Below are 57,671 nucleotides of genomic sequence, written 5' to 3' on the forward strand. Positions count from 1 at the left end.
CTGCCCGCCCCGCCACCGCTTCGGTATGCTGGCGCCCTTTCCCGAATCCGGCGCCGCGAGCGCACTGCCGATGAGCCTGTTCCGCCCCCGCATGCTGCTGTCCGTCGCCCTGATCGGCCTGCTGGCCGGCTGCGGTGGCGACCCGGTCCGCCCCACGCCGCCGCCAGCACCGACCGTGGTGCCGCAGGCCAAGCCGGTGAAGATCGGTATCGCCCTCGGTGGTGGTGCAGCCAAGGGCTTCGCCCACATCGGCGTGATCAAGATGCTGGAAGCCAATGGCTTCGAACCGGCCGTGGTGTCCGGCACCAGTGCCGGCAGCGTGGTCGGCGCGCTGTATGCCAGCGGCATGGATGCGTTCCAGATGCAGAGCAAGGCAGTGGCGCTGGATGAAGCCAGCATCCGCGACGTGCGCCTGTTCTCCGGTGGCCTGGTGCAGGGCCAGAAGCTGCAGGACTACGTCAACGAGCAGGTCGCCAACCGCCCCGCCGAGCGCCTGAAGAAGCCGTTCGCCGCCGTCGCCACCCAGCTGGAAACCGGTGAGCGCGCGATCTTCGTGCGCGGCAACGTCGGCCAGGCGGTGCGCGCGTCGAGCAGCATCCCCGGTGTGTTCGAGCCGGTGAAGATCGGTGGCCGCAACTACATCGACGGCGGCGTGGTCAGTCCGGTGCCGGTGGACGCCGCACGCCAGCTCGGCGCCGACTTCGTGATTGCCGTGGACATCTCCAGCAAGGCCAGCGGCAAGGCGCCGACCGACATGCTGGGCATCGTCAACCAGTCCATCTCGATCATGGGCCAGCGCCTGGGCGAGCAGGAACTGGCACGCGCCGACATCGTCATCCGCCCGAAGGTACTGGACATCGGCGCCGCCGATTTCAGCCAGCGTGGCACCGCGATCCTGGAGGGCGAAAAGGCCGCAATGGCCGCGATGCCGCAGATCCGCGCGAAGATCCAGCAGCTGCAGCGCGCACGCGCCGCGGCCGCCGCACCGGCACCCGTGGCCGCGCCGAAGTGCGAGGAAGCCTCGCGCCTGGGCAAGCTGATGGGCCGCAAGGACAAGTGCTGACCTGAGCCAGCGTGTCGCTGCCAGACAGCGACGCGCGTTCTAGCGCGCAGGCCGGTAACCGCTGGCCTGCTGCCGCTCGCGCCTGCGCGCCTGACGGGCCTGCTCCTGCAGTGTCGCCGTGTGCTGCAGCTGTTCCATGCCATCGGCCGGCACATGCAGCTGGCGTCGCGCACGGGTGAGTGCCAGATAGACCGCGCGCACCGGGTTGTGCCAGATGCGTCCGCCCTGCCCCGCACGGAAGCAACCGGGTGACAGCGAGACCACGTCGAACTGCAGGTTCTTCGCGTGTTCGGCCAGGCACAGCGCCACCCGCCCTTCAGCAGGCGTGTCCTGGTCGTCGAGCGCCTGCAGCAGTGACTGCACCCGATCGGCAGACGCAAACAGTTCCACCAGCGCGCCCTGCCCTTCGTCGCCCTGCGTGGCCAGGAAGCGCTCCCATGCCGGGTCCGAGGCGCTGTCGTGGCGCCGGCGCCACGCATCCAGCGGCCGCTGCAGCACGCTGCGCAGCGCGCGCAGCGATGCCGGATGCAGATAGGGCCGCAGCCCGAGCGCGTGCAGCTGTGCCGCATCCAGGGCCAGATCGGCGACGCTGCCATGGATGCGCAGGCCCTCGCTCGGCACCTGCGCCCAGTGGCGGTAATGCAGCACAGCGGTGGCACGGTCGGCGGCACCGACGAACGGCCCACTGTCCTGGCCCAGCCCATCCAGCGCCAGGGTCTGGTTGACCAGACCCTCAACCTGGTTGCCCTGGCGTACCGACTGGTGCATTTCCAGCACCTTCGACGCGGCCCAGCGCGGCACCGTGCCGGACAGGCACTGGTGCGGATCCCCCAGGCTGACCACGCCAGGCGCATGGCCGGCCAGCAACTGCTTCCACGACGGGCTCAGGTCATGCGCCTCGTCCACCAGCAGCATGCCCATGTCCAGCGGCGGGGTGACGCCGCGCAGCGCCAGCCACTTGCCGATGTGCGCCGGGCTGAGGCTCAGCAGCGTGCCCCGCTGCAGTTCGGCGTCGAACATGCAGCGCCAGACGTGCTCGGCGGCCGCCATGTACGGCGACACGTCGAGCATCGCGGCGGGCACCGAACGGTCGAAATGCTGGAACGCCAAGCCCGGTGCCGACGACGCGCACCAACGGTTGATGGCCTCGAACGCAGTCAGCAGCACCTGCTCCGGGCTGCGCCCACCGATGCCCTGGAGGCCGATGCGGCCGGCAATCTCGCGCGGCGTGCGGGTGCTGCGCCGGTAGCTGGCAACGAAGCCCCCGGTGTGGCCGCTGCGCGCGGCATGCTGCGCCACGCGGTTGGCGAACTCGATCTGGGTCAGCAGGCGCACCGCGGTGCTGGCCGGCACGCGGCTGCGGAAGGCTTCCACCTGCCCACGCGAGGGCGCCACGTAGGTGTAACGGCCCGGCCGCGCCTCCATCAGCGCCAGCACCAGGTGGCCCTTGCCGGTGCCGGCATAGCCATCTAGGTCGATCAGTTCATCGGGGTTGGCGGCGATGGCGCGCAGCACGCGGGCCTGCTCGGAGGTGTACAGGCCATGGTGTTCGACCGCACGCGCATCGCTGGCAACGGCTTCGTCCTGGACGTCGTCCTCATCGTCGCTGGCGAACGCGGCCGGGAAGCGGATCTCGTGTTCGGCAAGGGTTTCCTGGCAGGCCTGCTGCAGGTCGAGGCCGGGGTACTCGCTGGGCGACTGGACGATGAAGTCCTGCAGGATCTCCGCCGGCGCCAGCAGCACGCCGTGGGCGGCCAATGCGGTCAACCAGGCATCCAGCTCCGGCTGGCCACCGCCACCGGGGCCAGCCAGCTGAGCGGCCGCGCCTTCGTTGCCGGCAAACAGTGCGCAGGCATCATGCAGCAGGCGCTCGATCTCGGCGGCTGGATGCAGGCGCGTCCGGCACAGCTGCGCGGCCATCAGCCCAGCCTGCTCCACTGCGGTCTGCGGTGGCGTGCCATGGGCGATGTAGCGCGCCAGCGACTTGCGCTGCAGCGGCAGGAAGGTGGTGGTGGGCACCGGGTGCTGGAGTTCGGACATGCGTGGAACCGGAAAGGAACGCTGCGGCGAGCGCAGGGCGGTGATGCTCAGCTACCCGCCCGGCTGCGTCAAATCGCGGCGGCGCGCTTATTCCAGCTGCGACAACGGCAATGCCTGGAAACCCTTCACCGTGCGCAGCACGAAGCTGGAATTGGCGTCGGCCACGCCGCCGGCGTTGAGCAGGCGGTCCAGCAGGAAGTGCGAAAAGTGCTCCAGGTCGCGCACGTAGACGTGCAGCAGGTAGTCCATGTCGCCGGTCAGCGCATGGCAGGCCACCACCTCGTCCCAGCCCTGCACGCTGTCCACGAAGTGGCCGATGGCGGCCTGGTCGTGCTTTTCCAACTGCACGCGCACGAAGGCCTGCAGGCCCAGGCGCAGCTGCCGCGGCTCCAGCCGCGCGCCGTAGCCGACGATCACGCCCTCGCTTTCCAGCCGCTGCAGGCGGCGCAGGCAGGCCGAGGGCGACAGGTTCACCCGAGTCGCCAGCTCCGCGTTGGTGGCGCGCCCATCCCGCTGGATTTCAGCCAGCAGGCGTATATCCGTGCGATCAAACTGGACTTCTCCGGCCATTGCTGCTCCGCAACATGGTGACTGCGCAAGGATATTGCGCCAACAATGCCAATCGGCGCAACTTTTGCAACCCTGTTGCGCGCGCCCTGCCCTAGCATCGTGGCTATCCCTTCAAGGAGTGCCCCATGGACCTCGCCCAGCCCCGCCGCGTCGAACACCAGCAGACCGACAAGGGCTACGTGCCGGTGTACACCACCGCGCTCGTCGAGCAGCCGTGGGACACCTACAGCGCCGACGACCACGCCACCTGGAGCACGCTGTACCAGCGCCAGCGCGAGCTGCTGGTCGGCCGTGCCTGCCAGGAATTCCTGGACGCGCAGGACGAGATGGGCATGAACGCGCACATGATTCCGCGCTTCGACCAGCTCAACGAAGTGCTGGGCGCGGCCACCGGCTGGACCCTGGTCGGCGTCGAAGGCCTGCTGCCGGAACTGGATTTCTTCGACCACCTGGCCAACCGCCGCTTTCCCGTGACCTGGTGGATCCGTCGCCCGGACCAGATCGACTACATCGCCGAGCCGGACCTGTTCCACGACCTGTTCGGCCACGTGCCGCTGCTGATGAACCCGGTGTTCGCCGACTACATGGAGGCCTATGGCCGTGGCGGCGTCAAAGCCCACGCGATCGGCCCGGACGCGCTGCAGAACCTCACCCGCCTGTACTGGTACACGGTGGAGTTCGGCCTGATCGACACGCCCGACGGCCTGCGCATCTACGGTGCCGGCATCGTGTCGTCCAAGGGCGAGTCGCTGTACTCGCTGGAATCGGCCGCACCCAACCGCATCGGTTTCGACCTGCAGCGGATCATGCGAACGAAGTACCGCATCGACACCTTCCAGAAGACCTACTTCGTCATCGACAGCTTTGAACAGCTGATGCAGGCGACGTCGCCGGACTTCACCCCAATCTACGCGGCACTGGCCGACCAGGCGCACCTGCCTGCCGGTGACGTGCAGGCTGACGATCACGTGTTCCAGGCCGGCACGGGTGAAGGCTGGGCGGACGGCGGCGACGTGTGATGCGCTGTCCGACGAAGACCAGCAGCTGGTGGCGCTGTGGCGCATGGAGGCCGACATCAACAACGGCGGCTTCATGCAGTTCCTGTGCAACTGGGGCGACCCGACCTGCCAGCTGGCGTTACGTGCGCTGCAGGCGATGGGCGCGGCGAAGACCCACGCGATCCTGGCCGGCATGCGCGGGCTGGTCGACCGGCTGGAAGATGACCCGGCGGTCAAGCAACTGACCGACCTGTACGGCGCGATGACCGAACAGGAGCAGGAGGCGCTGCACGCCTTCGACGAAGCCTATTTCGAGCGACCGGAAGACCTGGCCAGGTTGGGGCTGAAGCACTTCGGCCCGGAGCCTGTCGAACGACGATGACCATGCACGCCGGCGCTGTTCTGTAAAGCCGAGCCCATGCTCGGCTACGTTTCAATCAGCGCGGGTACACCAGCAGCACCACCAGATCCTCCTCACCCACCTGCTGCAGCGCATGGTGGCTGCCCTTGCGGGTCAGCAGCGCGTGCCCGGCGTGCACGTCGTACTGCCTGCCATCCAGCACATAACTGCCCTGCCCACTGACGATGTAATAGATCTCGTCCTTGTGCTGCGGATGCAGGCCGATGCCCGCGCCTTTGTGCAGCACACGCTTGCGCAGCACGAACGGCAGCCCTTCGGCATCGGCGAAGAACGGATACGCCGTGGTCGGGCCGGCACCGCCGTGCGGGCCTGCTTGCGTGCGCACAACACTGTCTTCGTGCACCACCTGCGAGGGCAGGGCTGGGTCGCTACCCTGCCCTTCCGCCACCACGTCGCAGTCGATATCCCGCACCAGCGCCGGCTGCAGCGCGGGTAGCAGCGGCACCGCCTCGCGCAATACCAGGCAGGCCACCGCATGTGCGCCGGCCACGCTGAAATGGGTGCCGTCGGCCTTGTTCTGTTCGGGCACGAACAGGAAGTAGGGTCGCGCGCCCTCCTCACCCAGCGCGCGGACCCAGCGCATGCTGCGGTCATTCAGATCAATCAGCGCAATCTGCTCGCGCGCGGCCAACGCCTTCATCGACTGCGTGTAGCGGCCATGCGTATCCAGCAGTGAACCGAAGTCGTACAGCAGCCGCGCCACCGGCGTGACCAGCACCGGCGTGGCGCCCTTTGCGCGGGCCACCTGTACGTAACGCATCAGCAGGCGTGGGTAGTCGCTGTCCGGATCGGTGTAGCGCGTGCGGTCTTCGAACTTCGCATCGTTGTGGCCGAACTGGATCAGCAGCACGTCGCCTTGGCGCAGCTCGGCGGCGATGGCCTCCAGGCGCCCTTCCTCGATGAAACTGCGCGTGCTGCGCCCGCCCTTGGCGTGGTTGTGCACCTCCAAGCGCGCCGGGTCCAGGTAGCTCTGCAGCGCCTGGCCCCAGCCGGCCTGCGGCGCGCGCTCGGGGCCGTATGCGGCCGCAGTGGAGTCACCGGCAATGAAGACCCGCACGGGCGCCGCCTGCGCGGTGGTGCACGACAGCAGCAACAACAAAGGCAACAGGGTGCGCATGTCCGGTCTCCGGTAGTGCCGGCCGCTGCCCGGCAACCTCATGAACGGCGGAAGCATTGCCAGGACGCCGGCCAGCGGCCGGCACTACCGCGGATCACGCGTCAGCGCGCCAGCCAGCCACCATCGACCGGCAGCACGGCGCCGTTGATGTAATCCGACGCCGACGAGGCCAGGAACACCGCCGCACCGGCCAGGTCATCCGGCGTGCCCCAGCGACCGGCCGGGATGCGCTCCAGGATCGCCTTGTTGCGCGCTTCGTCGGCGCGCAGCTGGGCGGTGTTGTCGGTCGCCATGTAGCCCGGGGCGATGGCATTGATGTTGATGCCCTTGCCCGCCCACTCGTTGGCCAGCAGCCGGGTGATGCCGGCGATGCCGCTCTTGCTGGCGGTGTACGACGGCACGCGGATACCGCCCTGGAAGGACAGCATCGAAGCGATGTTGATGATCTTGCCGTGGCCCTGTTCGATGAAGTGGCGGCCGGCGGCCTGCGAAATGAAGAACGCGGACTTGAGATTGACGTTCATCACGTCGTCCCAGTCCTGCTCGCTGAAGTCCACCGCATCGGCGCGGCGGATCAGGCCGGCGTTGTTGACCAGGATGTCCAACCCGCCCAGGCCTTCGATGGTCTCGCGGACCACGCGCGCCACCGGCTCGATGCTGATCAGGTTGGCTTCGATGGCCAGGCAGCGGCGGCCCAGCGCGGTGATCTTTTCGATGGTATCGGTGGGCGGGGCGATGCCGGCCACGGCGACGTCGGCACCAGCGGCGGCCAGTGCCACGGCGATGCCCTGGCCCAGACCGGTATTGCCACCGGTTACCAGAGCGACCTTGCCTTCCAGGCTGAAGGGATTAGCCATTGCGTATGCGTTCCTTGATAGAGACGAGCGGTGTCGACGGCCGGCACACGGTGCGCGGCGGCCAGGCGGGCTTACTTGAGCTGGCAGATGTCCAGCACGTGCATGTCGGTGTAGTCCAGGTTCTCGCCACCCATCGCCCAGATGAAGGCGTAGTTGCTGGTGCCGGCGCCCATGTGGATCGACCACGGCGGCGACACTACCGCTTCGTTGTTCTGGATCACGATGTGACGCTGCGCGGCCGGCTCGCCCATGAAGTGGTAGACGCGGTCGCTGTCACCCAGGTCGAAGTAGAAGTAGACCTCGCTGCGACGGTCGTGCAGGTGCGGCGGCATGGTGTTCCACACGCTGCCCGGCTTGAGCACGGTCAGGCCCAGCAGCAGCTGCGAGGACTGGCAGGTGGCCGGCACGATGTACTGGTAGATGGTGCGCTCGTTGCTGGTTTCCAGCGCGCCGCGGTCCAGTGCAACGGCGTCCTTGATGGACAGCTGCCTGGTTTCGAAGCGGGCATGGGCCGGGGTCGAGGCCAGATAGAACTGGGCGGGGTTGGCGGCGTCCTGCGAGGCGAACACGACCTCCTTGCTGCCCATGGCCACGTACAGACCGTCCTTCGGACCCAGCGTGTAGCCGGTGCCATCCACGGTGACCGTACCAGTGCCGCTGCCGACGTTGATCACGCCCAGTTCCCGGCGCTCCAGGAACGGGTGGCCTGCGGCCGAAGCGGGTTCGGTCTGGGTCGGCAGCGCAAGCGGTGCGTCCACCGGGGCGGCGCCACCAATCACGAAGCGCTCGTAGTGGGTGTACTTGAGGGTCACCGCACCGGCGTTGAACAGGCCATCGAGCAGGTACAGGTCACGCAGCTGGTCGTTGCTGGCACCGTGGATGGCATCGGGATGGGTGGCGTAATGGGTCTTGCTGTACATGGCGTCTCCAGAGCGGGGGGCGGGCCGACGGGTCGGCCCCGGCGCGGTTCACGGTCGATTCTAGCCAGACAGGAAACCGGTGTCATTTTGCGTCGCACGATGCCGGGATGGCCCGGGCAGGGCGCGGTGGATCGGGTGGATGGGGCAGGGGCGTGTCACGACCAGAGGTCGTGACCTGCAGGATTGATCCTTGGGGATCAATCCTCCGGCGGCTGGCAGGAATCGCGGACGATCAGGTGCGGCCGCACGCTGGCAATGGGCAGCGCGGCCTGGCCTTCGGGCTGGATCAGCATCGCCGCGGCGGTGCGTCCGGTATCGCGCGTGTGCCGGCGCACCGAGGTCAGCGAGGGCCACAGGCGCGAGGCAAGCGGGCTGTCGTCATAGCCGACAATGGACAGCTGGCGCGGAATGTTGATGCCCGCGCGCAGCGCCACCTTGTAGATACCGGCGGCCATTTCATCGTTGCCGGTGAAGATGGCGGTCGGGCGGCGCTTGCCCAGCAGCAGTTTCTCGGCAGCGGCGACACCGGATTCGAAGGTGTAGCCGGCCTCGATGATGCGGTCCTTCGGCAGCTCGATACCGCGTTGCGACAGTGCGTCGATGAAGCCGGCGGTACGTTCATGGGCCGAACGGTAGGCGCTGGGACCGGTCACCAGGGCAATGTCACGGTGGCCGAGCGAGAGCAGGTAGTCGGCGGCTTCGGCCGCACCATCGCGGTCATGGGTAACCACCATCTGCGAGCTTTCGTCCAGCGGCAGCGCTGCCACGCGGGTAAACCGGCAGCCGATCTCATCGAGCATGTCCGCCAGCGCCTGGTCTTCCGAGGCACGCGGCACTAGGATGACGCCGTGCAGCTTCTGCTGCTGCACGAAGCGACGCACGCCTTCGATGTAGCCGGGGCTGCGGCTGTCACAGGGATGCACCACCAGCTCGAAACTGGATCCACGCAATGCATCCAGCGCGCCGTACTGCATGTCCACGATGTACTGCGCGGTGGGGTTGTCGTAGACCATGCCGATCAGGAAGGAGCGGCGGAACGCCAGCCCGCGGGCCAGTGGATCGGGCGTGTAGCCCACTTCACGCATCAACGCTTCCACCTTGTCGCGCGTGTCCTTGCGCACCAGTGGCGAGTTGTTGATGATTCTTGAAACCGTTTTCTTGGATACACCCGACAGTCGCGCGATGTCGTTGATGGTGGCTGCCTTGCCCTTCGCCAATGCCGGCGTAGCGGCATCGTTCTTGTTGCGCACTGACATGTTTTGAACCCGGTAAGTCTGGGGATTCCGGCTCCGCGCTCAGTCCAGCGCGCGGTAGCGGAAGTTGCGGAAGGTTACCGCACCGTCGCCGGCCGCATACAGCGCCGGCTTCAACGCCAGGAACCTGCCCGCGACATTGTGATGGTAACCGGACACTTCCATCTGAACCGGATACTTCTGCCAAGTGTGCCCGTCGGTGCTGGAGTGGAAGGTGACGATGTGGCGGTTGTTGGTCACCCGCAACCACAGCCGGCCGCCGCGGCCCGGGGCCGGTCGGGCAGGGCGCTCCTCGCCGTAGCGATGCATGATGAACGACTCGCCGTTGCTGCCCACGCCCGCGTACAGCCGGTCGCTGTAGAACAGCAGCGCGCCGCCCACGGCACCGGGGGCGATCTCCATCTCCACCTCGAACTGATAGGCCCGGTCGCCGGCGATGGTGGTCAGCGGCGAGGCGTCGCGCGGCGTGCTGCCCTTGCCCTGCAGGACAAGGCCGTTGCCACTGAAACCCAGCCGGCGGTACTCATCCTGCGCCGGGTTGAAGAACGCCCACTGCGGGCCAAGCGTGCTGCCGCGGAAATCATCCGACAGCGCCATGCCATGCGGCGACAGCGCCTGTCCGGCCGGCTTGCGCAGTGGCTGACCAAGGTCTCCGCCCGTGGCCCGGAACCAGCCGTCAGCGGTCCATTCGATCGGTTCGAGCAGGGCCTGCCGACCCAGCGTCCAGAAGCCGTTCTCGTACCCGTGGTACATCATCCACCAGCGTCCATCGGTCCCTTCGATCACCGTCGCGTGGCCGCGTGACCACCAGGGCTCGGCCGCCGACTGCGTGCGCGTGATCGGGTTGTTGGGCGCGTTCTCCCATGGTCCGTGGATCGAACGCGAGCGCGCGGTGATCACCATGTGCCCGGTCGGCGGACCGGCGGTGCCGCCCACTGCCGTGGTCATGTAGTACCAGCCGTCGCGGACGTGGATCTTCGGGCCTTCCTGCGCGTAGGCCTCAACGTCCCAGTCCTGCGGGTAGCGCCAGCCGTCATAGACGTGTTTCGGCGTGCCGACCACGCTCAACCCGTCGTCGGCCAGCTGCACGTAATCACCGCCACTGAGGAACAGGTAGCGCTTGCCGTCTTCACCCACTGCATGGCCGGGATCGATGTAGCCACCCAGGCCGATGTCGATCGGCGCGCTCCACGGGCCCTTGATGTCATCGGCCCAGACCACGAAGTTGCTGCGGCGCTCGCCGGTGCGGGCCGGGAAGTAGATGAAGTAGCGCCCCCGATGCTTGACGATGTCCGGCGCCCAGATCGCCCCCACGTTGCGGGTGACCGCATGTCCCAGCGGCTGCCAGTTCACCAGGTCGCGCGAGTGCCAGATCGGGAGCCCGGGGTAGGCGTCGAACGACGACAGCGTGAGGTAGTAATCGTCCCCGTCCTTGAGCACCGAGGGATCCGGATGGTCACCGGCCAGCACCGGATTGAGGAACGTGCCATCGCCCCGGTCCGCCTGGCGCTGGTGTTCCAGCCCCCGCGCCCACTGCGCCGGGGCGCGCGCGGGCTCCGCCGCGGGTGCAGGCCGTGCCGGCAGCAACAGCACGAGCAGAGTGATGGTGGCGGCGATACACAGTGCACGCATGGCAGTCTCCTTGTGGCTCAGCCGCGCAGCGCGGCGGGCAGCCACAACGACAGTGAGGGGAAGAAGGCCACGACCAGCAGCACGGCGAGCGCGGCGAACCAGAACGGCCAGATCGTGCGCATGCTCTGGCCCACGCTGATCTTGCCGATGGCCGTGCCGATGAACAGCACCGAGCCCACCGGGGGCGTGACCAGACCCAGGCCACCGGTGAGCACCAGCACCAGGCCGAAGTGGATCGGATCGATGCCGTAGGCGCGGGCCACCGGCAGGAAGATCGGCGTGCAGATCAGGATCATCGGCGCCAGGTCCATGAAGGTGCCCAGCAGCAGCAGCATCACCACGATCATCAGCAGCACCATGAACTGGCTGTGCGCGAACGACTGCAGGAACTCGACGGCGGCCGCGGGCACCTGCAGGTAGGCCAGCAGCCAGCCAAACACGGCGGCGGTGGCGATCACGAACAGGATCACGCCCGTGCTGCGCGCCGCGTGGATGACGGTGTCGAAGAACTCGCGCCAGCGCAGTTGCCGGTACAGCACGGTGGTCACCAGCAAGGCGTAGACCACGGCGATGGCTGCGCTTTCCACTGCGGTGAAGATGCCGGCACGGATACCGATGAAGATCAGCGCGACCAGGCCCAGGCCGGGCAGGGCGGAGACGATGCGCAGGGCCACGGCGCGCCAGCCGGGAAAGACCTCCACGCCATAGCCGCGGCGGCGCGCCACCGCATAGCCGGTGACCATCAGCGCCAACGTCATCAGCAGCGCGGGGACAATGCCGGCGGCGAACAGATCGGCGATGGACAGGCCCCCACCGGCAGCGGCCGAGAACAGGATCAGGTTGTGCGACGGCGGCACCAGCAGCGCCACCAGCGCGGCGGTGATGCTGACGTTGACGGCGAAATCGCGGTCGTAGCCGCGCTTGACCATCTGCGGGATCATCGTGCCGCCGACCGCCGAAACGTCGGCAATGGCCGAGCCGGACACGCCGCCGAAGAACAGCGAGGACAGGATCGAGACCTGGCCGAGGCCACCGCGCAAGCGCCCCACCAGCGACGAGGCCAAGGCGATCAGGCGCTCGGAGATGCCGCCGCGCATCATGATCTCGCCCGCGAAGATGAACAACGGAATGGCGATCAGCGAGGCCGAGCCGGTACCGGCCGAGATCTGCTGCACCAGCACGATGCTGGGGATATCCAGGTAGAGCAGGGTGGCCAGCGCGGCAGCGGCCAGCGCGTAGGCCACCGGCACGCCGAGCAGCAGCAGCACGGCAAACACGGAGAACAGGATGGTGATACCCATGGATCAACGATCTCCTTCAGCGTCTTCGGCGCCGGTGGCGCGGGCCTGCAGCGCGTTCCACGCACGGTTCAGCGCGAACAGCAGCATCAGCCCGCCGCCCACCGCCAGTGGCAGGTAGTTGATGCTCTGCGGCAGATCGGCGCCGGCGGTCTTGATGTCCAGGCCGTCGAGCAGCAGATCACCCGACCAGAAGGCGATGAAGCCTCCCAGCACCGCCACCACCAGCTGCACCAGCACGTCCACCGCACGGCGCAGGCCGGGGCCCAGGTAGGCATGCAGCAGGAAGAAGCCGAAGTGGCGGTTGGTGTGCACACCGCAGGCGGCACCCAGGCTCATCGCCGTGGCCAGCAGCAGCAGCGTGACCGGCTCAGTCCAGCTGGGCGAATCGTTGATCACGTAGCGCGCGAACACCTGCCAGCCCTGCACCACCACCAGCCCCAGCAGGGCAGCAACGGCGCCGTAGATGGCGATGTCGGCGATGCGGTCCAGCAGGCGCTGGCCAGGCCCGGTGGCGGGCGTCGTCGTCTCGATCATGGCAGTGTCCTCAGGCGGCGCGGATGCGGTCGACCAGCGCGGCGATCTCCGGCTGCTGCAGGTACTGCTGCAGCAGCGGCTGGGCGGCGGTGCGGAAGGCGGGCATGTCCACCTCGTTGGCTTTCACCCCATAGGCCAGCACGGCGCGGCGTGCGGCGTCCTCCGACGCATCCCACTGCTCGCGCATCACCTTCACCGACGCGCGCGCGATCTGCAGCAGCAGCTGGCGGTCGTCAGGCGACAGGCGTTCGAAACTGGCACGCGACATCAGCAACACATCCGGCGCGTACGAATGGTCGCTCTGCGACCAGTAGTGCGCCGCTTCGAAGTGGCGGCTGGAATGGAAGCTGCGCATGTTGTTCTCGGCGCCGTCGATCATGTGGGTTTCCATCCCGGAGAACGTGTCGCCCAGCGACATCGGCGTCGGGTTGGCGCCGAGCAGGCGCATCAGCTGGATGAAGATGTCCGATGAGGCGACGCGCAGCTTCAGGCCGTGCAGGTCCTTGGGCGAAACGATGGGGTGCTTGGTGTTGTAGAAGCAGCGTGCACCGGAATCGTAGATCGCCAGGCCGACCAGGCCGCGGCCCTGGAAGCCGCGCAGCACGGCTTCGGCCACGCCGTCATCCAACGCGGCACGCTGGTGCGCCACCGACGTGAACACGTAGGGCAGGCACAGCGCCTGGGTCAGCGGAAAGGCATTGTTCAGCGCACCGGCATACACGCGGGTGATATCGATGGCACCGAAGCGCGCCATGTCGATCGCCTCGGATTCGCGGCCCAGCTGGCCGGAGTGGTACTGGCGCAGGCGCAGGCGACCGTTGGTTTCGCGCTGCAGCGTTTCGCCGATCCACTTCACCGCGGTGACGGTAGGGTAGTCGGCCACATGCACGTCGGTGGCGGTCAACAGCGCGCCACCGGCCATATCGCCGCCCGGCCCGCGGCCACAGGCGGCGAGCATCGGGGTGGCCAGGGCAGCAGCGCCCCCGGCCAGGAAGTTACGTCGTGTGATCATCTGCGCCCTCCCGCGCGTGTTCACCAGGGCAGCCCCGCGGTCATCCCGCGGGCACGGCCCGGCAGGCAATGTCACCGAAGCCGGCAAAGCGCACCAGCGCCGTTTGTCCTGCCTCGATATCGTGGATGCCGGTGGCATTGCCGGTGGCGATCAGGTCGCCCTTGCGCAGCGGCCGGCCACGCAGGGCCGAACGGGACAGCGCAAAGGCATAGGCCGCGCGCAGGCCACCGGGCAGGCGGGTGGCGCCACCGGTGCCGACCACCTCACCTTCGATCAGTGTCTCGGCACGCAGCGAGTTTTCGTCGCGTGCGGTCCAGTCGACGATCTCCGGGCCCAGCACCAGGCCGTTGTTGTTGCCAAAGTCGGACACCACCACGCGCGGACCAAGTTCGTTGATGGTGGCCAGCGGGCTGCTGGCCACTTCCACGCCGATATAGAGGCGCGCAGGCAGCGCTTCGGCCTGTTCCGGGGACCAGTCCAGCTGTCCGGCCGGCGCGTCCTCCAACAGCTCCAGCACGTACTCTGCTTCGACTGCGCCGAAGCCCCCGACGAAGACCGGGATGTCGGTTGTTCCACCGGTATCATTCCAGAGCTGACGTTTGAAGATCGGCCCCAGCAGGCGCTCATCGCCGGAGCCGTCGCGGCGCTCGGCAGCGATGTAACCCACCTTCCAGCCGACCACTGTATCGCTCCACAGGCCAATGGCCTGGTCCTGCACGTGGTAGGCAGCCACCAGATCGACGGGGATCTCTCCGGGGAACGCGGGCAGGGCCTTGCCTGCGCGGCGTGCATCGGTGAAGGCGCGGGCGATGGCGGCTGCACCGTCCGGCGCCGGCCTCTGCCCCTGTGTGCCGTGTTCGTTGCTCAAGAACGGTCTCCCTCTGCGTTGTTGCACTGCCCATCGACAGCGTCTGCAGGAGGTGTATATGGTAAACCGGTGTCATCACGCAAGCCGCAGCGCATCACACCCGCTTCCGGGGCGCCTGCGGCACGCTGCCCACCCTTCGCTGGAGCCCGGTCCGCCATGCGTCTGCCCCCTCTTGTGCTGTTCCTGTGCGTTCTGTTGACGCTTGCCCCGGCACGTGCCAGCGACGTCCCGCTGCGCGACGGCCAGCGGCTTGCCGGGGAGGTGGCGGGCGAACGCCTGCCGCTGTGGCCGGACGGCCAGGTACCTGGCCAGAGCGCTCCGGCGCGGAAGGCGCGGGTGGTTGAGCGCAGCCCCGATCCGGCCCATCCGGACCGGTTCGTGGACGGGATCGATGCGCCATACATGATCGTGCACGCGCCGCCACGTCCGAACGGGCAGGCGGTGCTGGTCATTCCGGGCGGCGGCTACCAGCGGGTGGTAATCGACAAGGAGGGCAGCGCGCTGGTGCCGGACTGGGTGCAGCGGGCAGGCTTCACCCTGTTCGTGCTTCGCTACCGCCTGCCGCAGCCGGGCAGGGACCGCCAGGCGGCGCTGGCCGATGCCCAGCGTGCGCTGCGGGTCGTGCGCGACCAGGCCGCGCGCCGCGGCCTGGAGGCGGACAATGTGGCGGTCATGGGCTTTTCCGCCGGCGGCCACGTGGCTGCGCGGCTGGCCACCGGCTTCGATGCGCCGGTCTATCCCGCACGCGATGCGATCGATCAGCTGAGCGCGCGCCCGGCACGGGCGGTGCTGGTCTACCCGGTCATCGACATGGGCGCGCATGCGCACAGTGGTTCGCGCGGGCGATTGCTGGGCGAGCGCTCTGACCCCGCATTGGCGACGCAGTACTCGGTGCAGGAGCACGTGCATGCGGACATGCCGCCGACGATGCTGATCCATGCCAACGACGATCGCGTGGTCAGCGTGCACAACAGCGAGGTGATGGCGCAGGCGCTGGCCAGGGCGGGTGTCGAGCACGAACTGCATGTGTTCGCCCATGGCGGCCACGGCTTCGGCATGCGCCTGCAGCCCGGCTCCACCCTGTCGCAGTGGCCAGCGCTGGCGCAGGCATGGCTGACAGCAGGAAAGGATGCGGAGGGCAGCCGATGACGAGAGCACCCGACGATCTGCAGCGCCGCCGTTTCCTGCGCGACAGCGCGCGCTGGGCGCTGGCCACGGCCACGCTGGTGGCACTGCCGGCAGCCGCGATGCCCGGTGCACGCGACGAACGCCTGCCGATCGTCCGCGTGCGCGGGGGGCGCCTGCGCGGCCAGCATGAACAAGGCGTGCTGGTATTCCGCGGCGTGCGCTACGGCGCCGATACCGGCACCCATCGCTTCCAGCCACCACGCCGGGAAGCGGCATGGAACGGGATCGCCGATGCACTGGACTATGGCGCGGCCGCACCGCAGGGCGGCGCGGAAGGCCCCGGCAGCGAAGACTGCCTGTTCCTCAACGTCTGGACCCCCGCACTGGGGGATGGCGGCCGCCGCCCGGTGCTGGTCTACATACACGGGGGTGGGTTCAACAACGGCTCCGGCAGCGATCCGCTGTACGACGGCAGTGCGCTGTGCCGCCGCGGCGATGTGGTGGTGGTGACCCTCAATCATCGGCTGAACACCTTCGGTTACCTGTACCTGGGCGCACTTGGCGACGCACGCTACGCCGCGTCGGGGAATGTCGGCCAGCTCGACCTGGTACAGGCGCTGCAGTGGGTGCGCGAGCACGCGGCGATCTTCGGCGGTGACGCTGGAAACATCACCGTGTTCGGCCAGTCCGGGGGCGGCGCCAAGATCGCCACGCTGATGGCGATGCCGGCGGCACGCGGCCTGTTCCAGCGCGCGTGGACGATGAGCGGGCAGCAGGTCACCGCGGCCGGCCCGCGTGCCGCCGCGCAGCGCGCTGCCATCGCAATGGAGGCAGTGGGTGCAAAGGACCTGTCTGCCCTGCTGCGGCTCCCGGCCACGGATCTGCTTGCAGCCACCCGTGCCCGCGATCCATCGCGGGTGGAAAGCACGTCGCTGTACTTCGGGCCGGTACTGGACGAAGTCTCCCTCCCGGTGCATCCGTTCTGGCCGCAGGCGCCGCGGCAGTCGGCCAGCATTCCGATGGTCATCGGCAATACGCGCGACGAGACCCGTGCCTTCCTCGGCAACGATCCGGCCAACTTCACCTTGACCTGGGAGACGCTGCCGGCACAGCTGCAACGCCAGCAGTTCGTGGATCTGCTGCCGCAGACGGTGATCGCCGAGTACCGGCGCCTGTACCCGCATTACACGCCTTCGGAGGTGTTCTTCGCGGCCACTACCGCAGGACGTTCCTGGCGCGGCGCAGTGGAGGAGCTGGAAGCGCGTGCGCGCCAGCCCAGCGGGGCCGCGCCCACCTGGGCCTACCAGCTGGACTGGGGCTCACCGGTGGAGCAAGGCCGGCTGCGCGCCTTCCACACGCTCGACATCCCGCTGGTGTTCGACAACGCCGGCCTGCCCGGCGCACGCACCGGTGGCGGCGCGGACGCGCATACGCTGGCGGCGACAATGAGCGACGCACTGATCGCCTTCGCGCGCAACGGCGACCCCAATCATCGCGGAATGCCGCAATGGCCCCCCTACGCGCTGCCCCGGCGGCAGACCATGCTGTTTGATCGCCAGAGCGGCGTGGTGGACGATCCTCGTGCCGGCGAACGTGCGCTGTACGCGAAAGTACCGTTCGTGCAGCGCGGCACGCAGTGATGACACCGCGGTGCAAACATTCTGTTAACCCCTCTCGGCTAGAGTCGGGGCATGGGAACGATGTCCTTGCCACCGTCATTCACCGGCCGGGAGCGGCTGTTCGCTGCGATCGATGCCGCGGTGATGCTGGGCACGCCGGAGGCCATCACCGGTGCGCTGCAGCAGGTGCTGCGCGAGGCCATCGTCGATCCGTCCATCCAGCTGCCCCCCTGCGTGCGGCGCCCGGTCGAAGGGCATTACGCACGCCGTGAACTGCACCGCAGCCCGACCTTGGGCTACAGCGTCATCGCCATGTGCTGGGGCCCGGGCCAGGGCACGCCGCTGCACGACCACGATGCGATGTGGTGCGTGGAAGGCGTCTGGCAGGGCGAACTCATCGTCACTCCCTATGCGCTGATTGAACAGGATGGCGAACGTCATCGCTTTGCCGCCCAGCCCACGCTGTACGGCCACCGCGGTAGTGCCGGCAGCCTGATTCCGCCGCACGAGTACCACACGCTGTGCAACGCCAGCGAAGCGGACGTGGCCGTGTCGCTGCATGTCTACGAGGGCGTGATGGAACGCAGCGCGGTGTTCGAGCCGTTGGATGATGGCTGGTACCAGCGCCGGATGAAACGGCTGGAGACCGAGGCGTCCTGACCCACGCCGGATCACGCCCGGCGTAATGCAGGCATCATCGCGGCACGCCGACCACGTTGTTGAGCCGGGTCACTTCCTCGCCACCGTCGGCCAGCGCCACGCGCACGCGCAGGCCGCTGCGGTCACAGGCCGGCAACGGCAGCCAGACCTGCACGGTCTTCGGCTGCAGGTCACTGGGTGCCCCCAGCGCCGGCACGTCCGTGCGGGCGATCTCGCGACCGCGCGCGTCTTCCAGCATTGCTACGGCCACGCCGGTGCCGACATGGCCCAGGCTGTGCACGGTCACCTGCAGCTGGCTGCCGTCGATGCGTACGTCGCCGCGACCCACGCCCAGGTCCGGCCGTGTTTCCACCGGTGTTCCCTCGGACACGCGTTCGAACTCGAACACCTCGGTACGCCCGGGACGGAACTGCAGCGCCACCGAAGCGCTGGTTTCCAGCTGTACGCGGCGTTCGGCGGGCGTGCCGTCGATGTGGCCATCGCCATCGGCATCCACGCCGCTGCGTATCCGCCAGGTCCCGCTGGCCACGTTCCAGCCGGTCATGTCGGCGCCGATGGTGCGCGTGCCCAGGTTGTAGCTGGTAACGGTGAAACGTTCACGCGACGGCGCATGCACCAGCAGGGCGACCTGTTCGGCCGCTCCATCGCGGTCGAAGCGCCAGCTGACGGTGTGGCCGGGCCAACTCTGGTTGCGCTTCAGCGCGATCCCACCCAGGCGTGCGCGCTGGAGGAATTCACTGGGCGCTTCCACGCGGTCGGACCACCAGTGGCCCTCGGTGTTCATGTACGCGCGCTGCACTTTCGCCTGCAGGCCGTCGGCATGCAGGGCGGCGATGTATGACCTGTCGCCGCTGGCCTGCCAGGCCATCAGGCTGGCGAAGCCGGTTTTTCCCGCGTCAGCCTCGGCGCGCAGCAGCGGATACCAGTCCTGTTGCCGGCCCAGTACGTCCACGACGTTCTCGCCCAGGTTGGCCAGTGCGCCCGGACCGCCACGGGCCACGCGGTAGTCCAGTGCCTGCAGGTACTTCGCATCGCCGCTCCAGCGCCACGCCGCCCAGAAGGTGTGCATCGTGTCGCCACTGCCGGAGCCGTTGTTCAACTCGCCGCCGCGGGTGGCACCGCTGGCCCAGTTGATCTCGTTGGGCAGGGTGAAGCGTCCCTTGTCGTCCTTGCCTGCGTGGGCCAGATAGCCATCGGCCAGGCCGATCACCAGCCCGCGGCCGGTGGGGTCGGCGTTGTACTGGCCCAGCAGGAACGCCGGGTGCAGCACCGGGAACGAATACGGCTTCTGCCACTGCCAGTTCGGTTCGCGGTAGACCTTGTTGCCACCGAACCAGTTGCTGGAGAACAGCAGGTGGCCCTGCGGGTTGCGCAGGATGATGCGCTCGTCGAAGGCCTTCACCGTTTCCATCAGGCGTTCCAGCGTCAGCGGATCGCCCCAGTTGAGGTAGAGCATGGCGCTGTTGGTGTTGATGCCTTCCTCATAGGAATGCAGCTCGTCGGTCTCGATGGTACTCAAGCCGTTGCTGAACATGCCGTTGCGGTACACCGCGTCGGACAGCGCGGTCAGCGAGGCGTTCAATCGATCCGGCTGCACGCCCATCAGGGCCAGCCCCGGCCACTGCTGGGTCAGGTCGGAATCGTCCGAAATGCCACCACCGAAGTCACCGTAGGCCCCCTGCCGTTCGTCGATCCACCAGTCGACGAACTGCCGCACCTGCGCCAGGTCCTGCACCTGGTTGAATGCCCACGCCGGCACGCCCCTGGGCACGGCAGGCGCCGTGTAGGGCGGGCGGCCCTGGCTGTTGTAGCTGATGTAGTTCCAGTACAGGCGGCCGAGTTCATGGTCCGGGTCCACCCGCAGCAGGTCGCTCAGGTCCGCGTACACGCGCGCGTACAGGCGCTGGCGCTTGGACGTGGTGTGCTCTTCCACCAGGAAGCCCCAGTTGTCGCGGACTTGGTTGAAGCGGTCGGCCACGTGCTCCTTCAGCGCGTCGGCACGCGGCTTGAACACCAGCCGGACCTGCGCACCGTCGAGGGCATCGGCATCGAAGCCTGGTGCGGCCGAGGCGATGCTCAGCCACAGGCTGTCCGGGGTGAGGATGCGATCGCGCAGGTCCAGCCACAGCGTGCGCGCCTGCCGTGGCGGCACCGACACCGATACATCGATCATGTCGCGCGCCGGCCAGATCGGATCCTTGATGCGGATGTTCAGCGGGATCAGTCCATCGTGGGTGGGCGGCAGGTCCAGCGCGGGAAGGTCGATGGCCACGCCGTCCAGGCCGTCGTGCATGTTCTCCCAGCTGTAGGCCCAGCTGCGGATCAGCGGCTGGTTGGCCGGCGCGTCACCCACCCCGGAAGGAATCAGCACGTGCACGATCGGCTGCGGATGTGCGGGCAGGGTGCCGGCATCCCGGCGGCGGGAACCGGCGCCCTTCGGCAGCGCCATCACCGTGCTGCGTTCGGCGGCCGGGAAACGTCCGTCGATGTAGCGGCGCAATGCGTCCAGGTTGGTGTAGTCGGGCAGCGCCCGGCTGTCGATGATGTAGGTCTGCTTCACCGTGCCTTCCGGCTCGGTGCCCTTGCTCACGTGGTAGGCCCAGATTTCCTGGATCGGTGTTTCCTGCTCGACGTTGCTGAAACGCAGCACGCCGCCGCGCTGCGCGGCAATGTCGTCGACGCTGCGCACCACGCCGCGCGGGCGCGTGACCAGCACGTCGGTGGCATGTTCGGCGTCGGGCCCGTGGGAAAGGGTGCCGAAGGCCGCACCACGGATCTCCACCCGGTTCACCGTTTCGGTGGCCGGCAGGGTCAGGTCCAGGTGCTGGCCGCCTTCCACATAGGTGTTCCAGTCCGGAAGCTGGAAGTAGTCATTGCGGCCGGGCAGGCGCGAGCGGTTGTACACGCCCGGCCAGGTGGTTTCGGCGATGCCATCGGTGGCCTTCCACATCCACGCCTTCAGGTCGCGGGTGTCGGCGAATTCGATCTTGCGGATGCGGGTGCCGGCCGACGCCAGCGCAGGCGGTGCCGCGCCTTCCCAGCCGAAGCGATGGCGCCACGCGCGCTCGTCGCTGGCCGGCGCCACCGCGCTGGCCGGCGCCTTGCCGCCTGCCAGTGCCTGCACGGCGGGGGCGTCGAGCATGCGGTCGTACACCCGGATGTGCTGGAAGTCGCTGCCACGCAGGAAGTTGTAGCGGCTCTGCACCTGGTAGGGCGCCATCACCCGCCCGGCCAGGCCGAGCTGGTCCAGCGCCGCATCGTAATCGCCTGTGGCTTGTGCACGCGCCACTTCGCGGCCATCGATGAACAGGCGCACGCCGTGGTCCTCATCCCAGGCGAAGGCCAGGTGCAACCACTGGTCGGGACGCGGCAGTGCATCCATGCGGAACGACACGCGTGTGCGTGCCAAGTTGGCATCGGTGACGAAGGCATCGAAGCCGTGCCCGTTCCAGTCGATGCGCAGCCAGGCCATGTCCCAGCTGCTGTGGTCGGCGTAGCCGACGCGGAAGATCACGAACGGCGCTTCACCCACCGCATAGCGTGAACGCCAGTCGAAGGCCAGCGTGCCGCGCTGGGCCAGGATGTTGCCCGGCGCGTCCCAGGCAAGCACGCCGTCGTCTTCCCATTGGATGGCCTTGCCATGCTCGCCGTCGTCGACCACCGCGACCTTGTCGCGAAAGTTCGCTACGGCCTCACCGTGAGCGGTCACGGCCTGCAGGCCGTGATTGGCATCCACATCGAAGAGCAGGGTGGGGACATCGGCGGCGGCCGTCGCGGGGCCTGCAGCCAGGGCCACTGCCAGCAGCAGGCAGCGGGACACGGTCGTGCGGTGCGGCATGGAGACATTTCCTTTCAACGGGCGACGGCCGGCGGCGGGCCGCCGGACCGTAGCAAGGCCACGCCGCAGCGGCACCTTGCGGCGCAGCAGCGGTCATGGCGAACCGCGGCGCGTATCGGTACGCGCCGCCGGCGTTGCTCAGAACTTGTAGCGCACGCCCAGCAGGAACTGGCGGCCGGTTTCGGTGTACTGGAGTGGCAGGCGGCCGGTGGCGGGCGAGTACACCCATTCATCCGAGGCTTCGTTGGTCAGGTTGATGCCTTCCAGGCTCAGTTCCAGCTGGTCGCTGATCTTGTAGCGGATGGACGCATCAATGACCGTGGTGCCGGTCATGCCGTGGTAGCCGTCCAGGTTGAAGCCGGTTTCCTGACCGGGCACCTGGGTGAGGTAGTCATCGCGGTTGGTGGCGGAGACGCGGCCAGCGAAGGTCTCGCCTTCGTAGAACAGCGTTGCGTTCCATGACGATTTGGACAGGCCCAGCAGATCGTTCTTCATCACCGGCTGGCCAGCCGAGTTGATGTACTGGATCTTCGATTCGACCCAGGTGTAGTTCAGCTGCACGCCCAGGTTCGACCACTTGCCCGGCAGGAAAGTGAAGGGCTGGGTGTAGTTCGCCTCGGCGCCGTACAGCTCACCGCCGGGGGTATTGACTGGCCGGGTGAAGGTGAAGTCGTCGGTGGGCGAGGCGCCGGTACCGGTCAGCAGTTCGGCAGGCAGGCCGCTGTCGGTGTACGGGCGGTTCTCGCGCAGGGTCTGGACCGAGGTCTCGATGTCCTTGTAGAACAGGCCCAGGCCCGCCATCGCGCCTTCGGCGAAGTACCACTCGAAGCCCAGGTCGACATTGGTGGCGCGCGTCGGGTCCAGGTTGGGATTGCCGCTGGAGATGGTGCGCGCACCACCGGCCACGGCCACGGTTGCACCTGGCGTCAGGCTGCCCAGGCCCGGGCGGGTCATGACCTTGGCCGCACCCAGGCGGATCAGGAAATCGGGCGTGACCTCGGCCACCAGGTTGAACGAGGGCAGGGTGTCATCGTAGGTGCGGGTGGCGGTGGTGGAGGTGGTACCACTGGCCAGCGTCGACAGCCCGGTGGAGGTCTGCCTGGTGCGCACGTAGCGCACGCCGAAGTTGCCCGACAGCGGCAGCGAGCCGATTTCGGTGCTGAACTCGCCCATCAGGTAGGCACCACGGTCCTTCTCTTCCACGCTGCGCACGTTGTTGGCGCGCGGCGCGACGGCATAGATGCCGCTGTTGCTGTAGATGTCGAACTGGTCGGCGATTGCATCCAGGTTCGGCACCACCCAGTTGGACGGATTGCCATTGATGCCCTTCAGGCCGGCCTGGTTGATCATGTCCACGGGCACGATCCTGCTGCCGCTGGCGAAGGTCGGCACGGCCAGTTCGCTGGCACGGCGCAGTTCGGTGGTCTTGAACGTGTAGTCCTTGGCAAGCACGCCGCCCTTCAGGCGGAAGCCGGGGCTGATGTTCCAGTTGAAGTCGATCTGGCCGGTATCGAAGTCGTTGTCCACGTACTGCGGGCGCAGGCGGATTTCCGCCAGTTCCCAACCGTTGGGGTCGGTCGGGTCGATGCCGTAGTTGAGGATCGGGAAGCGGCTGTTGCCACGGTAGTCGTAGCTGTAGCCCTTGACGTCGTACTTGTCCATGATGACGGTGGTCTGCACTGGATTCTCGTGCCTGGAGCGCGAGATGCCCAGCTTGCCGGACACGGTGAAGTCGTCGCCGAAACGGTGCTGGCCGTTCAGGCTGATCTGCTTGAACTCGGTGCTCCACTCGTCGTGGCGGTTCTCGGTACGGATGTCGACGTTGTCGAATTCACCGTACAGCAGCGCGCCGTTGCGGATCTCGCCGTTCCTGACGATGGTGCTCGGCTTGCCGACCAGGCGCGGGGTGCTGCTGCTGCCACGGCTGAAGGAAATCGCTTCGATGTACTGCTCGTCGCGGGTGGCATCGATCTTCGAGTACAGCATGTCCAGCGATACTTCACTGGCATCGCTGGGCTTCCACTGCAGCGAGCCGGTCACGCCCAGGCGCTTCTGCTCGTGTTCCATCTGCACGTAGCGCGGGAAGCGCGGGTGGAATACATCAGCGGCGCGTGCGGCGGCGAACGGCGATGACGCAGCGAAGTTGCCATTGCTCGGGCCGTTGGCCCAGCGGCCGGTGTTGGAGCCTTCCTCCAGTGCCTGGCGCTCGGAGTAGGCCACCGACAGGAGGGCGCCGAAGGTACCATCGGCGAAGGTGTTGGAGACCAGCGCGGCCAGCCGCGGGTCGGCCTTTTCGGCCATCTGGTTGTAGCCGGCCTGGCCGCTTGCGGCGAAGGTGAAGCCGTCGTAGTCGAACGGGCGCGCGGTGCGCAGGTCGACAGTGGCACCCAGCGAGCCTTCCTCGACGTCGGCCGAGGCGGTCTTGCGCACCACCAGCTGCGAGAACAGGTCCGAGGCAAACACGTTGAAGTCGAAACCGCGGCCGCGGTTGGTACCACCGCTCTGGTCACCGGCGCCGACGGTGGTCAGCGCTTCCATCCCATTGATGCGCACGCGGGTGAAATCCGGGCCCAGGCCGCGCACCGAGATGTTGCGGCCTTCGCCGGCTTCGCGTGTGATCACCACGCCCGGAATGCGCTGCAGCGATTCAGCCAGATTGAGGTCGGGAAACTTGCCGATGTCTTCGGCGACGATGGCATCGACCACGCCGGCCTCGCCGCGCTTGATGTCCAGCGCCTTTTCGACACTGGCGCGATAGCCTGTGACGTTCACCGTGTCCAGGTCGGTAGCGGTCTGCTGCTGGGCGGCCGCGCTGGTGGACAGGGCGAGTCCCACCCCCAGGGCCAGCAAGGTAACCGGTGTCTTTTTTCCATGGATCCGAGATTGCATGCCTTTCCCCTCTCCCAAAGGTCTGGTATCGCAGCTGCGCGGCGAAATGACACCGCTAGTCAAAACCGACGTTAGCAGCACCACCGGGATCGGGCATCTTGCACCGCAACAGATTTGCAATGTCTCCAAGACGCTTGCAGGACAAAGGTTTCGACATATAGCCCAAGCGCTCTCAAGGCGTCTTCGGTCTAGAATGACACCGCTAGCCAATCGCCACGCCCCTCGCGTGGTCCACTTACACGCCATGCAGTGTCCCATGCTGGTGGCACGCGTGAAGGAGCTGAGATGGGTCGTATCGTGTGTTTTGGAGAGTTGTTGCTGCGCCTGGGTGCCCCCGGCAACGAACTGCTGCTGCAGTCGCCGCAACTCCAGGTCCATGTGGGAGGGGCCGAAGCCAACGTGGGTGTCTCGCTGTCCCGGCTTGGACATCAGGTGGCCATGGTCAGCACCGTGGCCGGCAATGCGCTGGGGGCGCATGTACTGGGTGAACTGCGGCGGCACGGCGTGGATACGCGCGGTGTGCGCGAGGACGCCGAGGGCCGCATGGGCCTGTACTTCCTCACCACCGGCGCGGTACAGCGCGCGAGCGAAGTGGTCTACGACCGCGCGGATTCGGCGTTCGCGCGCAGCACTGCAGCCGACTACGACTGGCCAGCGCTGCTGCAGGACGCGCAGTGGCTGCACGTCTCCGGGGTCAGCCCGGCGTTGGGCCCGCACGTGGCGGCGGCCACGCTGGCGGCGGCGCGCGCGGCAAGACAGGCCGGTGTCCGCGTCTCCTTCGACGGCAATTTCCGGCCCCGCCTCTGGCAGCGCTGGGGAGGCGATGCGCAGGCGGTATTGCGCGAACTGTTCGCGCAGGCCGACATCGTGTTCGCCGACTACCGCGACATGGAGGTCGTACTGGGCACCCGCTTCACCCAGCCGGACCTGATGGAGCGGATCGACGCGGCCGCTGCCGCCGCGTTCGGTGCCTTTCCGCAACTGCAGTGGATGGCCTGCACGCAGCGGCAGGTGCTGAGCGTGGACCACCATGTGCTGGGCGCTGTGTTGCTGGGTTGCGACGGAACCCGCGCACAGGCCCCACTGCGTCATCTGCAGGGCATCGTCGACCGCATCGGTGGCGGTGATGCCTTCGCGGCCGGCATCCTGCATGGCATCCTGTCCGGCCTTGATGCCGACGCCACCGTGCGGTTCGGCCTGGCCGCCGGGGCGCTGAAGCACTCCATCCCCGGCGATTTCAATCCTGTCAGCGAAGCTGACGTGCTGGCCCTGATGGGCGAGGAGCGATTCGATGTCCGCCGCTGATCCGCGCGTACGCGCGGTCCTGAAACTGGCACCGGTGATTCCGGTGTACACCCCCGAAGACGTGAATGACGCGGTCGAAGTGGCCCAGGCCCTGTTCCGCGGCGGCCTGCCGGTGATCGAAGTGACCCTGCGCACGCCGCAGGCGCTGGACGCGATCACGGCCATGGTCGAGGCCGTACCGGACGCGGTGATCGGTGCCGGCACCGTTCTTACCCCGGCGCAGATGCAGGCGGTGAAGCAGGCCGGAGCGCGTTTCGCGGTGTCCCCCGGCGCCACGCCGGCACTGTACGCGGCCGCGCGCGATGCCGACCTGCCGTACCTGCCCGGTGCGGCCACGGCCTCGGACCTGATCCTGGGCCTGGAGCACGGCCAAGACACGTTCAAGTTCTTTCCCGCCGTGCAGGCCGGCGGTGCCGCGCTGCTGGCGGCCTGGCACGGTCCATTCGCCGACGTGCGCTTCTGCCCGACCGGTGGCATCAGCGCGCAGACCGCGCCGCAGTTCCTGCACCTGCCCAACGTGCTGTGCGTGGGTGGCTCGTGGTTGACCACGCCGGCACTGCTGCAGACCCGCGACTGGGAGGCCATCGAGCGCCTCGCCCGCGAGGCCTCGGTGCTGGCCAGCTGAACCCGGCGCACGGATCTTCAAAGGTTTGATCGTGATCAAAGCGCCGGCCTCGTGCCGGCGTCATTCTGTGGGCAAGCGCACTACGGAGATCCGAACATGAATTCCACCATGAAGGCCGCTGTCGTGCGTGAGTTCGGCAAGCCACTGGTCATCGAGGAAGTCTCGGTACCACGCCCGGGGGCGGGCGAGGTACTGGTCAGGATCGAGGCCTGTGGTGTCTGCCACACCGACCTGCACGCCGCCGAGGGCGACTGGCCGGTGAAACCGAACCCGCCATTCATCCCCGGTCACGAGGGCGTGGGGCACATCGTGGCCGTGGGAGGCGGGGTAGGGCACGTCAAGGAAGGCGACAGGGTCGGCATCCCCTGGTTGTACTCGGCGTGTGGCCATTGCGAACACTGCCTGGGCGGCTGGGAAACGCTGTGCGAGACGCAGCGCAACACCGGCTACTCGGTCAACGGCGGCTTCGCCGAGTACGCACTGGCCGATGCCAACTATGTCGGCCTGCTTCCGAAGGACGTGGGCTTTGTCGAGATCGCGCCGGTGCTGTGCGCCGGCGTGACCGTCTACAAGGGCCTGAAGGTGACCGACACCAAGCCAGGGGACTGGGTGGTGATTTCCGGCATCGGCGGCCTGGGCCACATGGCCGTGCAGTACGCCCGCGCAATGGGCCTGAACGTGGCGGCGGTGGACGTGGACGACAACAAGCTGGCGTTGGCCCGGCAGCTCGGCGCGCAGATCACCGTCAACGCGCGCACCACCGACCCCGCTGCCTTCCTGAAGAAGGAAATCGGCGGCGCGCACGGCGCCCTGGTCACGGCGGTGTCGCCGAAAGCGTTCGAGCAGGCGCTGGGCATGGTCCGCCGTGGCGGTACCGTTTCGCTCAACGGTCTGCCGCCGGGCAACTTCCCGCTGGACATCTTCGGCATGGTGCTCAACGGCATCACCGTGCGCGGCTCGATCGTCGGCACCCGGCTGGACCTGCAGGAGTCGTTGCAGTTCGCTGCCGAAGGCAAGGTTGCCGCCACGGTCAGCACCGATCGCCTGGAAAACATCAACGAGGTGTTCGCGCGCATGCACGCGGGCACCATCGAAGGCCGCGTGGTGCTCGACTTCGCCGCCTGACCGCCTGTGCATGGCCGCCGTCGCTCCGTCCCCCTCTCCCACGGACGCGGCGGCCATGCCGATCCATCGGTAGTACCGGCCGCAGGCCAGCAACCCCAGGCACTTCGCGCAGCCTTACAATGCGCGCATGCCCGCCCTGCTCAAGACCCTGTTCCTGTCCTTCGTCGCCCTGATCGGCGGCGTGCTGTCGCTTGCGCTGGTCAGCAGCGTCGCCAGCTGGCTGCCCCCGCTGGTGGGCATGTCGCCGGACAACAACAGCGTGCAGCTGGGGTGGGACCTGGCCTTCAGCGTGCTCGGTGGCGTCGCCGGCATTTCCTTCGCCACCTACTACGCGCCCTGCTGGCCGCGTTCGCATGGTTTTTCCATCTGGTCACTGATCGCGCTGGGCTGCGGCTACGCGGTGTGGGCCGCAGGCGCTGATTTCCCGCTCTGGTTCGTCATTTCGCTGCTGGCATCGCTGCCGTTGCAGCTGCTGGCCGGCTGGTGGTTCGGCCGCCGCGCGTCGCGCGACGCAAGGTAACGCCGCCCCTGTAGAGCCGAGCCCATGCTCGGCTGCCTGTGTCGATGTGCATGCAAGCCGAGCATGGGCTCGGCTCTACAGGTCCATGCGCGGCAGCGTCTGCTTCAACCGCGCGATGCCCTGCCATGGGTCACCCTTCAGCCGCTTCGCGCGCGCCAGTGCCTTGGCCATCGGAAACGCGTCGGCCGCACTGACGCGTGCAAGCTCTTCCCAGCGCAGCGGCACCGCCACGCCGGCACTGTCGCGCGCGCGCAGCGACCACGAGCACACGCTGGTAGCACCCCTTGTGTTGCGCAGCCAGTCGATGAAGATCACCCCGCCGCGCTTGGCCTTGCTCATCGTCGCCACATAGCGATCAGGCTGCTCCAGCGCCATTGCCTGCGCGAACGCCTCGCAGAACGCCTTCGCCTCGTCCCAGCCTGCCTTGGGCTGCAGCGGCACCACCACGTGCACGCCCTTGCCACCGGACAGGCGTACGAAGCTCTTCAGGCCCACCTGCTGCAGGCGGTCGCGCACATCGCGTGCACCGGCTTTCACCTGTGCCCAGCTGACACCTTCGCCGGGGTCGAGATCGAACACCAGACGATCCGGATGTTCGGGATCGGCCACGGTCGCGCCCCAGGGATGCAGCTCCAGGGTGTTCATCTGCACCAGCTGCAGCAGGCCGCGCGTGTCGTCGATGTAGACGTAATCCTCGCGGCCGCTTTTCTGCTGCAGGGGCACCGCATGTACCGCATCGCCCAGGCCGGGACCATGGTGCTTCTGGAAGAAACAAGCCTTGCCTACGCCGTCCGGGCAGCGCAGCAGTGACAGTGGTCGTCCGGCGATTTCGGGCAGGATCCAGCGCGCCATGCGCTGATAGTAGTCGGCCACGTCGCCCTTGCGCAGTTTCTGCTTTGGAAACACCACCCGCTCCGGATGAGTGATCTGGACCTCACCTCCGGCTTCGGCATCTGCGGTGCTCATTCCCAGGTCCTCCTTCTGCTTGTCGCTGCGCAGCCGCTTGAAACTGGCCTGGCGCAGCAGGCCTTCCTTGCCCCAGCCACGGAACGCCACCTCCGCCACCGCCACTGGTGTCACCCAGCGTACGCTGGCAGCGCGGAACGGCACATGCGCCGGCAACTGCAGCACGGGCGTCTTCACTGCCAATGGCCGCAGTGCCTTGAGCAGCGCACGCAGGCTTTCATCGTCGAAGCCGGTGCCAACGCGGCCGACATAGCGCAGGCCAGCCTTGTCCGGCGTGGCCAGAAGCAGCGAACCGAATCCCACCCGGGAACCCTTGGGTGCCGTGTAGCCGACAATCACGAACTCGTCGTTGTCTTCGTGCTTCACCTTCACCCAGCTGCGCGCGCGGGTATTCACGTACGGCGCATCCACCTGCTTGCTGACGATGCCTTCAAAGCCGGCCTCGCCGCTGGCATCGAATACCTGCGGCCCATGGTCGATCACGTGTTCGCTGAAGGCCAGGGTGCCGGGCGCGGGCCCGATGAGGTCCTTCAGCAGCGCCTTGCGCTCCACCAGCGGTGCACGACTGATGTCCACGCCCGCCACACCCGGAAGATCGAACACGATGTAGCGCAGTGGTTGTTTCGAACTGCCGTCGATCACGCGCTGCAACGCTGCGAAGTCACTGCGTCCTTCCTTGTCCAGCACCACCAGCTCACCGTCCAGTCGCGCATCACGCACCGGCAGCGCCCGCACGGCCTGCACGACCTCGGGAAAATCGGCCGTCCAGTCCAGGCCGTTGCGCGAGCGGAGTTTCACCTCGCCATCGTGCAGGTCGGCCAGCAGCCGATAGCCATCCCACTTGATCTCATGCAGCCAGCGCTCGCCGTCCGGGGCACTGTCGCGATGATCGGTCAACTGCGGTTTGAACCCGCGGGGATAGGGCGTATCACGTGCGCCGTGCAGCTGCAGTGCGCATGCATGCCAGCGCGCATCGGCCTTGCGTGTGGTCGTCCGTGCGGCGGGGACCGAGCGCACCGCCTTCCCTGCGGAACGCTTCTTCGCCGCAGGTGCTCGTTTCGGCATCGGTGCCGTCAGCAGGTCATCCGCCTCGGCGTCGCGCCCTTCACCATCGTCGCGCTTGATCAGCAGCCATTGCACCTGGCGTCCTTTCATCGCGGTGCGCACCAGCTTCCAGCCACCGGCCAGGCGTTGCCCATGCAGCACGAAGTCGATCTTTCCTGCCGCCAGTGCCTGCAGAGGATCACCTTCGCAGGCCCAGGTACCCTGATCAAACACCTCGACGTGGCCCGCGCCGTAGTGGCCTTCGGGAATGTCTCCTTCGAAGGTGGCGTAGGACAGCGGGTGATCTTCCACTTCCACGGCCAACCGCTTCTCACCGACGCGAAGCGAAGGACCTTTCGGCACCGCCCAGCTCTTCAGCACGCCGTCCATCTCAAGGCGGAAGTCGTAGTGGCGCGAGCTGGCATGGTGCAGCTGGATGACGAAGGTCGGCCGCCGCCTCGGATCACCGCGGACGCGCGTGTCGTCAGGCTCCGGTGTCTGCCCGGCGCCACCGCCAAGTCGGCGTTTGCGGCGGTACTGGTGCAGCGACATGGTCAACCTGCCTTGCGCCGGGTGGTTTTCTTCACGGCCTTTTTGGCGGTCTTCTTCGCAGCCTTCTTCGCCGGTGCCTTGCGCGTCGCCGTCTTCTTCGCCGGCGTGCGCGTGTTCGCATCCAGGCTCTTCTGCAGCAGCGCCATGAAATCGACCACGTTGGTACTGGCGTCCTCGCGCGGTGCCGGCTCATCGTCCACCCGCGTGGTGCCGCCCTTGGACTTGATGCGCTTGTTCAGCACCTGCTGCAGGCGCTCGCGGAATTCATCGTGGTACTGCGACGGATCCCAGTCGCCGGCCATCGACTCGATCAACTGTTCGGCCATCGCCGTTTCCTTGCTGGTGATGCGGTAGTCGGACAGCTTGCCGGTGGGCAGCTTGTAATCCTCGGGATCCACCAGTTCCTGCGGATAGCGCAGGATCATCAGCACCAGCGCGTCCTCATGCGGCATCACCGCGCACAGGTATTCGCGCGTGCGTACCACCACCCGCGCGATGCCCACCTTGCCGGTGCTGCGCAGCGTTTCGCGCAGGAGCACGTAGCCCTTTTCGGCCTTCTTGCCAGGTACCAGCAGATAGGGTTTCTCGTAGTAACGCGGGTCGATCTGCGCCGCATCCACGAACGATTCCACTTCCACCGCTTCGTGGCTCTCCGGTGCGGCCGAGCGGATGTCGCCTTCCTCCAGCACGACATAGCTGCCCTTGTCGTACTCGTAGGCTTTGACGATGTCCTTCCAGGGCACTTCCTCGCCGGTGTCGGCGTTGACCCGTTCGAAACGGATCGGCTTGCGATCGCGGGAGTCGAGCATGCGGAACTGCAGATCGACCTTGCGTTCGCCGGACATCAGCGACACGGGCACATTGAGCAGGCCAAACGACAGCGTGCCGGTCCAGATCGGGCGGGCCATGGGCGTACCTTTGGCGGGGCAGGGTGCCCAGCGTGGGCCGGAGGGCGTAAACCAACCGTGTCCGTGCCGTGCACGTCAGGTGGCGCGACCACTTTGCTGTAGAGCCGAGCCCGCGCTCGGCTGCTTCAAGCGCCCGCCACTACTGCAGCAACGGCCTCACCGCCGCCGCCGGAATATGGTCCAGTGCGCGCCAGGCGTCCTCCACCACCGGCCGTGCCTGCGACCAGCTCAACCGCGACTGCCCGCGCATCTGCTCCCAGTGCTCGGCCAGTTCCTCGCAGGTATCGGCGGCATCAGCACGTGGCCAATCCGCGGCATGGGTGGTCAGCGCGAAGGCATACACCGGGCACAGATCACGCCAGTTGCGGTGGCTCTGGCCACGCCTCTCCTCGTAATCGCTGAGCATGTACTGCAGGTAATCCTGTGCCACCGCCTGCGGATCTTCCTGGCGGCGCGTGCGGCGCTGGGCGGTGCGCTGGCCAAGCGGATCGAGCAGGGCGTTGAACACGGACGGTGCGGGTCGTTCAAGACGGGGCATGGCCGGCTCCTGCAGCGGGGCGGGTGGGCAGGAATACGCGCGGTGCCGTTACCGGGGGGTGAGCGAGATGTTCATGACGCCAGGTTCGCAGTGGCTTTACCTGCAGGGCGGTGTAGTGGGAGCCCCGAGTGCAGGTACCAGACCATGAGCCGAGAGACCTCACGAGACCCGATGCGGGAAAACCACCCGCCCCTTCCCGGTGAACAGCGCGGCAAGCGCGATGCCGACAACGCCGACTACCGCGGCACCGGTGCGCCGTTCTTCGATGCCGAGCACGGTGACGACCATCTGCCGGTGAAACATGTGGCTGAACAGGCGGCCCAGGACCGCAAGGATGGCGGTGACCGCCATCGCGGTGGCCAAGAGAGCCCGCTCAAGCGCCGCGAGCGCAAGCAGCGCGCCAGCGACAACCAGGACGAGGCGCTGGAGGAAACCTTCCCCGCCAGCGACCCGACCTCGCCGTTCGTACCGGCCAAGGCCCCCGATTGACGGTAGCGCCGGGCCCTGCCCGGCGCGCGCAGCGGTCCCGCGCTAGCGCCACGACCACTGCACACCCACGCTGGCCCGCCGTCCCGGCCCGGGCTCGTAGTAGCGGCCATTGCCATCGTTGACGATCACCGAGCCGATGTAGGCCTGGTCCAGCACGTTCTCCAGCCGCGCGAAGGCACGCAGTTCACCGCCGGGCAGGGTCCAGCGGCGTCCGCCCTCCACGTGCAACAGGGCAAAGCCCGGCGCCCGTTCGGTGGCGACGTCGTTGACCACGGTATCGCTGCTGGCCGTGGCCTCCAGTGCCCATTGCCAGTCGGCGGGGCTCCACTGCAGGCGGGCGAACGCCTGCTGGCGCGGCACACCCGGCAAGCGACTGCCCGCCGCGACCACGTTGTTCGAGGTCAGGTAAGGCGAGCGCACCTGCGCCTGCAGCCAGGTCCAGGCCAACTGCAGTTCCAATTGCTCGGCCAGCGGCTGTCGGTACTGCAGTTCCACGCCCTGGCGGCGGGTGCGGCCAATGTTGCGATAGGTGCTGCGCCCTCCGGTGTTGCTGGCAACGGCCAGCTCATTGTCGGTATCTGCACGGAACAGGCTGATATCGAGCTGGATTCCGCCCTGCGCGTGCCACTTGCTGCCAATCTCCAGATTGCGGCTGCGGGCGGCCGCCAGATCCAGTGCCAATCCCGCCTGCCCGTCGGCGCGATAGCCCAGTTCGTTGAAGGTGGGGGTTTCGAAACCGCGGCCGACCGCAGCATGCAGCCGCCACTGCGGGCTGGCCTCAAAGCTGATCCCGGCCACCGGCGTGGTGGCCTGGTAGCGCCGGCGGCCACTGTCATCCGGGTTGCGGCCGATGATGTAGCGGTCGTCGGATTCGAAGCGCACGGTGCTGTGGCGCAGGCCAGCCAGCAATGACCAGCGTGGACTCCACTGCCACCACGCCTGCGCGAACTGATCGACGTTATGCACGGTGTCGATCTGGTCTCTGCGCAGGCGCCCCCGTACGCCCAGCGTGCTGCCGAGGAAGTTCTCGTAGCCGGTCCGATGCTGGCGCTGGCGGTCGGCGCTGAGCCCGGCCACCAGGTCCAGCGGTCGCCCGGCCAGATCGCCGTGCCAGCCCCAGCGCGCGTCCAGCCCGCCGTAGCCGGCGTCCAGATCGATCACGCCGCCGGCATGCAGCGGATTGGCCTGCGCCGTGGGCGGAATGGGCAGGAACTGGGTCACCGCGCGCTGCCCGGCATAGCCCATCAACTGCCAGCGCTGCGCTCCCGTTTCACGGGTCCAGCGCAGGCCGGCCTGCTGCTGGCGCACCGATTTGCGGGTGTTGTACGGGTGCGCCACCGCCGTGGCCTGGCGCGGATCAGCCGCCACCTGGGCACGGGTCAGGCCCAGCGGATCCTGTGCATCGGGGGCATCGAGCGCATTGAGCAACAGCTCCAGCCGCCCACCGCCCAGCGCACCACCGATGCGTGCGTTGAGCGATTCACGGCGCGCACGGCTGTGGTCCCGCCAGCCATCGGTGCGGAGGTGATTGGCGGCGATGTTGTAGTCCAGCAGTTGGCCGGCACCCTTCAGCTGCGCGCCGACACTGAGCGTGTTGTCGGCACCAGCGTTGAGCCGCAACCGCCACGGGTCGCCGGCCTGGCCCTGCGCGCTCCAGACCTGCAGCACGCCACCGGAGGAGTTGCCGTACAGCGCCGAGAACGGCCCGCGCAGCACGTCGATGCGCTCGGCGCCCAGCAGGCTGGCGTGTGACAGCTGGCCCTGGCCATCGGGCATGGTGGCCGGCACGCCGTCGATCAACACCCGCACCCCGCGCACACCGAAGGTCGAGCGCGCGCCGAAGCCACGGATCGACAGCTGCGTGTCCTGCGCGAAGTTCTGCCGGTCGCGCGCCAGCAGCCCCGGTACCCCGGCCAGCGCCTCGGACAGCTGCGCGCCGGTGCCAGCGCGGCTGGCATCGATCCAGACCGTGTCCTGGCTGGCCGGCAGCGCGAACGGGTCGATGCCCGGCACCCGTGCGGCCTGTACCTGCACCGCAGGCAGGGCGGTGGGCGCAGGCTCGGCCACCGCTGTCCAGGGCGACAGCAGCAGGGCAGACAGCGGAAGGCAACAGCGTCGTGCGGCGGGATTCATGATTCAGGTTGATGGATCGGGCGGCAACGCACGCCATGGTACGGGGCCGCGGATGACGATGGCGGCGGCCAGCCCCGGCAGGCTTTGTTACGATGGGCTGTTTCCGGCCGAAAAGCCGCGAACCGCGTGGCGCAATTCCTCCCCCTTTCCGTCTACCGAACGAGTACCGCCGTGTCCTTCTTTGCAAACGTGGAACTGGTCCCAGGCGACCCGATCCTGGGCCTGACCGAGGCGTACAACGCCGACAGCCGCCCGACCAAGGTCAACCTGGGTGTGGGCATCTACTACGACGAGAGCGGCCGCATTCCGCTGCTGCGCGCCGTCAAGCAGATCGAGCAGCAGCTCGCCGCTGAAGCCAAACCGCGCGGCTATCTGCCAATCGATGGCCTGCCGGCGTACACGCAGGCCACGCGTGAGCTGGTGTTCGGCAAGGACTCGCCGCTGCTGGCCGCCGGCCGCGTCACCACCGCACAGACCGTTGGTGGCAGCGGTGCGCTGCGCGTCGGCGCCGACGTGCTGAAGAAGCTGCTGCCGCACGCCACCGTTGCGCTGAGCAACCCGAGCTGGGAAAACCACCGCGCCGTGTTCAGCGCGGCCGGTTTCGAGGTGCTGGACTACACCTACTTCGACCCGACCACCCATGGGGTTGATTTCGACGGCATGCTGGCCGACCTGGGCAAGCTGGAAGCCGGCACCGTGGTGCTGCTGCATGCCTGCTGCCACAACCCCACCGGTGCCGACCTCACGGTCAGCCAGTGGAAGCAGGTCGCGCAGCTGCTGAAGGACCGCCAGCTGTTCCCCTTCATCGACATGGCCTACCAGGGCTTCGACAAGGGCATCGAACAGGACGGCGCCGCGGTGCGCATCATCGCCGAAGCAGGCATCGACAGCTTCATCGTCGCCAACTCGTACTCCAAGTCGTTCTCGCTGTACGGCGAGCGCGTGGGTGCGCTGTCGATGGTGGCGCCGACCGCCGTTGACGCCAAGGCCGTGCAGTCGCAGGTCAAGCGCGTGATCCGCACCATCTACTCCAGCCCGTCCACCCACGGTGCCGCGCTGGTGGCCGGCGTGCTGACCAACCCGGAACTGCGTGCGATGTGGGAGCAGGAGCTGACCGAGATGCGCGAGCGCATCCACGCCCTGCGCCAGGGCCTGGTCGAGAAGCTGGCCGCTGCAGGTGCCCCGCAGTTCGGCTTCATCAACGAACAGGCCGGCATGTTCTCGTATTCCGGCCTGAGCCGCGAGCAGGTCGAACGCCTGCGCGACGAGTTCGGCATCTACGCCGTCGGCACCGGCCGCATCTGCGTGGCCGCGCTGAACCAGAACAACCTGGAATACGTCGCCAAGGCCGTGGCCACCGTCGCCAAGGGCTGAAGCAAGGCTGCACGGGTTTGAGAACAAAGGCGCCGAAAGGCGCCTTTGTTTTTGCTTCTGCTTTGCTTCTGCTTTGCCTCTGCCTTTGCCACACCCTCCGCGCTCGCGGCGAACCCTGAAGCGCAGGGCGAGGCACACCGTGGCCAGGACCGTGAGGCGCATGGATGCGCCGACCGAGCCCCCATGGGTGAGGGCGCTTTGCCTGCGAGGCATGCCTCGCAAGCGCCAGAACGCACAGCCGCCAGCGGCTGGGCCGGACCACGGAGTGGGGTTTACGGCGTGTCCTGGCCACGGTGTGCCTCGCCCTGCGCCTCCATGAAGGAAGGCGCCGACAGCGCAACGCATCTGGAAACGATTACGCCTTCCCGCGCTCACGCACGGCGCCGCCATACGGGCGACAATAGGCGTTTTCCCGCTGCCGAGACCTGCCCGACCATGTCCCGTACTTCGTTGACCCGCTTCCTGATCCAGGAACAGCACGCCGGCCGCATCAATGCCGACCTGCGCCAGCTGATCGCGGTCGTCGCCCGCGCCTGCACCAGCATCTCCATCGCCGTCAGCAAGGGCGCCCTCGGTGGCGTGCTCGGCGACGCCGGTACCGGCAACGTGCAGGGCGAAGCGCAGAAGAAGCTGGATGTGATCAGCAACGAGATCCTGCTCGAAGCCAACGCCTGGGGTGGCCACCTCGCCGCCTGCGCTTCCGAAGAAATGGACCACAGCCAGCCGGTGCCGGACATCTACCCGCGTGGTGATTTCCTGCTGCTGTTCGATCCCCTCGACGGCAGCTCCAACATCGACGTCAACGTCTCCGTCGGCACCATCTTCTCGGTACTGCGCTGCCCGACCAACGTCGAACTTCCGGGCGATGACGCCTTCCTGCAGCCGGGCAGCAAGCAGATCGCCGCCGGCTACTGCATCTACGGGCCCAGCACCCAGCTGGTGCTGACCGTCGGCCACGGTACCCATGCCTTCACTCTGGACCGCGAGAAGGGCGAGTTCGTGCTGACCACCGAGAACATGCAGATCCCGGCGGCCACCCAGGAATTCGCCATCAACATGTCCAACCAGCGTCACTGGGAAGCGCCGATGCAGGCCTACGTGGGCGACCTGCTGGCGGGCAAGGAAGGCGCGCGCGGCAAGAACTTCAACATGCGCTGGATCGCCAGCATGGTGGCCGACGTGCATCGCATCCTGACCCGCGGCGGCATCTTCATCTATCCGTGGGACAAGAAGGACCCGTCCAAGGCCGGCAAGCTGCGCCTGATGTACGAAGCCAACCCGATGGGCCTGCTGGTCGAACAGGCCGGCGGTGCTGCCTGGACCGGCCGCGAGCGCATCCTCGACATCCAGCCCGACCAGCTGCACCAGCGCGTGCCGGTGTTCCTCGGCTCGCGCGAGGAAGTGGCCGAAGCCGTGCGCTACCACCACGCGCACGACGACGCGCAGGGCTGAGGGCCTATCGCCTGACAGCGGTCATGGCAGTTCGATGACATGACCGTGGGGTGACACCGAGGGCGGCAAACGGCACCATCAAGCCGTTGCCGCCTAAGGAATGCACGCATGCACGAGCAGGGCCCGGTCGATTTCATCGAAGTCATCCACAACGCCGTCCCCAGCGAGGTCTGCGCGGCCATCGTTGAACGCCTGCGCGCCACGCGTGGCCTGCAGCCCGGTGCCGTGGGCAGTGGCGTGTTCCCGGAACTCAAGCACAGCAAGGATCTGCGCATCAGTGGCCTGGACGGCTGGCAGGATGTCGACCAGCAGCTGCAGATCGCGGTGTTCAACGGCCTGCTGACTTATCTACGCCGTTATCCACAGGCGTTGATTGCGCCGCTGATGTTGCAGATCCAGGACAGCAACGGCCAACCGCGACGCCTGTCTGCCGAGGACTTCCCCGACATGCCGCCACAGCAACTGGCGGATCTTGCGCGGACCTGCCTGCGCCCCGGCGCCATCAACCTGCAGTGGTATGCGGCGGGCGAGGGTGGTTACCCCTACTGGCACTGCGAGCTGTACCCGAAGGATGCGCAGGCCGAGACCCTGCACCGGCACGTGCTGTGGACGCTGTACCTCAACGACGACTTTGACGAAGGCGAGACCGAGTTCCTGTTCCAGGGGCGGAAGATCGCGCCGCGCACCGGCAGTTTGCTGATTGCGCCGACGGCGTTCACCCACACCCATCGCGGCAATCGGCCACAGGGTGGCGACAAGTTCATCGCCACCAGCTGGATCCTGTTCCAGAGTGCGCAGAAGTTGTTCGGGGGAGGCTGAGGTCATCGTGTGCACCCTCCCGATGGGAGCCGGCATTCAGCGATGTACCTTATGCCATTGGTGGACTACCGGGCATTCGTAGAGCAGTAGTAATCGCCGTTCCTGTCCGAGTCCCAGTAGGTACCTCCGTAGAGCTTGACCGTACTGCCTCTCACCGTCAGCTCTACCGAGCGCGCCAGACGATCCTCGCAAAAGACCAACAATCGGTAGTAGCGCTGTCGTTTGTCCTTCTGTAGTCGCCACCGCTTGCTTGCGGCTTGTTTGATGAAGAAGGCAGCGATCTGCTCTGGATCAGATTCGAGGTTGGCTTCGAAAACCGCACCCATGAACGTGACCTTCGGTAAGAAGCTCACGTTCGTGGGATGGCCCCCTGAAGGGAGTTCAAAGGTTTGGGTAGCAGCGCGCAGCTCTGCTTCTGTTGGCTTCCCGGTCCAATCGCCACCTTCGATGGAGCTGAACGTGGAAAGGTAGGTCCCGCCGACCAAGACAGCTGCGACAAGGTACCCAATCAATTGGGCCAATGATCTCTTTCTTGGCATTCGCATTAGCCGTTGTCTTTCAACCGTGGCGCATGATGTTCCTTGGAGGCCTTGAATCCACTGCGCCTGCCAACCCTGGCTCAGTGGTGTCCCAAAAGAACTCCAACAACCCGTGGTAACGCAGCGTCACGCGTGATTCCCCAGAAACACCTACGACAATAGTTGCGCCATCGGATGATGGCCGCCATGCCGAGACCTCCGACCAACGCTCCTGCAATACTGAGCCTGGAACGCGGTCGTTCGTGCTCGACGCTACCGCGGGCGGCGGCGATAGAGGATGCCGCCTGCCGCTGCACCGAATACTGCCACGCCCAGGCCGACGAACTCCTGGTCTCCAAGCGCGTCGCCTGACATCAGCTTGCCGGTCGTCAGCAGGAGAACGTTCAATGGAAGCATCCACAGGAACGCGATGCCCAGCCAGTAGATGATCTTCATGTCATGTGCTCACGGGTCCGGATACATCGACTTGAACCAGTAGGCGGATCTGTTCCGCATCCATGTACTGAATTCTTTCGTCTCCAGCTCTCGCAGCTGGCGCATGTCTATTCCATAGCGTTGGAACAGCGAGATCAGCTCTCTCATACCGTCCTCATCCACAGCCGACGGATCAACAGAGACATTGATCGTCCTGAGAAATCCCTCAACAGACACCACACCCGATGTTTTGCTCAACCTTGAGAAGAACGCATCTTCGTCGAATCGTGAGTAGAACCTCAGGGATTCAATTTCCACCTTCAACATAGCCAGTCGTTGCAGAAGTAGTTGCTTGTAGGCTGATCCACTCGGTTATCGAGTGGCCCAAAGGATCGCCAGAGATTGCCGTCGCCGCCTTGCCAGGCACTGAGCTTCTCGACCGGAATTTCATTGAGTTGACATGTGAACTGGAGATAGAAGGAACGACCTTCTTTTCGATAGCTGTTCCATCCGACAGCCGTCACTTTGACTTCCATCCGACCATCGCGCTCGTGCGGCTGATGTAGTTCGACGTCCGCTGAATTGGTCAACCAGTAGTCTCCCTTGTACGCGAAGCCCGCGCTGCCACTGGTCAGCCGTGCATCGAGCACCTCCGGCATCCCTTCAGATGACGGAGTGTATCCCGTCAGGATGCCGGTGATCTTGATGAACTCCTGGGAATCCATCACACCCGGTGACTCCGAGAAGAGGCGCAGTAGAAGGAGGGTGTCCGTGCCCTTGCGCACCCTCTGACCTGTGTTTGCCGTCCAAAGATGTTGCTCGAACTCGTCCAGACTGGCTGGCATTTCAGTGGCAATCGATGCATGCGGAACTACGATGCATTCGTGCACTTCCTCCGCATGGACAGGCTGCGTTCCGAGTACGAGGGAGATGAAGCAGCAGGGTCTGTAGACCGAAGACTTCATCCTCAGATTCAAGCTCCATATGAAAGGCTGCTGCCATGTACATGGCCTTGGGCACAGGTCTCACAAGAATCGGAGAACATCCACCTGTCGCCAAGGGGTTGGCCGGGGGTTCAGCCTGGAAGGTTCGTGCTGGAAGTTCCCATCCGATGGTTTATCAGAAGGATCATGAAGAACGAGATCGTCATACCGATGAGCTGGAACTGGATGGAGTCGGGATATCCCTTGCAGTACTCAAATGCAGAGATGTCATCCACATGATCCAGGCACTCTCTGACAAGGCGGTAGAGGGACAACGCCTTGCTATAGAAGTACACCAGCGCTCCAACGCTGATTGCCCGCCCAACTGGAAGAACCGTCGTTCTCAATCGCTCCCTATTCACCCTTTTCCCCCGACTTCCCTTCGACAGGCATCCACGATTGACCGGTCATCCTATGGTCGACCGAATACCCTTGCCACCGCAGCGGACGGTTGTAACCTCTACAGCTCCGCCGGGAGCAGATGGATCGCTACAGGCAGCCCAGGGTGATCGGCGGCTGCCCGCGCAGGCTTCGCCGGGATTGCTCCCTCACGGCGGCGGTAGGCCCTCCTCGATGATTGAGTCCCCCTTGCCCGGGACGCCCTCCCACGCACGCGAGCGTCCATTCGACAGCCACGCCGCCTTGCTGTGCCCGTTGAATGCTTGGACGCCGGCGGAGGCTGATGTTGATTTCCGTCCTCTTCTGCGGTCGCCACTTGAATATCTGGACCTGCTCCCGATTCACTGGAAACAACCCTCAAGATCGAGGAAGGGCGGTCTGGCCCCATCTCATTCCCATCCTCCCATCCAATCATCATGCAGCCCGATTGAATCCGAGCACGGCGGATCACTTATTGTTCTGTACGAATACCTGCACTGGATCGCCAAGATGAGCATTTGGACGATTGCCCGGAATCCCCTTCAATCTTTGTACCATCTCATACAGACACCCAGAATGTTCTCACGACCAGTTCCACCCTCCTTGGATGAAAGCGCAAGTCTGGACAGAATCGCAGCCTGGCTTTCTACGTCACCAGCATCAGCCATTCTCCGTTGCCATCTCTGGGCTTCAATCTCGTGCCCGGATACAAACTCATGATAAAGGTAGAGCTTTCGCATTGCGGGTATGTCGCCGCTTTCTGCCTTGATCCCCAGATCCGATAGTTGGGAGTCACTCAGGGAGATGCCTGTGGGCGCATAGGTGTCTTGCCCCTTCAATTCTTCAGCCAATGAACCGCGTTGCTGCATTGTCTGCGAAGCAAAGAATCCTATCGCGAAAGAAGCAACCATGATGGCGAACACCTTCATATAGGTCTTCATTGAATTTTCCCCTAGAAGGACATGAATAGACCAGGATTATCTGTATCTTTCTTTCCTTCCTCAGATTTTCCCCATATTCCAGAAACCCCGCCTGGATTGAACCACATGTAATTTGTTGCACCTGTGGTCGGCGTGTTGTAGGCCTTTGAAAATCGCTCGGCTATTGAATGGTCTCCTTGCGCGGAGCGACAGCCCATAAAGTCCACAGGCTCGCCTGGCTTCCATCCTGCTTTTTTAAGCATTGCTGCAACGTCCGCAACATTCATTCTTGCGCCACCCTTTTTGTCATTCTGCACGACGTTGGGGCTCATGTGAGCGTAGATCGCCCAACGACCTTGGACGTCTGGCATTGACTGTGCGCCTTGGTAGAACTTCTCCTCTTCCTTCTTGAAGAGGATGATCTTGGCAAGTCCCAACGGATCGACACCGTTAACCGGGTTGCTCTCCGCGTACGCGTAAGTGTTCATCCCCCCCGCCAATCCAATCGGATCACTCTGCACGTACCGGCCAATACTCGCGTCATAGTCGCGGAAGCCGTTGTACCAGAGGCCGCTTTCCGCGTCGTAGTACTGGCCCGGGAAGCCAATGTTCAACCCGCCAATCTCATCCTTCTGGACACTGCGCCCATAGGCGTAGTTGTACGCCTTCCAGACGGTCTGCTGGCTTGGGCTGGTGACGAACTCCGGGCGTCCCAAATGATCGGTATGCACGTAATTGTGCTGCCCGCTTCGCGCCAATCCCACCAGCTCTCCATCAAACCAGAAATAATTGGTCCACACGCCGTTGTTCAGCTCAGTCATGAGCTGGTTCTGGCCAGCGTAGAAGTAGCGGCTGTTGATGTTCTTGTTGACCTTCGCAACGCGCTGCCCCTGCGCATTGAGCACGTAGTCAGTCGCAGTGCCACCGATGTTGCTGCGGCTCATGCGATTGAAGGCGTCGTATTCATAGGTGCTGATCCGGCTGCCGGCGGTTTCGCTGATGCGATTTCCCAATGCGTCGTACTGGTACTGACGGCTGCCGTCCTGGTTGGTGTAGTTCAGCACCCGGTTGCTCCCCGGGTCGATGCTGTATTGGGTCAGCTGATTGCCTGCCTGATAGCGGTCGTGATTGCCGCCGGCATCGTAGGAAAGATTGTTGATGACACCGAAGCGGGTCAGCTTGGTCATACGACTCAACGCGTCGTAGCCGATCAACTGGGTCATGTTCGGGTCGACAGCGTCGACAATGGCGGTGATTTCGCCATCGCCGCTGTACTGATAGTCCCAATAGCTGACCTTGCTGCCATTGGGTCCCCAGACCGACATTGCGGTCAGCCGCCCCTCCTGATCGTGGTTGTAGCCCCGGGCAAGCCCGTTGCCATAGGCCAGCCACTCATGCGCTCCCGTGACCTTCCAGTTGGCCTGGGAGATGATTGAGCGTTGAGTCCCGTCGACCGTCGCCATCAACGCACTTGGTTTTCCTTGGGAGCCATATGTGTAGGTCGCCTTGTCACCGTTGGGATAGGTGATCTGGCTCAGGCGATTGATGCCGTCGTATCCATAGGTGGTGCTGTAGTCCGTCTTCTGACCAGACAGATCGGTGAAGTCGCGCCTTATCTGCAGCTGTCCGTTCGGTGTATAGGCAAAATGGGTGGCGGTTCCGGGCCCTGAAGTGCCGCACAGCTGACCTTTACCGTTGCCGCACCAATCATAGCTATAACCCATCGTTCGGCCTTCTGCGCTCGCAGAAGTCATTCGTCCCAGACCGTCGTAGCCGAAGGAGACGACGCTGCCATCGGCCCGGGCCGTCGATGTCCGCAGACCTGCAGCATCGTACTGGTGCTGTGTCGTTCCCGTATCCGGACTCACCTGTTTCCATATCTGGCCGAAGCCATCGAACTCATAGGTGGTGACCAGATTGCGCGGATCGCTCACTCGGATCGGACGATCTGCATGATCGTACGCAATCTGCGTCGTCCCTCCAGCAGCATCGATTGATTGGATCAAGCGACCGCGAGCGTCATAGCTCATCCGGGTAGCCCGATTCTGCGAATCGGTGACCTGGGTGACGCGTCCCTCCGTGTCATAGGCATAGCGCACATTCTGTACGCCGTTGCCGCGCTCGACGATCACACGGCCCAGTTCGTCGTACTCGTATGTGTTGACGGAGACAACAGCGTTCAGCCCGATCAGGGCAAGCGTCAGTGCTGACATATGGACAGTCCTTTGTTACCGAGGCCGTTCGCAGGTGACACGACCACAGCTTCCCTTGTTGTTCTCAACAGACAATGTCGTCCTCCCTTCCACGCCCCACGCAGCGCCGCCAGAGGCCATCTGCGCCTTGTAGATGAAGCTGACGTTGCCATTCCCGGTATTCTTCGGACCAACGCTCTTAGTAAAGGTTGCAACTGCCCCGGGCGGCACCGGCCCAGTTAGGCCCATGCTTTCATTGAGCTGAAGAATTCCGAATGCCAGATAGGTGTCGCCAGGATTCCAGACGACGTTCCCGGTATTGCGGAACTGGAACGTCAGCTCCGATGAGCCACCATTGAATATCTGACGGGGTGATGCCGAGGCGCTGACGAGTTCTGCGTTGCGTACCACTGCCGGTATCGTGAATGTACCCGAACGGTTGATGGTCAGGTTCGGACCGCCAACAGGCGAGATTCCGTGCACGTATAGTGCTTTGCCCCCGTGATTCGATCTTACGTTGCCGTCAAGAGGGATCTTGAACCAATAGGCACTTCCGCGTGCCTGGCACGCGTTGGCAACGTTTCCGTCGGTCGCCAAGTTGGCGCGGCCCGAAGCGACGAATGTGCCGCCACCAGCTGCGCCACCGGCATAGACGTGTACGTCGATCGAGGCGTCCACGCCAACTGAGCAGGCCCAGCCTTCAATAAAGAAGTTCCAGTTGCCGTCCTGGGTCACGCCGCCGATGTCACCAACGATGTTTGCCGTTGGAATCGCAAACACGCCTGAGTTCGCGAGCGGTCGGTCCTGGCCGCGGCCCTGCGGAGATTGGCCGTAGACGGAGAACTTGCGGCCGCCGAACTGCTGCCTCTGGGCTAGCGATATCGGCAACTGATACCTATAGGCACTCCCTGATGCTTGGCAAGCCGCTGCAACTCCTGGCTCGCTGGCAAGGTTTGCTTGTGTGCTACCCAGGTAGACGTTGCCGTCGGCGTAACCGTCCACCTGGATTGACCCAGCCGAGCCAGTGGAACAGGCCCAGCCACGCACGAACCAGTTCCACTGCGCATCATGAGTGATTTCGTCAATCACGCCGCTCACCATCGAATCCATCGGATAGTCGGTTTGTGAAACCTCAGTGCGCGTGCGATTGGAAGCGTTGTTGTAGCTATGACGGGTCCACGCCCACTTGCCGTCCCCCATTGAACGGACTTCCTGCGTCAGGCGGCGCCCTGCATCGTAGCCGTAGCGGACTGTCACGCCATCAGGCTGGGTAAGCGAGGCGATGTCACCTGCAGCGGTGTAGCCAATGGCGGTCGTCGCCCAGCCAGTTCCCGAACTGGTTCTGTCGGACACAACGCGGCCACGGCCGTCATACGTCAACTCTCGCACACCACCGTTCGCGTTGACGATGCGCCCCGGCAGCCCCAGTCCGTTGTAGTTGGAATAGCTGATCGTATGACCAAGCGCGTTGGTGACACTGGTCAGATCGCCCTGGCTGTTGAAAACGGAGGTGACGTCGTCCTGCGCAAGCGGTCCATCGACTTTGATGGAGGCCTTCAATCCGTTTGGGTGATAGGTATACGTGCTTCGGGTCACTCGCGTCTGGCTGGGCACTCCACGTGCCGTCAGATTGCGCTCGGTTGCGCTGGCCACGTTTCCGCGATCGTCATAGGAATAGGCAACTTCAAGATCACCCACCACCGTTGTCTTGAGGAGTCGGTTGCGCGTGGTATCCCACTCCTGCAACGTCGTACGTTCGGCCGAGCTCCCGACCGCTTCCACCCGCTTCAGCAGGTAACCCTGTGCGCTGTAGTCGAAGTTGGTCAGATTGTCCTGGAAATCATGGACCAGATCCGGATATCCGTTGGCGTCATAACTCTGCTCCTTGTAGCTGGCAGGGCAGTTCGGCGACGGATCACCCTTGGTCGATACCATCTTTCCGTCCTTGAACGTGTAAGTGGTGCTGCGACCAAGAGGGTTGATCACAGTGACATCAATATCGACGGGCCGCGTAAGGCTCGGCGCAGCGGCGGCCGTCATACCGAGAGCGCTCTCCATCGGCAGCGAGTCAACAGGCAGCGAGCGCGGTTGATAGCAGATCCGTGAGCCTCCGGTGCGCTGTTCGCACCATCCACGCTCTTCATCGGCACGGACACCGCCGGGTCGAGTCGGAGCGGGGGGCGGAAGCACCGGTTCGGTGCTGCGTACGGCGTAGCTGAAGCGGAACCGCTCAATGCCACCGTTGTGCTCTGTGCTGATGGCGCGGCGCTCCGCGTCGTACGCAAACGTGGAATAGCGCACGCCATTAAAAGACTTGCCAGTCAGGGCACCCGGGAAGCGGGCATCTTCGTAGTGGTAACTGATCGTCGTTGCAGGTGTGCCAGGCAGCGTCGTGCTGGCGAGCCGGCCACGTCCGTTCCCGAACACATTGGGGGTATAGGCGTAGCGATAGATATTGCCGGCCGGATCGGTCACCTGGCTGACCTGTCCGTTGGCCCAGCCAAAGCTGACGCTGCGTCCCGAGGAGTGCGTCACCTTCTGCAGGTAACGGTCAGCATAGGAGAACGTCCAGCTCACGCCCTGCTCATTGCTGAGTCGGGTGATATAGCCCTCGGCGTTGTAGGTCTCCGTACCGTTGTTTTCGTTTCGAAGCGTAAACGTGCCATCGCCGTTCGCGGAGAGGTACGCGATGGGCTGGGCCTTGTCCTCATACCAGCGACCGCTGGCCGGATCCTTGAGGTACTTGATGCGACGACCGTCGGGCCGTTGCACCCACGCCAGCTGATTTGCATCGGTGAATGCGAGCGAATAGTCGAAGTTGCTCAGCCAGTGATTGCCGAACAGCCCGGTCGCGCTCCAGTAGTGATTGTAGTTGCGCTGCAGGAACAGGCCCATTTCGCCCTGGCTGGCGAAATCAAGTTCTGGTTCGACCTTGTTGCCGCTGTAGAGAACGACAGGATTACCCTTGCGGCCGTTGCAATCCTTCTCTTTGTCATCGGTCGGCTGCTCCTTCGCGGTTTCGGTCGGAATTGCACCGCCGCCGCCATTGTCCATTTGAGACTCGGACAGGTGTACACCACTGCCGCCGCCAAATCCAAAACCACCTACACCGCTACCTCCAGCAGGGCGTTTGGCGGTGACCTGAACGGTTTCGAGAGTGTTTGCCGCGGTTGCCAATGCCATCGGCAGGGAAAGCAGCGGCAGAAGAAGAAGACGGGACTGCAGGGTGTTCCGCGTTGCAACGTGCGTCATGCGCTTGCCTAGCTCCTCATCCGAGACCGACTCATTCAGTCATCGGGAATTCATGTTTGTAACGAGTCTATGACAGCACGCTGTAACGGTGCAATGGAGGCACCTAATGTTTTTCGTGCATTGCCCATCAATGAGCTGGGTACAGCACAGCGCGACGAATCGCTGATGCATTCGCCAGCAGACGTACACGCCTCAGAAGAGCGAACCCTGCGGCGAATCCTTCTTCGGCGGCAACGGCTTCACGAACCGGCTGCAATCCAGCTTCGGCCAATGGCTGTTCTGCGCATTGAAACCCAGACGCTTGCGCGCCAGCTTAAAGCGGTTGTTCAACAGATCGGCATACACGCCCTGGCCGCGCATGCGCGTACCGAACTGGCTGTCGTAGTCCTTGCCGCCACGCAGCTGCTGGATGGTGCTCATCACATGCGCGGCACGATCGGGATGATGGGTGTCCAGCCAGTCGCGGAACAACGGTGCCACTTCAAGCGGCAGGCGCAGCAGCACGTAACCAGCGGTGCTGGCACCGGCATCGTGCGCGGCCTCCAGCACGGCTTCCAGCTCGCTGTCGTTGATCCACGGAATCACCGGCGCCACCATCACACCGACCGGAATGCCGGCGTCATGCAGACGCTTCATCGCGCGCAGCCGTGCATGCGGCGCCGATGCGCGCGGTTCCAGCTTTGCGGAAAGATGCGGGTCCAGCGAGGTCACCGAGAAGTGCACGCTGACCAGGTTCTCCGCCGCCAGCGGTGCAAGCAGATCGATATCGCGCTCGACCAGTGCGTTCTTGGTGATCAGCGAAAAAGGATGCTTGGTTTCCAGCATCACTTCGATCAGCTGGCGGGTCAGCTTGAACTTGCGCTCGATCGGCTGGTACGCATCGGTGTTGATGCCCAGTGCGATCGGCTGCGGCACGTAACCCGGCTTCGACAGCTCCTTGCGCAGCAGTTGCGGCGCATTGGTCTTGGCGAACAGCTTGGTCTCGAAGTCCAGGCCCGGCGACAGGTTCAGATAGGCGTGCGAGGGGCGCGCGAAGCAGTAGGAACATCCATGCTCGCAGCCGCGGTAGGGATTTACCGACTGGCTGAAGCCCACGTCCGGCGAGGTGTTGCGGGTGATGATGCTACGCGCGGTCTCGGCACGCACCTCGGTGCGGAGGCGCGGGGCAAGGAACTCCTCGCTCTCGTCCACCGCCCAGCCGTCGTCCACCGCCTCGCTGACGGTGCTTTCAAAGCGCCCGGCAAGGTGGGACGTGGAACCTCGGCCCTTGATCGCAATACCCATTGCGGCAGCGTACGTCGTGGCCGTCTCAATGGCTGCGACGGCCGCCTGAAGGGTTCAGGGCGGTGCTGAGCCGAGCATGGGCTCGGCTCTACAGTGGATACGGGTACCTTGTAGAGCCGAGCCCATGCTCGGCTGCATCCATCGGTCAGAGCAGCGCCAGGTAGCCGCGCACCGTAGCATCCAGCCCTTCATACAGCGCCTCGCCGATCAGCGCGTGGCCGATCGACACCTCCAGCACGTCCGGCACGTGGGCCAGGAAATCCCGCAGGTTGTCCTGCGACAGATCGTGGCCGGCGTTCACGCCCAGGCCGACGGCCTGCGCACGGCGTGCGGCAGTGGCGAACAGCACCAGCATCGCGTCAGCATCGCCGGCCGCGTGGGCTTCGGCGTAGGGGCCGGTATAGAGCTCGACGCGATCTGCACCGACTTCGGCCGCCTGCTCCAGCAGCGGATTACCGGCGTCAACGAACAGGCTGACCCGGCAACCCATCGCCTTCAGTTCGGCCACCAGTGGTCGCAACCGCTCGCCGTCACGCTCGAAGTCGAAACCGTGATCGGACGTGATCTGCCCATCGCCATCCGGCACCAGCGTGGCCTGCGCCGGGCGGGTCTGTTCGCACAGCGGCAGCAGCCCGGGGTAGCCCTCGCGCGGCGGCGCGAACGGGTTGCCTTCGATGTTGAATTCGACGCCACGCGCGCGGGTCAGCGTCGACAGCGCCAGCACGTCCTCGGCGGTGATGTGTCGGCGGTCCGGCCGCGGGTGCACGGTGATGCCATGCGCACCGGCGTCCAGGCAGGCCTGGGCGGCACGCACCACGTCCGGTTCGGCACCGCCGCGCGAATTGCGCAGGACGGCGATCTTGTTGACGTTGACGCTGAGCTGGGTCATGGAACGGAACTACTTGGAAAGAGGGGATGGATCGTGATCGTTGTGGTCGTCACCAGGGCGGGCCTGGGCCTGCTCGCGCAAGCGGCGCAGTTCGTCGGCATCGACCAGTGTGGAGGGATCGCGCTGCAGATCGCCAAAGCGGGCCACGTAGCGGCCTCGTACCCAGGCCAGCAGGAAGGCGAGGGCGGCCAGCAGGCACAGGGTCATCAGCCCGGCGCTGGGCGTCTTCAGCGCGAAGGCGAAACAGCCCAGCGCCAGCAGCAGGTACAACCAGTACATAGTCGGGCTCCCCGGATGATCGCGGCAGTGTAGCGCTGCGTCAGAGCAGCGGCGAGGCCAGCCGGGCGAAGGCCTCGGGCAGGCGGTGCAGCCACAGCGAACGGCCGGCCTGGTCGTGCACCCGCGTGGAACGGTCGAATTCGCCCTGCAGCAGTTCGGCCAGGGCAGCCACCCGGTCACGGTCGCTGATCATCATCGACAGCTCGAAGTTCAGCCGGAAGCTGCGGTGATCGAAGTTGGCACTGCCAACGATGCAGACGTCGTCATCGGCGATGAAGGCCTTGGTATGCAGCATGCGCGGGCCGTACTCGTAGATCTTCACCCCGGCATGCAGCAGCTCGTCGAAGTAGGAGCGGGCGGCCTGGGTGACGAACCAGGAATCGCTCATCTTCGGTACCAGCAGGCGCACGTCCAGGCCGCCCAGCGCGGCCGAGGTCAACGCCATCCGCGCCGCTTCGCCCGGCACGAAGTAGGGCGTGACCAGCCAGACACGCTCATGCGCTTCCTGGATCGCCGCCACGTGCAGGCGATGGATCGTTTCCCAGCCCGAGTCCGGACCGGAGACCAGCACCTGGGCGTTGATCGCACCATCGCCGCGCAGCGGCATGTCGGCCGGCCACAGACGGGCGATGTCCATGCGCGAGGGATCCTGCCCACTTGCGTAGAGCCAGTCCTCGGCAAACACCAGCTGCAGGCTGCGCACCACGTGGCCGCGGATGCGCATGTGCAGGTCGCGGTAGGCATCCGCCCTGCGGCTTTCATCCTCGTCGTCGGTGATGTTGATGCCACCGGTGAAGGCGAGGCGCCCATCGACGATCACCAGCTTGCGGTGGGTACGCAGGTTCAACCACGGGCGCTTGAACGGCTTCAGCAGCTGCCGTGGGTGGAACCAGATCGCTTCGCCACCGGCGTCGAGCAGCGGCTGCAGGAAGCGGCGGGGCAGGGCGGAAGAGCCTACGGCATCGAGCAGCAGGCGCACCTGCACGCCGGCCTGTGCACGTTCCACCAGCGCGTCACGCAGGGCGGTTCCGGCATGGTCCGGGTTGAAGATGTAGTACTCCAGATGCACGTGGTCGCGTGCCTGTGCGACGGCCTCAAGCAGCGCCGCGTAGGTCGCCGCGCCGTCCACCAGCCAGGTCACTTCGGTGGCGCTGCTCGGCGCAAGCCCGGTCGTGGCCTGGGCGATCTTGGCCAGCTCGGTGCAGTCGGCGTCGGGTGGGCAGACGTCGCTGTAGTGCTCCATGCCCGACCGCGCGCGGCCACGGCGCAAACGCTGCCGCTTCACCTTCTGCGGGCCCAGCAGGTAGTAGATGAAGAGGCCCAGGTACGGCAGCAGCGCCAGCGACAGGATCCAGCTCAGCGTCGCCACCGGCTCGCGCTTCTGCAGCATGATCCAGCCGGTCAGCGCGAGCAGGTACAGCAGATAGGCCACCGCCAGGATGGTACCGAGGTGGGCAATGCCGTCCAGCCAGTGGCGCAGGGAGTCGAAGAGGGCGAGCATCCGCCGATCATAGCGGCGCATGCCACCCGATGGGATCCAACCTCGACCCGTGTGCCAGGACGAGAACAAAAAAAGACGCCCCTGTTTCCAGGGGCGTCTGCAGTCGCGTCATGACTGTTGTGTTGCGGTGTAGCGATTACTGCTGCACAAAACCGATCTTCTTCATCTGAGCGTTCTTCGCAGCGGCCAGAACCTTGGCCATCACGTCGTACTCGGAATCCGGGCTGGCGTCGATGCGCAGTTCCGGCTGGTTGGTCGGGTCACGCTGGACCTCCTGCTCCATCCGCTGCTGCAGCTCGCTGGTATTGATCGGGCTGTTGTTCCACGAGACCTGGTTGCTGGCGTCGATCTTCAGTTCGATCGGCGGCGGCGGTTCGACCAGCTGCGGCGGTGGGTTGAGCACGCGCTGCGGCAGGTCCACGGCGATCGGGTACGTCATGATCGGCGCGGTCACGATGAAGATGATCAGCAGAACCAGCATCACGTCCACGAGGGGCGTGACGTTGATGTCTGCCATGGGGCCCTTGCCACCACCACTACTGAATGCCATGGCTTATTGCCCCTTTTCTTTGGTCGCGACGAAGCCGACGTCAAGCATGCCCTGCTCCTGCGCGACCTTGGTCAGGTCGTTGATGACACGCATCTTGGTGGTGCGGTCACCACGCAGGTTCAGCGGCGGCTGCGGGGTCTGCTGGGCGGCGGTCGCCAAGCGCGACTCGAGAGTCTGCTTGTTGATTTCTTCGTCGTTCCAGTAGATCGAGCCGTCTTCCTTGACTGCCAGGGTGATCGGTCCGGAACGCTTTTCAGCGTCTTCCGGCTTCTGGATCAGGTTGGCTTCCGGCAGATCCACCTTGACCTTGTGGGACATCAGGGGCGCCGTGATGATGAAGATGATCAGCAGCACCAGCATCACGTCCACGAGGGGCGTAACGTTGATGTCGGCCATGGGGCCGCCGCTGTTACCACTACTGAAAGCCATAACGGGCTCCGTCTAGATCTTGGTGACTACTTACGTTCGTCGCTGGGTGACGCGCGCCGCAATCAGCGGACGCGCGAGCCGGTGGCGAAGAAGTCGTGCAGGTCGTGCGCGAAGGTATCGAACTTGCTGATGGTCGCGCTGTTGATCTTGCTGAAGAAGTTGAAGGCGAACACGGCCGGGATCGCGACGAACAGACCGATCGCGGTCATGATCAGCGCTTCACCCACCGGGCCGGCAACGGCGTCGATCGAAGCGGAGCCGGTGGCACCGATCTTGATCAGCGCGCCGTAGATGCCCCACACGGTACCCAGCAGACCGACGAACGGAGCGGTTGCGCCGACGGTGGCCAGCAGGGTCATGCCCGACTGCAGCTTGTTGCTTTCGCGGGTCACGGCCTGACGCAGGGCGCGGTCGACGAACTCCGAACGGCTCAGGTTCTCACCCACGCCGCCGGTGGCGCCGCCTTCAGCGCGCTGGTGGTGGGCAGCCGCCTGGGCAGCGTCCAGGGCGATCTTCGAGAACGGCTCGGAAGCCGGCTGTTCTTCCATCGCACGGATGGCGTCCTGCGCGTTCGGGGTGTCCCAGAACAGGCTGACGACGCGATCGGCGGCGCTCTTCAGGCGGGTAGCACGGAAGATGTTGATGACGGTCCAGTACCAGGACATGGCCGACATGACGACCAGGGTCAGCAGCACGACCCAGGAAACCGCGAAATCACCCGGCTTGGTGGTCATTTCGTGGATCAGGTGCTCGAAGCCCATCTGCGACAGGGCGTTGGACGGATTGCCCCCGGCAGCAGCGGCGATGAAAATTTCCTGCAGCATGACGCTTACCTTTGTTGTGTGTGGTGATAAAGGGTGTAGCTAAGCTAAACAATCGAACCGGGAGCGGGGGTGGCCGGCGGCCACCCGGGCGCATCAGTTCAGCGCAAAGTTGACCGGAACGCGAACGCGACCTGCCGTCTTCTTACCGCCTGCTTCAGCGGCGTTGAAGCGCCACTTGCGAGCCGCTTCCATCGCAGCACGGTCCAGGTCGCGGTTACGGCTGGACTTTTCCACCGTGACATTGGTGACGTTGCCGCTGGCATCGACATCAATGATCAGGATCACTTCGCCCTGGATACCCGCGCGGAAGGCTGCCGGCGGGTAGCGCGGCGGATTCATGGCCTTCGACGAGATGTCCACGCTGGCCTCGATCGAGGTCGGCGGTGCCGGCGGCGCCGGAGGCGACGGCGGGGTGACGATGTCGTTCGGGCGCGGTTCCGGCACGTCCACGACCGGCGCCTGCGGCGGCGGCGGGGCGTCGACGATCGTCACCATGACGTTGCGCTCCTTCTCAGCCACGGCCTTGGGAGCCACGGCGGGGATCAGGAGCATCATGAACGCGGCCAGATGCAGGGCAATTACAAACGCGATGCCGACGATGCGAGGCCAGCTCAGCCCCTTGTCATCGGGTTGTTCGTACCGGTGAACGACTAGTTGTTCCGTCATGCGCCAAGAGCTCAATAGTGGGGCCGGGATGCCGGGGGCGGAATCCCTGATCAGCGGTGCATGACACCGCAGGAACCTCCAAGCTTATACCAATCCTGAGCGCCTGCGCATCAACTGTGCAGGCATTCAGGCGTTATTCCTACTTACTTCAGGTTGATGATTTTTTTGGCATCAGCCTGGTTCTTCACACCCTTCGCCAGCGCCTGCTGGGCGGCCTGCTTGGCCTCCGGGATGCGACCTTCGGCATGCAGGACGCGTGCCAGGTTCAGGTAGGTCTCACCGTCCTTGGACAGCGGGGCAGCCTTCTGCCACGCATCGATCGCCTGCGGCACCTGGTCGGAGTAGTAGTAGGACTGGGCCAGCGCCAGGTAGACCTGGTAATCCGGCTTCAGGATGCCCTTCTGCAACCCTTCGTTGATGACCGCGATGACGTCCTTTTCCTTGTGTTCGGTGTTGGCATAGATCGAGTACAGCTGCTTGTACTCGCGCTCTTCGGTGAGCTGGCCGCTGCTGCGCAGCTTGTCCATCACCGCGGCAGCCTTTTCCATCTGGTCGGCCTGCATGTACATGCTGGCCAGGTTCAGCTGGGCCTTCTTGTCGTTCGGGTTCTTGGCGGCCAGCGCCTCGGCTTCCTTCACCGCTTCGCCGGACTGGCCGGCTTCGGCGAGGGCCGCCATCAGCAGCTGGTTCCAGTTGTCCTTCGGTTCGGTGGCACCGGCGATGGCCTGCTTGAGCACCGGGATCGCTTCCTGGTAGCGCTCCAGCTGGTACAGCGCCTGGCCCTTGGCGATCAGTTCTTCCGGCTTGGTCGACTTGCTCTCGGCGAAGTACTTGTCCAGGGTCGCCAGGCCTTCGGCGGTCTGGTCTTCCTGCAGCTGCAGCTGGCCCAGCATCAGCATCGACTGGAAGTGGCCGTTGTTGTCCAGGCCGTTGAACTGCAGGACCTGCTTCAGGTAGGCAACGGCAGCCGGCGTGTCGTCGGTCTGGTAGGCGGCCTGCGAGGCCAGCTGCGCGGCCAGCGACTTGTCGTACTCGTTCGCGGCGCTGTCAGCGAGGATCGCGTCGGCCTGCGTGCGCGTCTCCGGGAACTTTTCCTTGTTGTAGCTGTCGATCATCTTCTGCAGCTTGCTGCCCAGCTTGGCCGATGCCTTGACGGTCGGCTCCTCGCGGGTCGCGTTCGGGTACAGCGCTTCGGCCTTGGCCTGCTTGCCGCCGCGGTTGCCACGCTCGGAGGAACGCGAGGACTGCGCGAAGGCATCGGTGACCACGGCGCCGGTCAGGGCGGTCGCGACGAGGACGGAAAGCACAGCTTTGTGGTTACGGAAAATCATCGTTCACCTCGATCGAACCGCCGGTTAGCGGCAAAGTCGGACTGTCAGAAAAATCTGAGCCGCCAAACGTATCAGAAACAGATGGCGTGAGAAATCGTTTTATGTGCTGCAATACAGCATAGAAATGCGCACTCATCCGCACTTTGGCCGCAGCCCGGCCGCCTGCGCCTGCTGATAGACCGGCGTCAGAGCCGGTGCATCGCGTCGCAGTTCCTGGATCCGGTTGGCTGGGTCGGGGTGGGTGGACAGCCATTGTGGGCTGCGACCGCCACTGGCAGCCATCATGTTCTGCCACAGGTCGACCGCCTGCGCCGGGTTGAAGCCGGCCTGGGCCATCAGTCGCTGGCCGATCACGTCGGCCTCGCTTTCCTGGGTGCGTGAACCGGGCAGCAGGAAGGCGGTCTGCGCGCCCATGCCACCAAGCTGGTTGACGGTGCTGGCAGCGCCTTCGCCGTAGGCCGCGCCGGCCAGCGCACCGAGCACGGCCAGCCCGGTCTGCGCGCCCATCTGCCGGGTGATGCGCTCCTCGTGGTGGCGGGCGATGACGTGGCCGATTTCATGGCCGATTACGGCAGCCAGCTGATCCTGGTTCTTGGCGACGGTGAAGATGCCAGTGTTCACGCCGACCTTGCCGCCGGGCAGGGCGAAGGCGTTGGGCTCCTTGTCGACGAACACCGCCGTCTCCCACCGTACGCCACGGTATTGAGGCGGCAACTGCGCGACCAGGGCATTGACCACGCACTGCACGTAACCGTTCTGGCGGCCGTCGGTGCTGATCTTTTCCTTCTGCTTGGTTTCGGCGAACGCCTGAGCGCCGAGCTGATCCAGCTGCGCCTGCGACACCCCGCCCACCATCTGCCGGCGGCCGGTAGGGGAGGTCGTGGTCGCGCAGGCGCTGACCAGAGTGGTGATGACAAGGGCCAGCAGCAGTTGTTTCATGGATCCACCCCCGTGTTCATATGCGCAGTGTGTAGCGTAGCGGCTTAATCTTTCGTCAAGCGGACACGGCGTTACGTTGCCCCGAAGAACACAAGTGCGGCAAGCGCCACACCGTTGTTCAGCGCGTGCGCGGCGATCGCGGCCCAGAGCGTACCGGTGCGCTGGTACAACCAGCAGAACGCAGCACCCATGCCGCCATAGACCAGCCACAGCTGCGCGATCTCGGCCGGGCCGTTGGCGCTGGTGCCAGGGATTTCATGGATGAGGGCAAAAGCAAGGCTGCTCAGTACCACGCCCAGCCACGGACGCCCGGCCTTCCACAGGCGGCCAAACAGCACGCGGCGGAACAGCAGCTCCTCGTAGGCCGGTGCCAGTACCACCGCGAACAGCACCAGGAACAAGGGGAAGCGCGCGATCGCGCTCTGCATCAGCGCCAGGTTGGTGGGAACCGGCTCGATACCGAACTGCTTGGCCAGGAAGGCGATGCCATTGCTGCCGAGCACGATCAGGGTCGCCACCAGCAGGGTCCAGCCCCAGGTGGAGGGACGGCGCAGCGCCTGGCGCGACGCGTGGCGCTCGGCCGTGTTGGCCGGACGTCGCCAGAAGTACAGCAGCAGCGCGGCGCCGCCGGTGGCAAACAGCGCCATGAGAATCTGCGCAAGCGCGCCGGGCTGGCCCAGTGACGCCGCTACCGAACTGGCCTCGGGTGCGCCAGCGCCGGCCTGTGCGTTCGCGTAACCGACCACCACGCCACGGTACAGGCCCCACAGCAGGCCGCTGATCAGGCTCAGGCCGAACAGGGTGACGGCGGCGATGCCCAGGTCGATGAAGAACCCCGCCAACGGCGAAACGGCACGCGGCGCGGCAGAAGCCGGCGGAACCGGGGGCGGAGCGGAAACCGGGGCGGATGCGGACATCAGGTACCTGTGTTCAAGAGTCGAAGGCCGGCGCGCCTCCCCGCGCACCGGCCGTGTCCCGATTGTGTCAGATATCCAGGTTTGCGACCTTCAGCGCGTTGTCTTCGATGAAGTCGCGACGCGGTTCGACGACATCGCCCATCAGCGTGCTGAATATCTGGTCAGCAGCGACAGCGTCTTCGATGCGCACCTGCAGCAGTCGACGGGTTTCCGGATTCACCGTGGTGTCCCACAGCTGCTCCGGATTCATTTCACCCAGGCCCTTGAATCGCTGGATCTGGCGGCCGCGCTTGGCCTCCTCGAGCAGCCAGTTCTGTGCCTTGGCAAAGCTGTCGACTTCGATCGACTTGGCACCGCGGGAAATGGTCGCGCCTTCGCGGACCAGACCGTGCAGCAGCTTCGATGCCTGGTGGATTGCGCGCAGTTCGCCGCTTTCGAAGGCCGACATCGGCAGCACCTGGATGTGCTGTTCACCCATGTGGCGACGGGTCACCAGCACGGCGGCCGGGCGCTCGTCGTTGGCTTCCTGCAGTTCCAGCGTGAAGCGCGGGCTGCCCAGGCTACCCTGGTTGAGGCGCTTGGCCAGTGCGTCCAGTCCTTCACCTTCGCCGGCAGCGCGCAGGCTTTCCAGGTCCATCGGTACGAAGTCGACCAGCGCTTCAAGCAGGTTGCGGTCGTAGCGATGTGCGTTGCGCTCGATCGAATCCAGCGCGGCCGCGTAGGCCAGCAGCAGCTTCTCCAGCGCAAGGCCTTCGATGCCGGGCTCGCCGGTGGCCGGCACCAGTGCAGCGTTTTCCACTGCGCTGCTGGCCAG

Annotated in this window: 50 protein-coding genes (1 of these 50 running past the window's edge); 14 read left to right on the plus strand and 36 right to left on the minus strand. The window is 65.5% G+C overall.

Annotation, left to right across the window (positions count from 1 at the left end; all coding sequences use genetic code 11):
- Positions 1-70 precede the first annotated feature (70 nt).
- On the plus strand, positions 71-1,063 hold the full coding sequence (locus G5A07_RS07245; protein WP_019337382.1) for a patatin-like phospholipase family protein: 993 nt from the start codon (positions 71-73) through the stop codon (positions 1,061-1,063).
- 39 nt (positions 1,064-1,102) lie between these two features.
- Here the strand turns inward: G5A07_RS07245 and G5A07_RS07250 are convergent, their stop codons facing one another.
- Both G5A07_RS07250 and G5A07_RS07255 read right to left on the minus strand, forming a co-directional pair.
- Positions 1,103-3,103 carry a hypothetical protein gene (locus G5A07_RS07250; RefSeq protein ID WP_071305982.1) on the minus strand — a complete coding sequence of 667 codons (2,001 nt, stop codon included), beginning with the start codon at positions 3,101-3,103 and terminating at the stop codon, positions 1,103-1,105.
- 87 nt (positions 3,104-3,190) lie between these two features.
- A complete protein-coding gene (locus tag G5A07_RS07255; RefSeq protein ID WP_004153377.1) occupies positions 3,191-3,673 on the minus strand; it encodes an Lrp/AsnC family transcriptional regulator in 483 nt (160 codons plus the stop codon).
- A 125-nt stretch (positions 3,674-3,798) separates the two neighbouring features.
- Here G5A07_RS07255 and phhA point away from each other — a divergent pair, with 125 nt between their 5' ends.
- The gene (gene phhA / locus G5A07_RS07260) at positions 3,799-4,692 is read left to right on the plus strand and encodes a phenylalanine 4-monooxygenase (RefSeq protein WP_019658833.1); all 894 of its coding nucleotides are present in this window, start codon (positions 3,799-3,801) and stop codon (positions 4,690-4,692) included.
- Positions 4,661-5,053, plus strand: a complete 393-nt coding sequence (locus tag G5A07_RS07265) for a DUF4375 domain-containing protein (protein ID WP_019337385.1) — start codon at positions 4,661-4,663, stop codon at positions 5,051-5,053. Before phhA ends, G5A07_RS07265 begins: the two co-directional genes overlap by 32 nt.
- 55 nt (positions 5,054-5,108) lie before the next feature.
- Here G5A07_RS07265 and G5A07_RS07270 read toward each other — a convergent pair whose 3' ends face one another.
- The 9 genes from G5A07_RS07270 to G5A07_RS07310 form a co-directional block, all read right to left on the minus strand.
- On the minus strand, positions 5,109-6,209 hold the full coding sequence (locus tag G5A07_RS07270; protein WP_019337386.1) for a GDSL-type esterase/lipase family protein: 1,101 nt from the start codon (positions 6,207-6,209) through the stop codon (positions 5,109-5,111).
- Between the two features lie 101 nt (positions 6,210-6,310).
- On the minus strand, positions 6,311-7,066 hold the full coding sequence (gene kduD / locus G5A07_RS07275) for a 2-dehydro-3-deoxy-D-gluconate 5-dehydrogenase KduD (RefSeq protein ID WP_005421125.1): 756 nt from the start codon (positions 7,064-7,066) through the stop codon (positions 6,311-6,313).
- Positions 7,067-7,137: 71 nt separating this feature from the next.
- Positions 7,138-7,986: a 5-dehydro-4-deoxy-D-glucuronate isomerase gene (kduI, locus tag G5A07_RS07280; protein ID WP_019337387.1), complete on the minus strand. Its 849-nt coding sequence runs from the start codon at positions 7,984-7,986 to the stop codon at positions 7,138-7,140.
- A 197-nt stretch (positions 7,987-8,183) separates the two neighbouring features.
- Positions 8,184-9,242, minus strand: coding sequence for a LacI family DNA-binding transcriptional regulator (locus G5A07_RS07285; protein ID WP_019337388.1), 1,059 nt, complete (start codon positions 9,240-9,242; stop codon positions 8,184-8,186).
- 39 nt (positions 9,243-9,281) lie between these two features.
- A complete protein-coding gene (locus tag G5A07_RS07290; protein ID WP_019337389.1) occupies positions 9,282-10,871 on the minus strand; it encodes a family 43 glycosylhydrolase in 1,590 nt (529 codons plus the stop codon).
- A 17-nt stretch (positions 10,872-10,888) separates the two neighbouring features.
- The gene (locus G5A07_RS07295) at positions 10,889-12,172 is read right to left on the minus strand and encodes a TRAP transporter large permease (protein ID WP_005421133.1); all 1,284 of its coding nucleotides are present in this window, start codon (positions 12,170-12,172) and stop codon (positions 10,889-10,891) included.
- 3 nt (positions 12,173-12,175) lie between these two features.
- Complete coding sequence (locus G5A07_RS07300; protein WP_019658831.1) at positions 12,176-12,706, minus strand: TRAP transporter small permease; 531 nt, start codon at positions 12,704-12,706, stop codon at positions 12,176-12,178.
- A gap of 10 nt (positions 12,707-12,716) precedes the next feature.
- On the minus strand, positions 12,717-13,718 hold the full coding sequence (locus tag G5A07_RS07305) for a TRAP transporter substrate-binding protein (RefSeq protein WP_019337391.1): 1,002 nt from the start codon (positions 13,716-13,718) through the stop codon (positions 12,717-12,719).
- Positions 13,719-13,758: 40 nt separating this feature from the next.
- Complete coding sequence (locus G5A07_RS07310; RefSeq protein ID WP_019337392.1) at positions 13,759-14,586, minus strand: hypothetical protein; 828 nt, start codon at positions 14,584-14,586, stop codon at positions 13,759-13,761.
- A 174-nt stretch (positions 14,587-14,760) separates the two neighbouring features.
- Here G5A07_RS07310 and G5A07_RS07315 point away from each other — a divergent pair, with 174 nt between their 5' ends.
- The 3 genes from G5A07_RS07315 to G5A07_RS07325 are packed head-to-tail and all read left to right on the plus strand — an operon-like array spanning position 14,761 to position 17,993.
- The gene (locus G5A07_RS07315) at positions 14,761-15,735 is read left to right on the plus strand and encodes an alpha/beta hydrolase (protein ID WP_191863114.1); all 975 of its coding nucleotides are present in this window, start codon (positions 14,761-14,763) and stop codon (positions 15,733-15,735) included.
- A complete protein-coding gene (locus G5A07_RS07320; protein WP_019337394.1) occupies positions 15,732-17,354 on the plus strand; it encodes a carboxylesterase family protein in 1,623 nt (540 codons plus the stop codon). The genes G5A07_RS07315 and G5A07_RS07320 overlap by 4 nt, the downstream gene beginning before the upstream one ends.
- A gap of 51 nt (positions 17,355-17,405) precedes the next feature.
- A complete protein-coding gene (locus G5A07_RS07325) occupies positions 17,406-17,993 on the plus strand; it encodes a cysteine dioxygenase family protein (protein WP_019337395.1) in 588 nt (195 codons plus the stop codon).
- A gap of 34 nt (positions 17,994-18,027) precedes the next feature.
- On the opposite strand, the gene G5A07_RS07330 is transcribed toward G5A07_RS07325, so the two are convergent.
- The gene (locus tag G5A07_RS07330; RefSeq protein WP_191863102.1) at positions 18,028-21,831 is read right to left on the minus strand and encodes a LamG-like jellyroll fold domain-containing protein; all 3,804 of its coding nucleotides are present in this window, start codon (positions 21,829-21,831) and stop codon (positions 18,028-18,030) included.
- A gap of 138 nt (positions 21,832-21,969) precedes the next feature.
- Positions 21,970-24,720: a TonB-dependent receptor gene (locus G5A07_RS07335; RefSeq protein WP_029550752.1), complete on the minus strand. Its 2,751-nt coding sequence runs from the start codon at positions 24,718-24,720 to the stop codon at positions 21,970-21,972.
- 285 nt (positions 24,721-25,005) lie between these two features.
- Here G5A07_RS07335 and G5A07_RS07340 point away from each other — a divergent pair, with 285 nt between their 5' ends.
- From G5A07_RS07340 to G5A07_RS07355, 4 genes are all read left to right on the plus strand, one after another.
- Complete coding sequence (locus G5A07_RS07340; RefSeq protein ID WP_026346897.1) at positions 25,006-26,025, plus strand: sugar kinase; 1,020 nt, start codon at positions 25,006-25,008, stop codon at positions 26,023-26,025.
- The gene (eda, locus tag G5A07_RS07345) at positions 26,012-26,650 is read left to right on the plus strand and encodes a bifunctional 4-hydroxy-2-oxoglutarate aldolase/2-dehydro-3-deoxy-phosphogluconate aldolase (RefSeq protein ID WP_071305980.1); all 639 of its coding nucleotides are present in this window, start codon (positions 26,012-26,014) and stop codon (positions 26,648-26,650) included. The genes G5A07_RS07340 and eda overlap by 14 nt, the downstream gene beginning before the upstream one ends.
- A gap of 96 nt (positions 26,651-26,746) precedes the next feature.
- The gene (gene adhP / locus G5A07_RS07350) at positions 26,747-27,775 is read left to right on the plus strand and encodes an alcohol dehydrogenase AdhP (RefSeq protein ID WP_071305979.1); all 1,029 of its coding nucleotides are present in this window, start codon (positions 26,747-26,749) and stop codon (positions 27,773-27,775) included.
- A gap of 127 nt (positions 27,776-27,902) precedes the next feature.
- Complete coding sequence (locus G5A07_RS07355; protein ID WP_019338569.1) at positions 27,903-28,295, plus strand: hypothetical protein; 393 nt, start codon at positions 27,903-27,905, stop codon at positions 28,293-28,295.
- Positions 28,296-28,370: 75 nt separating this feature from the next.
- On the opposite strand, the gene ligD is transcribed toward G5A07_RS07355, so the two are convergent.
- From ligD to G5A07_RS07370, 3 genes are all read right to left on the minus strand, one after another.
- Positions 28,371-30,857, minus strand: coding sequence for a DNA ligase D (gene ligD, locus G5A07_RS07360; RefSeq protein ID WP_071305978.1), 2,487 nt, complete (start codon positions 30,855-30,857; stop codon positions 28,371-28,373).
- A gap of 2 nt (positions 30,858-30,859) precedes the next feature.
- Positions 30,860-31,765: a Ku protein gene (locus G5A07_RS07365; RefSeq protein WP_010487384.1), complete on the minus strand. Its 906-nt coding sequence runs from the start codon at positions 31,763-31,765 to the stop codon at positions 30,860-30,862.
- Between the two features lie 139 nt (positions 31,766-31,904).
- Positions 31,905-32,303 (minus strand): hypothetical protein, encoded by a 399-nt coding sequence (locus G5A07_RS07370; protein WP_049453885.1) that lies wholly within the window; start codon positions 32,301-32,303, stop codon positions 31,905-31,907.
- A 144-nt stretch (positions 32,304-32,447) separates the two neighbouring features.
- On the opposite strand from G5A07_RS07370, the gene G5A07_RS07375 reads away from it, so the two are divergent.
- Complete coding sequence (locus G5A07_RS07375; protein ID WP_191863103.1) at positions 32,448-32,792, plus strand: hypothetical protein; 345 nt, start codon at positions 32,448-32,450, stop codon at positions 32,790-32,792.
- 42 nt (positions 32,793-32,834) lie between these two features.
- Here G5A07_RS07375 and G5A07_RS07380 read toward each other — a convergent pair whose 3' ends face one another.
- A complete protein-coding gene (locus tag G5A07_RS07380) occupies positions 32,835-34,925 on the minus strand; it encodes a TonB-dependent receptor (RefSeq protein ID WP_049453883.1) in 2,091 nt (696 codons plus the stop codon).
- 171 nt (positions 34,926-35,096) lie between these two features.
- On the opposite strand from G5A07_RS07380, the gene G5A07_RS07385 reads away from it, so the two are divergent.
- The 3 genes from G5A07_RS07385 (at position 35,097) to G5A07_RS07395 (ending at position 38,570) form a co-directional block, all read left to right on the plus strand.
- Entirely contained in the window at positions 35,097-36,299 is a 1,203-nt protein-coding gene (locus G5A07_RS07385) for an amino acid aminotransferase (protein WP_049453882.1), read from the plus strand.
- Between the two features lie 435 nt (positions 36,300-36,734).
- A complete protein-coding gene (locus tag G5A07_RS07390) occupies positions 36,735-37,751 on the plus strand; it encodes a class 1 fructose-bisphosphatase (RefSeq protein ID WP_014035428.1) in 1,017 nt (338 codons plus the stop codon).
- Positions 37,752-37,859: 108 nt separating this feature from the next.
- On the plus strand, positions 37,860-38,570 hold the full coding sequence (locus G5A07_RS07395) for a 2OG-Fe(II) oxygenase (RefSeq protein WP_014035427.1): 711 nt from the start codon (positions 37,860-37,862) through the stop codon (positions 38,568-38,570).
- 65 nt (positions 38,571-38,635) lie between these two features.
- On the opposite strand, the gene G5A07_RS07400 is transcribed toward G5A07_RS07395, so the two are convergent.
- The 19 genes from G5A07_RS07400 to gyrB all read right to left on the minus strand — a co-directional run.
- Positions 38,636-39,091, minus strand: a complete 456-nt coding sequence (locus tag G5A07_RS07400; protein ID WP_230080518.1) for a hypothetical protein — start codon at positions 39,089-39,091, stop codon at positions 38,636-38,638.
- A gap of 270 nt (positions 39,092-39,361) precedes the next feature.
- Complete coding sequence (locus G5A07_RS07405) at positions 39,362-39,544, minus strand: hypothetical protein (RefSeq protein ID WP_215898980.1); 183 nt, start codon at positions 39,542-39,544, stop codon at positions 39,362-39,364.
- Positions 39,545-39,553: 9 nt separating this feature from the next.
- Positions 39,554-39,850: a hypothetical protein gene (locus G5A07_RS07410; protein WP_054170625.1), complete on the minus strand. Its 297-nt coding sequence runs from the start codon at positions 39,848-39,850 to the stop codon at positions 39,554-39,556.
- Complete coding sequence (locus tag G5A07_RS07415; RefSeq protein WP_171954813.1) at positions 39,844-40,488, minus strand: hypothetical protein; 645 nt, start codon at positions 40,486-40,488, stop codon at positions 39,844-39,846. Before G5A07_RS07415 ends, G5A07_RS07410 begins: the two co-directional genes overlap by 7 nt.
- 938 nt (positions 40,489-41,426) lie before the next feature.
- Positions 41,427-41,825 (minus strand): hypothetical protein, encoded by a 399-nt coding sequence (locus G5A07_RS07420; RefSeq protein ID WP_171954814.1) that lies wholly within the window; start codon positions 41,823-41,825, stop codon positions 41,427-41,429.
- An 11-nt stretch (positions 41,826-41,836) separates the two neighbouring features.
- Complete coding sequence (locus G5A07_RS07425) at positions 41,837-44,017, minus strand: RHS repeat-associated core domain-containing protein (protein WP_241886031.1); 2,181 nt, start codon at positions 44,015-44,017, stop codon at positions 41,837-41,839.
- A gap of 15 nt (positions 44,018-44,032) precedes the next feature.
- Complete coding sequence (locus G5A07_RS07430) at positions 44,033-47,248, minus strand: DUF6531 domain-containing protein (protein ID WP_191863104.1); 3,216 nt, start codon at positions 47,246-47,248, stop codon at positions 44,033-44,035.
- Between the two features lie 192 nt (positions 47,249-47,440).
- Positions 47,441-48,532: a PA0069 family radical SAM protein gene (locus G5A07_RS07435; protein WP_191863105.1), complete on the minus strand. Its 1,092-nt coding sequence runs from the start codon at positions 48,530-48,532 to the stop codon at positions 47,441-47,443.
- A gap of 145 nt (positions 48,533-48,677) precedes the next feature.
- Positions 48,678-49,421 carry a pyridoxine 5'-phosphate synthase gene (locus tag G5A07_RS07440; RefSeq protein ID WP_010487407.1) on the minus strand — a complete coding sequence of 248 codons (744 nt, stop codon included), beginning with the start codon at positions 49,419-49,421 and terminating at the stop codon, positions 48,678-48,680.
- Positions 49,422-49,430: 9 nt separating this feature from the next.
- Positions 49,431-49,700, minus strand: a complete 270-nt coding sequence (locus tag G5A07_RS07445) for a hypothetical protein (protein ID WP_049436128.1) — start codon at positions 49,698-49,700, stop codon at positions 49,431-49,433.
- A gap of 40 nt (positions 49,701-49,740) precedes the next feature.
- The gene (gene cls, locus G5A07_RS07450; protein ID WP_057502270.1) at positions 49,741-51,201 is read right to left on the minus strand and encodes a cardiolipin synthase; all 1,461 of its coding nucleotides are present in this window, start codon (positions 51,199-51,201) and stop codon (positions 49,741-49,743) included.
- Between the two features lie 136 nt (positions 51,202-51,337).
- Positions 51,338-51,751 carry a biopolymer transporter ExbD gene (locus tag G5A07_RS07455; RefSeq protein ID WP_005411740.1) on the minus strand — a complete coding sequence of 138 codons (414 nt, stop codon included), beginning with the start codon at positions 51,749-51,751 and terminating at the stop codon, positions 51,338-51,340.
- Between the two features lie 3 nt (positions 51,752-51,754).
- Positions 51,755-52,180, minus strand: a complete 426-nt coding sequence (locus G5A07_RS07460) for a biopolymer transporter ExbD (RefSeq protein WP_005411739.1) — start codon at positions 52,178-52,180, stop codon at positions 51,755-51,757.
- A 62-nt stretch (positions 52,181-52,242) separates the two neighbouring features.
- Positions 52,243-53,004 carry a TonB-system energizer ExbB gene (gene exbB / locus G5A07_RS07465; protein ID WP_004132614.1) on the minus strand — a complete coding sequence of 254 codons (762 nt, stop codon included), beginning with the start codon at positions 53,002-53,004 and terminating at the stop codon, positions 52,243-52,245.
- Between the two features lie 93 nt (positions 53,005-53,097).
- Positions 53,098-53,670: an energy transducer TonB gene (locus G5A07_RS07470; protein WP_099560155.1), complete on the minus strand. Its 573-nt coding sequence runs from the start codon at positions 53,668-53,670 to the stop codon at positions 53,098-53,100.
- Positions 53,671-53,813: 143 nt separating this feature from the next.
- On the minus strand, positions 53,814-55,001 hold the full coding sequence (locus G5A07_RS07475) for a tetratricopeptide repeat protein (RefSeq protein ID WP_010487420.1): 1,188 nt from the start codon (positions 54,999-55,001) through the stop codon (positions 53,814-53,816).
- Positions 55,002-55,133: 132 nt separating this feature from the next.
- Positions 55,134-55,940: a M48 family metallopeptidase gene (locus tag G5A07_RS07480; protein ID WP_010487422.1), complete on the minus strand. Its 807-nt coding sequence runs from the start codon at positions 55,938-55,940 to the stop codon at positions 55,134-55,136.
- 71 nt (positions 55,941-56,011) lie between these two features.
- Positions 56,012-56,857 carry a CPBP family intramembrane glutamic endopeptidase gene (locus tag G5A07_RS07485; RefSeq protein WP_010487423.1) on the minus strand — a complete coding sequence of 282 codons (846 nt, stop codon included), beginning with the start codon at positions 56,855-56,857 and terminating at the stop codon, positions 56,012-56,014.
- A gap of 67 nt (positions 56,858-56,924) precedes the next feature.
- On the minus strand, positions 56,925-57,671 hold the final stretch of the coding sequence (gene gyrB / locus G5A07_RS07490) for a DNA topoisomerase (ATP-hydrolyzing) subunit B (RefSeq protein ID WP_010487426.1). Its footprint extends 1,713 nt past the window's final position; only the last 747 of its 2,460 coding nucleotides appear in the window; its start codon lies beyond the right edge, outside the window — the gene reads right to left on this strand; the stop codon is at positions 56,925-56,927.

The sequence above is a fragment of the Stenotrophomonas sp. AS012628 genome (assembly GCF_010608305.1).
Classification (GTDB): domain Bacteria; phylum Pseudomonadota; class Gammaproteobacteria; order Xanthomonadales; family Xanthomonadaceae; genus Stenotrophomonas; species Stenotrophomonas geniculata.

Bases quoted from the DNA above. Each gene is read 5' to 3' on its own strand.
- G5A07_RS07245 (WP_019337382.1), top strand. From the start codon at position 71: ATGAGCCTGTTCCGCCCCCGCATGCTGCTGTCCGTCGCCCTGATCGGC.
- G5A07_RS07250 (WP_071305982.1), bottom strand. From the start codon at position 3,103: ATGTCCGAACTCCAGCACCCGGTGCCCACCACCACCTTCCTGCCGCTG.
- G5A07_RS07255 (WP_004153377.1), bottom strand. From the start codon at position 3,673: ATGGCCGGAGAAGTCCAGTTTGATCGCACGGATATACGCCTGCTGGCT.
- phhA (WP_019658833.1), top strand. From the start codon at position 3,799: ATGGACCTCGCCCAGCCCCGCCGCGTCGAACACCAGCAGACCGACAAG.
- G5A07_RS07270 (WP_019337386.1), bottom strand. From the start codon at position 6,209: ATGCGCACCCTGTTGCCTTTGTTGTTGCTGCTGTCGTGCACCACCGCG.
- kduD (WP_005421125.1), bottom strand. From the start codon at position 7,066: ATGGCTAATCCCTTCAGCCTGGAAGGCAAGGTCGCTCTGGTAACCGGT.
- kduI (WP_019337387.1), bottom strand. From the start codon at position 7,986: ATGTACAGCAAGACCCATTACGCCACCCATCCCGATGCCATCCACGGT.
- G5A07_RS07285 (WP_019337388.1), bottom strand. From the start codon at position 9,242: ATGTCAGTGCGCAACAAGAACGATGCCGCTACGCCGGCATTGGCGAAG.
- G5A07_RS07290 (WP_019337389.1), bottom strand. From the start codon at position 10,871: ATGCGTGCACTGTGTATCGCCGCCACCATCACTCTGCTCGTGCTGTTG.
- G5A07_RS07295 (WP_005421133.1), bottom strand. From the start codon at position 12,172: ATGGGTATCACCATCCTGTTCTCCGTGTTTGCCGTGCTGCTGCTGCTC.
- G5A07_RS07300 (WP_019658831.1), bottom strand. From the start codon at position 12,706: ATGATCGAGACGACGACGCCCGCCACCGGGCCTGGCCAGCGCCTGCTG.
- G5A07_RS07305 (WP_019337391.1), bottom strand. From the start codon at position 13,718: ATGATCACACGACGTAACTTCCTGGCCGGGGGCGCTGCTGCCCTGGCC.
- G5A07_RS07320 (WP_019337394.1), top strand. From the start codon at position 15,732: ATGACGAGAGCACCCGACGATCTGCAGCGCCGCCGTTTCCTGCGCGAC.
- G5A07_RS07325 (WP_019337395.1), top strand. From the start codon at position 17,406: ATGGGAACGATGTCCTTGCCACCGTCATTCACCGGCCGGGAGCGGCTG.
- G5A07_RS07330 (WP_191863102.1), bottom strand. From the start codon at position 21,831: ATGCCGCACCGCACGACCGTGTCCCGCTGCCTGCTGCTGGCAGTGGCC.
- G5A07_RS07335 (WP_029550752.1), bottom strand. From the start codon at position 24,720: ATGCAATCTCGGATCCATGGAAAAAAGACACCGGTTACCTTGCTGGCC.
- G5A07_RS07340 (WP_026346897.1), top strand. From the start codon at position 25,006: ATGGGTCGTATCGTGTGTTTTGGAGAGTTGTTGCTGCGCCTGGGTGCC.
- eda (WP_071305980.1), top strand. From the start codon at position 26,012: ATGTCCGCCGCTGATCCGCGCGTACGCGCGGTCCTGAAACTGGCACCG.
- adhP (WP_071305979.1), top strand. From the start codon at position 26,747: ATGAATTCCACCATGAAGGCCGCTGTCGTGCGTGAGTTCGGCAAGCCA.
- G5A07_RS07355 (WP_019338569.1), top strand. From the start codon at position 27,903: ATGCCCGCCCTGCTCAAGACCCTGTTCCTGTCCTTCGTCGCCCTGATC.
- ligD (WP_071305978.1), bottom strand. From the start codon at position 30,857: ATGTCGCTGCACCAGTACCGCCGCAAACGCCGACTTGGCGGTGGCGCC.
- G5A07_RS07365 (WP_010487384.1), bottom strand. From the start codon at position 31,765: ATGGCCCGCCCGATCTGGACCGGCACGCTGTCGTTTGGCCTGCTCAAT.
- G5A07_RS07370 (WP_049453885.1), bottom strand. From the start codon at position 32,303: ATGCCCCGTCTTGAACGACCCGCACCGTCCGTGTTCAACGCCCTGCTC.
- G5A07_RS07375 (WP_191863103.1), top strand. From the start codon at position 32,448: ATGAGCCGAGAGACCTCACGAGACCCGATGCGGGAAAACCACCCGCCC.
- G5A07_RS07380 (WP_049453883.1), bottom strand. From the start codon at position 34,925: ATGAATCCCGCCGCACGACGCTGTTGCCTTCCGCTGTCTGCCCTGCTG.
- G5A07_RS07390 (WP_014035428.1), top strand. From the start codon at position 36,735: ATGTCCCGTACTTCGTTGACCCGCTTCCTGATCCAGGAACAGCACGCC.
- G5A07_RS07395 (WP_014035427.1), top strand. From the start codon at position 37,860: ATGCACGAGCAGGGCCCGGTCGATTTCATCGAAGTCATCCACAACGCC.
- G5A07_RS07405 (WP_215898980.1), bottom strand. From the start codon at position 39,544: ATGAAGATCATCTACTGGCTGGGCATCGCGTTCCTGTGGATGCTTCCA.
- G5A07_RS07410 (WP_054170625.1), bottom strand. From the start codon at position 39,850: ATGTTGAAGGTGGAAATTGAATCCCTGAGGTTCTACTCACGATTCGAC.
- G5A07_RS07415 (WP_171954813.1), bottom strand. From the start codon at position 40,488: ATGAAGTCTTCGGTCTACAGACCCTGCTGCTTCATCTCCCTCGTACTC.
- G5A07_RS07420 (WP_171954814.1), bottom strand. From the start codon at position 41,825: ATGAAGACCTATATGAAGGTGTTCGCCATCATGGTTGCTTCTTTCGCG.
- G5A07_RS07425 (WP_241886031.1), bottom strand. From the start codon at position 44,017: ATGTCAGCACTGACGCTTGCCCTGATCGGGCTGAACGCTGTTGTCTCC.
- G5A07_RS07430 (WP_191863104.1), bottom strand. From the start codon at position 47,248: ATGACGCACGTTGCAACGCGGAACACCCTGCAGTCCCGTCTTCTTCTT.
- G5A07_RS07435 (WP_191863105.1), bottom strand. From the start codon at position 48,532: ATGGGTATTGCGATCAAGGGCCGAGGTTCCACGTCCCACCTTGCCGGG.
- G5A07_RS07440 (WP_010487407.1), bottom strand. From the start codon at position 49,421: ATGACCCAGCTCAGCGTCAACGTCAACAAGATCGCCGTCCTGCGCAAT.
- G5A07_RS07445 (WP_049436128.1), bottom strand. From the start codon at position 49,700: ATGTACTGGTTGTACCTGCTGCTGGCGCTGGGCTGTTTCGCCTTCGCG.
- cls (WP_057502270.1), bottom strand. From the start codon at position 51,201: ATGCTCGCCCTCTTCGACTCCCTGCGCCACTGGCTGGACGGCATTGCC.
- G5A07_RS07455 (WP_005411740.1), bottom strand. From the start codon at position 51,751: ATGGCATTCAGTAGTGGTGGTGGCAAGGGCCCCATGGCAGACATCAAC.
- G5A07_RS07460 (WP_005411739.1), bottom strand. From the start codon at position 52,180: ATGGCTTTCAGTAGTGGTAACAGCGGCGGCCCCATGGCCGACATCAAC.
- exbB (WP_004132614.1), bottom strand. From the start codon at position 53,004: ATGCTGCAGGAAATTTTCATCGCCGCTGCTGCCGGGGGCAATCCGTCC.
- G5A07_RS07470 (WP_099560155.1), bottom strand. From the start codon at position 53,670: ATGACGGAACAACTAGTCGTTCACCGGTACGAACAACCCGATGACAAG.
- G5A07_RS07475 (WP_010487420.1), bottom strand. From the start codon at position 55,001: ATGATTTTCCGTAACCACAAAGCTGTGCTTTCCGTCCTCGTCGCGACC.
- G5A07_RS07480 (WP_010487422.1), bottom strand. From the start codon at position 55,940: ATGAAACAACTGCTGCTGGCCCTTGTCATCACCACTCTGGTCAGCGCC.
- G5A07_RS07485 (WP_010487423.1), bottom strand. From the start codon at position 56,857: ATGTCCGCATCCGCCCCGGTTTCCGCTCCGCCCCCGGTTCCGCCGGCT.